At 70.4% G+C, this 56559-nt stretch carries 51 protein-coding genes and 4 pseudogenes (1 of these 55 only partly in view); 25 read left to right on the top strand and 30 right to left on the bottom strand.

Annotated elements, in window-relative coordinates:
* Together BUE44_RS22685 and BUE44_RS22680 are read right to left on the bottom strand one after the other, a co-directional pair.
* On the bottom strand, positions 1 to 3513 hold the 5' portion of the coding sequence (locus BUE44_RS22685; RefSeq protein WP_143172552.1) for a serine/threonine-protein kinase. The gene continues 78 nt to the left of window position 1, outside the view; the window shows 3513 of its 3591 coding nt (coding positions 1-3513); it begins with the start codon at positions 3511 to 3513; its stop codon lies off the left edge, out of view.
* Between the two features lie 7 nt (positions 3514 to 3520).
* Positions 3521 to 4270, bottom strand: coding sequence for a DUF7019 family protein (locus BUE44_RS22680; protein WP_073500825.1), 750 nt, complete (start codon positions 4268 to 4270; stop codon positions 3521 to 3523).
* 238 nt (positions 4271 to 4508) lie between these two features.
* Between BUE44_RS22680 and BUE44_RS22675 the strand changes: the two genes are divergently transcribed.
* On the top strand, positions 4509 to 4718 hold the full coding sequence (locus tag BUE44_RS22675) for a hypothetical protein (RefSeq protein WP_073500824.1): 210 nt from the start codon (positions 4509 to 4511) through the stop codon (positions 4716 to 4718).
* A gap of 87 nt (positions 4719 to 4805) precedes the next feature.
* Here BUE44_RS22675 and BUE44_RS22670 read toward each other — a convergent pair whose 3' ends face one another.
* The gene (locus BUE44_RS22670) at positions 4806 to 5015 is read right to left on the bottom strand and encodes a hypothetical protein (protein WP_073500823.1); all 210 of its coding nucleotides are present in this window, start codon (positions 5013 to 5015) and stop codon (positions 4806 to 4808) included.
* Positions 5016 to 5767: 752 nt separating this feature from the next.
* On the opposite strand from BUE44_RS22670, the gene BUE44_RS22665 reads away from it, so the two are divergent.
* From BUE44_RS22665 to BUE44_RS38700, 9 genes are all read left to right on the top strand, one after another.
* A complete protein-coding gene (locus BUE44_RS22665; protein ID WP_073500904.1) occupies positions 5768 to 6757 on the top strand; it encodes a thaumatin family protein in 990 nt (329 codons plus the stop codon).
* A 1027-nt stretch (positions 6758 to 7784) separates the two neighbouring features.
* The gene (locus tag BUE44_RS22660; RefSeq protein ID WP_073500822.1) at positions 7785 to 8681 is read left to right on the top strand and encodes a TauD/TfdA dioxygenase family protein; all 897 of its coding nucleotides are present in this window, start codon (positions 7785 to 7787) and stop codon (positions 8679 to 8681) included.
* Entirely contained in the window at positions 8678 to 9565 is an 888-nt protein-coding gene (locus tag BUE44_RS22655; protein ID WP_073500821.1) for an ABC transporter permease, read from the top strand. Before BUE44_RS22660 ends, BUE44_RS22655 begins: the two co-directional genes overlap by 4 nt.
* Positions 9562 to 10296 (top strand): ABC transporter ATP-binding protein, encoded by a 735-nt coding sequence (locus BUE44_RS22650; protein WP_073500820.1) that lies wholly within the window; start codon positions 9562 to 9564, stop codon positions 10294 to 10296. The genes BUE44_RS22655 and BUE44_RS22650 overlap by 4 nt, the downstream gene beginning before the upstream one ends.
* Positions 10297 to 10364: 68 nt before the next feature.
* A complete protein-coding gene (locus BUE44_RS22645) occupies positions 10365 to 11405 on the top strand; it encodes an aliphatic sulfonate ABC transporter substrate-binding protein (protein WP_073500819.1) in 1041 nt (346 codons plus the stop codon).
* A gap of 39 nt (positions 11406 to 11444) precedes the next feature.
* Positions 11445 to 12767 carry an LLM class flavin-dependent oxidoreductase gene (locus BUE44_RS22640; protein ID WP_073500818.1) on the top strand — a complete coding sequence of 441 codons (1323 nt, stop codon included), beginning with the start codon at positions 11445 to 11447 and terminating at the stop codon, positions 12765 to 12767.
* Between the two features lie 19 nt (positions 12768 to 12786).
* Complete coding sequence (locus BUE44_RS22635) at positions 12787 to 13569, top strand: ABC transporter ATP-binding protein (protein WP_073500817.1); 783 nt, start codon at positions 12787 to 12789, stop codon at positions 13567 to 13569.
* Positions 13566 to 14378, top strand: a complete 813-nt coding sequence (locus tag BUE44_RS22630; protein WP_073500816.1) for an ABC transporter permease — start codon at positions 13566 to 13568, stop codon at positions 14376 to 14378. Before BUE44_RS22635 ends, BUE44_RS22630 begins: the two co-directional genes overlap by 4 nt.
* A gap of 29 nt (positions 14379 to 14407) precedes the next feature.
* Entirely contained in the window at positions 14408 to 14827 is a 420-nt protein-coding gene (locus tag BUE44_RS38700; RefSeq protein ID WP_079189977.1) for an FAD-dependent oxidoreductase, read from the top strand.
* A 331-nt stretch (positions 14828 to 15158) separates the two neighbouring features.
* Here the strand turns inward: BUE44_RS38700 and BUE44_RS22620 are convergent, their stop codons facing one another.
* Together BUE44_RS22620 and BUE44_RS22615 are read right to left on the bottom strand one after the other, a co-directional pair.
* Entirely contained in the window at positions 15159 to 18803 is a 3645-nt protein-coding gene (locus tag BUE44_RS22620) for a glycoside hydrolase family 3 C-terminal domain-containing protein (RefSeq protein ID WP_073500815.1), read from the bottom strand.
* Positions 18804 to 19050: 247 nt separating this feature from the next.
* Complete coding sequence (locus tag BUE44_RS22615) at positions 19051 to 20502, bottom strand: endo-1,4-beta-xylanase (RefSeq protein WP_073500814.1); 1452 nt, start codon at positions 20500 to 20502, stop codon at positions 19051 to 19053.
* Positions 20503 to 21203: 701 nt separating this feature from the next.
* On the opposite strand from BUE44_RS22615, the gene BUE44_RS22610 reads away from it, so the two are divergent.
* Positions 21204 to 23117, top strand: coding sequence for a lamin tail domain-containing protein (locus BUE44_RS22610; protein WP_235002364.1), 1914 nt, complete (start codon positions 21204 to 21206; stop codon positions 23115 to 23117).
* Between the two features lie 637 nt (positions 23118 to 23754).
* On the opposite strand, the gene BUE44_RS22600 is transcribed toward BUE44_RS22610, so the two are convergent.
* A complete protein-coding gene (locus BUE44_RS22600) occupies positions 23755 to 24117 on the bottom strand; it encodes a hypothetical protein (protein ID WP_143172551.1) in 363 nt (120 codons plus the stop codon).
* Positions 24118 to 24684: 567 nt separating this feature from the next.
* On the opposite strand from BUE44_RS22600, the gene BUE44_RS22595 reads away from it, so the two are divergent.
* Positions 24685 to 25050: a DUF805 domain-containing protein gene (locus tag BUE44_RS22595; protein WP_073500812.1), complete on the top strand. Its 366-nt coding sequence runs from the start codon at positions 24685 to 24687 to the stop codon at positions 25048 to 25050.
* A 29-nt stretch (positions 25051 to 25079) separates the two neighbouring features.
* Here BUE44_RS22595 and BUE44_RS39615 read toward each other — a convergent pair whose 3' ends face one another.
* Together BUE44_RS39615 and BUE44_RS38695 are read right to left on the bottom strand one after the other, a co-directional pair.
* On the bottom strand, positions 25080 to 25286 hold the full coding sequence (locus BUE44_RS39615; RefSeq protein WP_073500811.1) for a hypothetical protein: 207 nt from the start codon (positions 25284 to 25286) through the stop codon (positions 25080 to 25082).
* A 359-nt stretch (positions 25287 to 25645) separates the two neighbouring features.
* Positions 25646 to 25825 carry an RCC1 domain-containing protein gene (locus BUE44_RS38695; protein ID WP_235002362.1) on the bottom strand — a complete coding sequence of 60 codons (180 nt, stop codon included), beginning with the start codon at positions 25823 to 25825 and terminating at the stop codon, positions 25646 to 25648.
* Between the two features lie 230 nt (positions 25826 to 26055).
* On the opposite strand from BUE44_RS38695, the gene BUE44_RS22580 reads away from it, so the two are divergent.
* Positions 26056 to 26916, top strand: coding sequence for an ABC transporter permease (locus BUE44_RS22580; protein WP_079189994.1), 861 nt, complete (start codon positions 26056 to 26058; stop codon positions 26914 to 26916).
* A 288-nt stretch (positions 26917 to 27204) separates the two neighbouring features.
* On the opposite strand, the gene BUE44_RS22575 is transcribed toward BUE44_RS22580, so the two are convergent.
* Positions 27205 to 27486, bottom strand: a complete 282-nt coding sequence (locus BUE44_RS22575) for a hypothetical protein (RefSeq protein ID WP_073500809.1) — start codon at positions 27484 to 27486, stop codon at positions 27205 to 27207.
* A 252-nt stretch (positions 27487 to 27738) separates the two neighbouring features.
* Positions 27739 to 28233, bottom strand: coding sequence for a MarR family winged helix-turn-helix transcriptional regulator (locus BUE44_RS22570; RefSeq protein ID WP_073500808.1), 495 nt, complete (start codon positions 28231 to 28233; stop codon positions 27739 to 27741).
* A gap of 97 nt (positions 28234 to 28330) precedes the next feature.
* Here BUE44_RS22570 and BUE44_RS22565 point away from each other — a divergent pair, with 97 nt between their 5' ends.
* The 4 genes from BUE44_RS22565 (at position 28331) to BUE44_RS22550 (ending at position 32806) form a co-directional block, all read left to right on the top strand.
* Complete coding sequence (locus BUE44_RS22565) at positions 28331 to 29518, top strand: PP2C family protein-serine/threonine phosphatase (protein ID WP_073500807.1); 1188 nt, start codon at positions 28331 to 28333, stop codon at positions 29516 to 29518.
* A 188-nt stretch (positions 29519 to 29706) separates the two neighbouring features.
* Positions 29707 to 31371, top strand: a complete 1665-nt coding sequence (locus tag BUE44_RS22560) for a PP2C family protein-serine/threonine phosphatase (protein ID WP_079189975.1) — start codon at positions 29707 to 29709, stop codon at positions 31369 to 31371.
* Entirely contained in the window at positions 31368 to 32459 is a 1092-nt protein-coding gene (locus BUE44_RS22555; protein WP_073500806.1) for a cobalamin B12-binding domain-containing protein, read from the top strand. The genes BUE44_RS22560 and BUE44_RS22555 overlap by 4 nt, the downstream gene beginning before the upstream one ends.
* The gene (locus BUE44_RS22550; RefSeq protein ID WP_073500805.1) at positions 32456 to 32806 is read left to right on the top strand and encodes an STAS domain-containing protein; all 351 of its coding nucleotides are present in this window, start codon (positions 32456 to 32458) and stop codon (positions 32804 to 32806) included. The genes BUE44_RS22555 and BUE44_RS22550 overlap by 4 nt, the downstream gene beginning before the upstream one ends.
* A 151-nt stretch (positions 32807 to 32957) precedes the next feature.
* On the opposite strand, the gene BUE44_RS22545 is transcribed toward BUE44_RS22550, so the two are convergent.
* Positions 32958 to 36809, bottom strand: a complete 3852-nt coding sequence (locus BUE44_RS22545) for a S8 family serine peptidase (protein WP_073500804.1) — start codon at positions 36807 to 36809, stop codon at positions 32958 to 32960.
* Between the two features lie 292 nt (positions 36810 to 37101).
* Between BUE44_RS22545 and BUE44_RS22540 the strand changes: the two genes are divergently transcribed.
* Positions 37102 to 37482 (top strand): effector-associated constant component EACC1, encoded by a 381-nt coding sequence (locus BUE44_RS22540; protein ID WP_143172550.1) that lies wholly within the window; start codon positions 37102 to 37104, stop codon positions 37480 to 37482.
* A gap of 7 nt (positions 37483 to 37489) precedes the next feature.
* Positions 37490 to 40186: a caspase, EACC1-associated type gene (locus tag BUE44_RS22535; protein WP_073500802.1), complete on the top strand. Its 2697-nt coding sequence runs from the start codon at positions 37490 to 37492 to the stop codon at positions 40184 to 40186.
* A gap of 185 nt (positions 40187 to 40371) precedes the next feature.
* On the opposite strand, the pseudogene BUE44_RS39785 reads toward BUE44_RS22535, so the two are convergent.
* The 5 genes and pseudogenes from BUE44_RS39785 to BUE44_RS22510 form a co-directional block, all read right to left on the bottom strand.
* Positions 40372 to 40740: pseudogene (locus BUE44_RS39785) on the bottom strand (S1 family peptidase); the annotation flags it as partial.
* 55 nt (positions 40741 to 40795) lie between these two features.
* Positions 40796 to 41095, bottom strand: coding sequence for a CU044_2847 family protein (locus BUE44_RS22525; protein ID WP_235002360.1), 300 nt, complete (start codon positions 41093 to 41095; stop codon positions 40796 to 40798).
* 1030 nt (positions 41096 to 42125) lie between these two features.
* A complete protein-coding gene (locus BUE44_RS22515; RefSeq protein WP_073500800.1) occupies positions 42126 to 42626 on the bottom strand; it encodes a hypothetical protein in 501 nt (166 codons plus the stop codon).
* Complete coding sequence (locus BUE44_RS37115; protein ID WP_143172549.1) at positions 42623 to 43021, bottom strand: hypothetical protein; 399 nt, start codon at positions 43019 to 43021, stop codon at positions 42623 to 42625. Before BUE44_RS37115 ends, BUE44_RS22515 begins: the two co-directional genes overlap by 4 nt.
* A 249-nt stretch (positions 43022 to 43270) precedes the next feature.
* Positions 43271 to 43804: a hypothetical protein gene (locus tag BUE44_RS22510; protein WP_235002358.1), complete on the bottom strand. Its 534-nt coding sequence runs from the start codon at positions 43802 to 43804 to the stop codon at positions 43271 to 43273.
* 338 nt (positions 43805 to 44142) lie between these two features.
* Between BUE44_RS22510 and BUE44_RS37110 the strand changes: the two genes are divergently transcribed.
* The 3 genes and pseudogenes from BUE44_RS37110 to BUE44_RS37950 form a co-directional block, all read left to right on the top strand.
* Positions 44143 to 44334, top strand: coding sequence for a hypothetical protein (locus BUE44_RS37110; protein WP_143172548.1), 192 nt, complete (start codon positions 44143 to 44145; stop codon positions 44332 to 44334).
* A gap of 231 nt (positions 44335 to 44565) precedes the next feature.
* Positions 44566 to 44688, top strand: coding sequence for a hypothetical protein (locus tag BUE44_RS39325; RefSeq protein ID WP_265737169.1), 123 nt, complete (start codon positions 44566 to 44568; stop codon positions 44686 to 44688).
* 145 nt (positions 44689 to 44833) lie between these two features.
* A pseudogene (locus BUE44_RS37950) lies at positions 44834 to 44950 on the top strand (IS21-like element helper ATPase IstB); the annotation flags it as partial.
* Positions 44951 to 44994: 44 nt separating this feature from the next.
* Here the strand turns inward: BUE44_RS37950 and BUE44_RS22490 are convergent.
* The 5 genes and pseudogenes from BUE44_RS22490 to BUE44_RS22475 all read right to left on the bottom strand — a co-directional run bounded on the left by BUE44_RS22490 (position 44995) and on the right by BUE44_RS22475 (position 48080).
* Complete coding sequence (locus BUE44_RS22490) at positions 44995 to 45501, bottom strand: NUDIX hydrolase (RefSeq protein WP_200804494.1); 507 nt, start codon at positions 45499 to 45501, stop codon at positions 44995 to 44997.
* Positions 45491 to 46339, bottom strand: coding sequence for an endonuclease/exonuclease/phosphatase family protein (locus BUE44_RS22485; RefSeq protein ID WP_073500798.1), 849 nt, complete (start codon positions 46337 to 46339; stop codon positions 45491 to 45493). The genes BUE44_RS22490 and BUE44_RS22485 overlap by 11 nt, the downstream gene beginning before the upstream one ends.
* A gap of 127 nt (positions 46340 to 46466) precedes the next feature.
* Positions 46467 to 46829, bottom strand: a pseudogene (locus BUE44_RS22480) (ISL3 family transposase); the annotation flags it as partial.
* Between the two features lie 108 nt (positions 46830 to 46937).
* Positions 46938 to 47102 carry a hypothetical protein gene (locus tag BUE44_RS37555; protein ID WP_159450279.1) on the bottom strand — a complete coding sequence of 55 codons (165 nt, stop codon included), beginning with the start codon at positions 47100 to 47102 and terminating at the stop codon, positions 46938 to 46940.
* Between the two features lie 162 nt (positions 47103 to 47264).
* Entirely contained in the window at positions 47265 to 48080 is an 816-nt protein-coding gene (locus tag BUE44_RS22475; protein ID WP_073500797.1) for a class I SAM-dependent methyltransferase, read from the bottom strand.
* Positions 48081 to 48723: 643 nt separating this feature from the next.
* On the opposite strand from BUE44_RS22475, the gene BUE44_RS22470 reads away from it, so the two are divergent.
* Positions 48724 to 49344 (top strand): SEL1-like repeat protein, encoded by a 621-nt coding sequence (locus BUE44_RS22470; RefSeq protein WP_073500796.1) that lies wholly within the window; start codon positions 48724 to 48726, stop codon positions 49342 to 49344.
* 183 nt (positions 49345 to 49527) lie between these two features.
* On the opposite strand, the gene BUE44_RS22465 is transcribed toward BUE44_RS22470, so the two are convergent.
* The 4 genes and pseudogenes from BUE44_RS22465 to BUE44_RS22450 form a co-directional block, all read right to left on the bottom strand.
* A complete protein-coding gene (locus tag BUE44_RS22465) occupies positions 49528 to 49731 on the bottom strand; it encodes a hypothetical protein (RefSeq protein ID WP_073500795.1) in 204 nt (67 codons plus the stop codon).
* Between the two features lie 391 nt (positions 49732 to 50122).
* Entirely contained in the window at positions 50123 to 50524 is a 402-nt protein-coding gene (locus BUE44_RS22460) for a VOC family protein (protein WP_073500794.1), read from the bottom strand.
* A 118-nt stretch (positions 50525 to 50642) separates the two neighbouring features.
* Positions 50643 to 50798 (bottom strand): annotated as a pseudogene (locus BUE44_RS36590) (IS1380 family transposase); the annotation flags it as partial.
* 265 nt (positions 50799 to 51063) lie between these two features.
* Positions 51064 to 51228, bottom strand: coding sequence for an SDR family oxidoreductase (locus tag BUE44_RS22450; protein WP_235002357.1), 165 nt, complete (start codon positions 51226 to 51228; stop codon positions 51064 to 51066).
* Between the two features lie 46 nt (positions 51229 to 51274).
* On the opposite strand from BUE44_RS22450, the gene BUE44_RS22445 reads away from it, so the two are divergent.
* Positions 51275 to 51943, top strand: coding sequence for a TetR/AcrR family transcriptional regulator (locus BUE44_RS22445; protein WP_235002356.1), 669 nt, complete (start codon positions 51275 to 51277; stop codon positions 51941 to 51943).
* 830 nt (positions 51944 to 52773) lie between these two features.
* Positions 52774 to 52923: a hypothetical protein gene (locus tag BUE44_RS37550; protein ID WP_159450277.1), complete on the top strand. Its 150-nt coding sequence runs from the start codon at positions 52774 to 52776 to the stop codon at positions 52921 to 52923.
* Positions 52924 to 53192: 269 nt separating this feature from the next.
* Here BUE44_RS37550 and BUE44_RS22440 read toward each other — a convergent pair whose 3' ends face one another.
* From BUE44_RS22440 to BUE44_RS22420, 5 genes are all read right to left on the bottom strand, one after another.
* A complete protein-coding gene (locus BUE44_RS22440; RefSeq protein ID WP_143172547.1) occupies positions 53193 to 53510 on the bottom strand; it encodes a hypothetical protein in 318 nt (105 codons plus the stop codon).
* A 317-nt stretch (positions 53511 to 53827) separates the two neighbouring features.
* Positions 53828 to 55021, bottom strand: a complete 1194-nt coding sequence (locus tag BUE44_RS22435; protein WP_073500790.1) for a cytochrome P450 family protein — start codon at positions 55019 to 55021, stop codon at positions 53828 to 53830.
* 484 nt (positions 55022 to 55505) lie between these two features.
* The gene (locus BUE44_RS22430; RefSeq protein WP_073500789.1) at positions 55506 to 55799 is read right to left on the bottom strand and encodes a DUF1330 domain-containing protein; all 294 of its coding nucleotides are present in this window, start codon (positions 55797 to 55799) and stop codon (positions 55506 to 55508) included.
* A gap of 33 nt (positions 55800 to 55832) precedes the next feature.
* A complete protein-coding gene (locus BUE44_RS22425; RefSeq protein ID WP_073500788.1) occupies positions 55833 to 56066 on the bottom strand; it encodes a hypothetical protein in 234 nt (77 codons plus the stop codon).
* A complete protein-coding gene (locus BUE44_RS22420; protein ID WP_235002355.1) occupies positions 56063 to 56521 on the bottom strand; it encodes a MarR family winged helix-turn-helix transcriptional regulator in 459 nt (152 codons plus the stop codon). Before BUE44_RS22420 ends, BUE44_RS22425 begins: the two co-directional genes overlap by 4 nt.
* Between the last annotated feature and the right edge of the window lie 38 nt (positions 56522 to 56559).

Here is a 56559-nt window from a genome sequence, read left to right as displayed (position 1 = left end):
GGCCAGCAAGGTGCCGTCCGGGCTCAACTCGATCCGTGCGATGGGTGCTTCGTGGCCCTCAAGTGTCCGCAGGCAGCGTCCCGAACGTAAATCCCACACGCGGAGCAGCCCGTCCCAGCCGCCGGTCACCGCGAACGTGCCGTCGGCGCTGAGGGTGAAGCCGTACGGCATGCCGCACGGCAGCGAGTGGAGCACACGGCCGGTGGCGGTCTCCCACACCTGCACCTCCTCGCGGCCCGGGGTGGCGGCCAGCCTGCCGTCGTCGCTGAAGGAGCGCGCCGTCTGGCCGGCCATGAACGAGCCGCCGGAGTCGACCGAGTAGCGCAACGCGCCGCTCGCCACGTCCCACGCGGTGGTGCGCAGCCCGGTGGACAGGAACAGGGTCCGCCCGTCCGGGCTGAAATCCAGTAGCTCGTCGCGCCCACGGGACGGCAGGGTCCAGGCTGGACGGTCCGCGTCCAGGGGCCACAGGTGGACCTCGTTGTCGTCCGCTGGTGGGAACGAGGTCTGCGACCGGGTGCTGCCGTGCGTGGCGGCGATCCGGCCGTCGGGGCTGAGCGCCACCGCGTGCACCTTCCCGACGTGCGCCCCGACCGTGCCCAGCACGGAGCCGCTGGGCAGGTCCCGCATCCGCAGGGTGCCGGTCTCGTCGCCGATCAGCACCCGATCCCCTGCAGAGTTCAGGGCGAAGGCGCTGATCCGGCCGAAGTCGTCGGTGAACAGCCGCTTGCCGCCGTCCTCCAGACTCAACTGCCGGATCGTGCCCGCGTTGGTCAGGACCAGCAGCAGGAGGCCGTCGAGGGCGAACAGGATGTCATGGGCGTGGCCGCCCTCACCGCGGTCGAAGGTGTGCAACCGTTCCCCGGCGATGGCGTCCCACACGTCCACCTCGCCGGTCCACCGCCCGGTCGCCAACAGGGTGCCGGCGCGGCCGAGCGCGGTGACGACCGGCTGGGTGAATTCCCGGTTCCCGGCGTAGTTGTACAGGGGCCACGCGCCGAGCAGCATCGCCCGACTGCCGTGCGCGCCCACCCTGGCCCACGCCCGGCGCAGGTCGGGATGGCGGGCGAAGCCGGGCACCTGCTGGGCGGAGCGCAGCGCCTGCGCGGCGGGCGCGTAGCGCTCGGCATCCGCCAGGTCGTGGGCGCGGGCGATCAGCGCGCGGAACGCGTCGTCGGCACGGGTGAGTTCATCAGCCGACTGAGCGCGGGCGTAGTGCCAGGGCGCCCTGTAGCCGGTGCCGGGCAGCGAACGCACCACGACCATGCGGGCGCCGCCGAGTACCGCCACCCGACCCTTCGCCGCGAGCGCCGCGCCGCGGACCCAGTTGAGGTCGGACGGCATCTCCCGGTCCAGGGCGCGCAGGCAGCGGCCGGTCGTCGGGTCCCACGCCTGGATCCGCTCCCCGCTTTCGCCGGCTGTCAGGAGAGTGGGCCCGGACGAGGCGACCGTGATGGACAGCCCGGGCCGCAACCGGTGCGGCACTTCGCTGACCACCTCGCAACGCCGAGCGTCCCACACCGTCAGCGGCCCCCTCCACCAGGCGACCACGGCGCAGCGGGCGTCCGGGGAGATGCCCACCAGATCCAACGGTGAGGTCCGCACGTCCCTGCCGTGCAGCGTCCCGCGGACAGGTCCTGTCAGGGTGCCGAGCAGCCGTCCGGCGAACGGGGCCCACGCGCGGACGGTGCCGTCGTGACCCTCGCTGCCGATGGACGCGGACACGCCCCTGCTGCCGTCGCGGCTCAGCGCGAGTGAGGTGACCGGGCCGCTGTGCACCTTCACCACGGTGGCCGCCTGGTCCGGCCGGTCCTGGGGCCCGATCCATACGGTGCCGTCCCGGCGTCCGACGGCCACGTAGCGGCCGTCGCCACTGACCGCCAGCGTGCAGGCGGGGGAGCCGTCCGGCCAGGCCGGTCGGTGGAGCCGGCTGCGGCGCGCCAGGTCCCAGGTCTCGACGGACCCGTCCTCGCGGAGCACCGCCCCGAGCGTGCCCGCCGCATCGACGGCCAGGTGGATGACGGTCTGCCCGCTCCGGGTCAGGGTGTGCCGGGCGCGTCGCCGGCTCTGCTCGGCGGGCGCCCACAGCACCAGCCGGCCCGAGCGGTCGCCGGACAGCACGAGGCCGCCGTCCGAGCTGGCCGCGACCGCCGACACCTCCCCGGTGTGGCCGTCGTGCTCGGCGCGGACCCGCGGCGGGCGGCGCGCCAGCTCGGCCAGCGCCGCCGCGGCGTCCGTCGAGTCCGGGTCGGTCGCGACCGCCTCACGCAGCAACTCCCGAGCCCGCTCGTCCTCGTGGCGTTCCAACTCCAGGCAGCCGAGCAGGAGGGCGCCGAGGCCGTCGGAGGCTCTGGCGGCGCGGGCCGCCGCCAGGTCGGAGGACAACTCCTCGGCGGTGCCTCGCCCCGAACGCCACCGGTGCAGGCCGAAGTTGTAGAGGGTCGGGAGGTGGTGCGGGTTGGCTGCCGCGGCCCGCCGCCACAGTTCCTCGGCCTCGGCGGTCCTGCCCAGGTCCAGGAGCGACAGGGCCTGGTTGGAAAGTCCGTCCGACAGCAGGCGCACCGTCTTGGGCGCAGGCCGCTCGTAGGCGGTGCCGAGCTCCGCGCGGTACAGCTCGCCAAGGGTGGCCGCGATCTCGCGGAAGCCGGACGGACGCGCGGCCGGGTCCCGCTCCAAACACTGCCGCAGCAATTCGCCGACGCCGGCGGGCATCGCCGGCACCCGCGCGTCGTCGGCGCCGCCGCCCCGCAGGAACATCTCCAGCGCCTCGCCGGCGGCTTGCCCGCGGCCGGTGAGGCGGCGTCCTGCAAACATCTCCAGGACGCTCACAGCCCAGGACCACACGTCGGTCGCCGCAGTCAGCCGGACCGCGCGGCGCCCCGCAGCGGCCGCCGCCTGCTCCGGGGAGCAGTAAGCCGGGGTCATCCCCCCGAACGTCACGCCCGGCGGATCATCGCCCGGGCCGTCGGCCCCCTCCTGCCGGCCCTCCGCCGGCGCCCCGGCCAGGCCGAAGTCGGTGAGCTTGGCCGTGCCGTCGGTCTGGAGCATCACGTTCGCCGGCTTTACGTCCTGGTGGACGAGCCCGCTGTCGTGGGCGTGCGCCAGACCCCAGGCCATCTGTACGGCGATGTCGAGGACACGGCCGAGCGCCGCCCGGTGGCCATCCTCGTACAGCCTGCCGCCGCGCACGGCCTGGGCCAGGCTGCCGCCGTCGACCCACTCGGCGAACACCCGGGGCAGCGCGTCGATGGTGCGCACGTACACGCAGTTGACGGTGTGCGGGTGCAGCCCGAGCCCGACCCACGTGCCAGCCTCGGTCTCGAACAGCCGCCGGTCCTCCTGCGTGCGCACCCGCTCCGGGCGCGGGGTCTTCACGGCCAGGTCCACTTGCCAGCCCCGATGCCGGACCTTGTGCACCAGGCCCATCCCGCCGTCGCGCACCACGTCGAGCACCTCGTACAGTCCCAGCACAACGTCGCCGGGCGCCCAGATACGAACTGGTTCGCGTGCCACGGCGGCCTCAGCCGGCGAGCGCGACGAACAGCGGGCTGCCGAGGAGCACCGTCATGCCCTCGCGAACGTCCAACTCGTGATACCGGCTGGGTAGGTGCGACAGTCGCTCGTCGAGGGACTCCACCTCCCGCTCGACGCCAGGCAGTTGGCAGTTCACCAGACACACGGAAGCGAGTGCGTCAGGTGGTACGGCCTCGCTGTCGGCGGCGATCGCCGTGGCCGGGCCGGAGATCAGCCCCGGCATGGTGGTGGGCGCGGAGACCTGGTCCGTCCCGTTGGTGAGCGCGGCGGCGGGTGGGTCGGGAACATGGCCGTTCGCACCGCCGAGCCCCACGATGGTGCGCTCCGTCCTGCCTCCGAAGGGGACCAGGGACGCCCGCCCCGCCGCTGGCGCCCCCCACCGCATCGGCAGCCGGCGGCCCGGGGAGGTAAGGGAGTCGGCCGGCCGGTGGCCGGGGTCGGGCAGGCACCAGGTGGGCTGTCCTGGGCGTCCCCATGCGGGCAGCAGCGACTGGGCGGTGGTCAGCGGGGCGTCTGCGTGGCGGTGCGCGGTGCGGTCGAGTTCGCCAAGGAATGGCTCGGTGCTCAGGTGTTCGCCGGTGAAGCCGCGGCCGCTCAGCGCGGGGTCGGCCCACCACGTGTGGACCGCCCGCAACTGGTCCTTGATGCCGAGCCGGTGCCCATCACCAGCGTCGCTGTCGCTGTCGACGGCCACGGTCAGCGGGCGTAACCGGGCCGGCCCGGGTTCGGTCGGCATCGCGCGGGTCTCCTCCCCTGGAAGGTCGGGTGCTGGCTATTGTTCCCGGCAACGGCACCTGAGGGACACAAAGTGGGAAATCCGGCAGGCGACAACTTAGCCGCTCCCTGGTCCGGGCCGGACGGCCTCGTGGCGGAAGTGACGCATCACGCTGTGGTGATCGTCCCGTGCATCGTGGGCAGCGCCCTGGCCGAGGCCGCCACCGGAAAGCCGCTGTGGGGGCTTAAGGACCGGTTCGGTGCTCACTGGCTATCTCAGCCGGTGGCGGTTGCGGCCCACGACGGTCGGCACAGTCTTCGGCTTCGGTGCGTTCATGGTCCCCTTGGGCCTGGGTGCCCCGACGGCCGTGCCGGTCGTCTGCTTCGGCGTGGCCGGGCTGTTCCAGCCGTATGCGTCGCTGCCGACCACCCTCTTCCCACGCTCGACGCCCAGCGTGCTGCTGCCGTAGGCCCTCGCGGGTGCTCCGCCGTCGGGGCCCTGTCGGTGCCCCTGGGTACGGCGCTCGGCGGACCGTTGGTAGCCGGCCTCGGCGTGGTCAGGACACTGCGGAGTCGGCGTCGGCCCAGAAGGGGACCGACCAGGTGCGGATGTCCCCGAGGGAGAACTGCCGGGGGCCGAGGAGGCGCTGGGCCAGGTCGGGGGACAGGTCTTCGACAGCCAGGGAGGCGGCTGCGAAGGCTGCCGTCTTCCGCTCGTCGGAGAAGTCTTCGATCCTCTTTCCGTGGGAGCGCCCCGGCTCGCCCAAGGGCTCCCACGGCGCGTCCGCTCAGTGCGGACCTCAATGCGGCTCTCGGCGTGCTACGGCCGGCGGTCGTTGCGAGATCCTTGGCCTCGTACCGAGCGCGGTCCTGGTGGCAGGGTGGCCACGCCTGATCGTATGAACGGTGCATGGCAAGGATCTCCTGCCACGTGGCCCGCTCGATGCGGGCTGTGAGCGCGGCTGCCGTGTGGCCCTGTGGGCCCAGCGCCCACCAGGCCGGCACCCGGCGCCAGATCTTCTGGTGCCGGCTCTGACCCTTGCGAACCTCGTCGCCGACGGGAACGAGGGAGCCACTCGTTGTTGACAGCGATGGTGACGGTGGCCGCTGCCGGTTCGCCCCCGACCAGGTTGCCGGCCCTCCACTGATCCTGCCGATCCGTCGGCGCCATGTGCGGGTCACGGCCGCCAAGGCGTACCCCACCGGTTCGCGGATCTGTGTTATCCCGGGGGACCGGCAGCCGTCTCCTGAAGTGAGGAGACGCTGCCCCGGCAAGTGCCCGGGAGCAGCGACTGGTGGGCAATCCCCTGGAGTGGTGCGAGATGCGTCGTCCTGAGTCGTCGAACGTCGGCCCGGCCCCGTGCGCGGTGGCCACCGCGGGCGCGCACACCACAAGGAGGGTCCGATGAGAAGGGGCGGAGGAGGAACACGCTGGTCAGCGGCAGGGCCCTCGGGGCGGCGGAGTCCGGCCCACCGGTCGTCCGCGCGTCGGGGCCGGGTGCGGCTCGCCGGGATCGTGGTGGCAGCGTGCCTCGCGGTACTCGCCGGGTACCTCGTCTCCGCCGGGCGCGGCGGTGACGCGTCGGACCGGGGCGTGGCGGCGGCCGACGCCGATGTCACGCCCGGCACAGTGACCGCGAGCGGCTCCCCGGGCGCCCAAGCGGCGACCACTTCTTCCGTGTCGGCTTCCGCGCGCCCGTCGAAGTCCCCCTCCCCGAGCGCGAGGGCCGCCAAGCCGTCCGCTGCTTCCCCCTCGGCGTCCGCCGGCGCGAAGCAGCCTGCGGCGCCGGCTTCCACCCATGCGGCGGGCAAGCGGACGGTGACCCTGGTCAACCGCCTCGGCCAGACTATCTGGCCCGCCATCGCGGCCGATCCCGACCATCCGATCCAGGCGACGGGATGGGTGCTCGCGCCGGGGGCGAGCTTGAGCTTCACGGTCCCGGACCACTGGGACGTACGGGTGTGGGCGCGGACCGGGTGCTCGTTCGACTCCGCGGGCAACGGCCACTGCGTGACCGGCGACTGCGGGCACTTCCAGTGCGGCCGCACGTGGGGCGAATTCCCCTCCACCCTCGCCGAGTTCAACCTCAACGCCTGGAACGGCATGGATTTCTACGACGTCAGCCTCGTCGAGGGCAACAACCTGCCGATGTGGATCAACAGTTCCGGTGGGTCCTCCAAGGACAAGATGAACTCGCGGGGCTGCACGGCGGCCGGCTGCACCCATGACGCCAACGTGGGCTGCCCCAAGGCGCTGCAGCGTGTGCGTGGCGGCAAGGTCGTGGCGTGCCTGAGCGCCTGCCTGGTCTACAAGACGGACAGCACCTGCTGCACCGGCTCCTACGCGCCCCGCTCGAAGTGCGTCCCCTCGTCGTGGCCGGTCGACTCCGCGGCGGTGTTCAAGAAGGCCGAGCCGTTCGCGTACTCGTATGTCAACGACGACGCGACCAGCGTGCTGACCTGCGCGGGGGAGTGCGACTACCGGATCACATGGGGTGTCAGCCCGTAGCGGGCGCTCCCGGACTCCGCCCACCGGTGAACCGCCGTTCTGAGGGCAGCGGTTCGCTCTCTCACCCGTGCGGGGCGGCGGCCGCACCCGAGCCCGCGGTTACCGAACCGCGGGTCACTACCGGAGTGTCGGCGACGCGTGAAACGTGGTTCTGGACCACTTTCCGTGCCGGGGCAACAGAGGGTCGCCGAATCCGCGATCACGAACGCCCGTGACTGACGCTCATCTCCCACCTATGGACGTGGATCTTGGCAGGCTCCGACGAGCCGGACAACGGCCGTCCACATCACGGACGTTCACCTCGCCGCCGTCCACATCGCGGACGGCCGCCGCGGTCCCCGGTGGCGGCCCGTAGCCAGGTGATCGGGCGAAAAGCCCGCGGACCTCGTCCATCGCGCGTGTCCACCATGCAAGAGCGTTCGCGAAAGCCTTGACCAAAGCGCCGGGCGTCTGCTGAACTCCCGTTCCATGAACCCGCACCTGGCCTTGGCCAAGCGCCGCCACATCGACTTCGGGCGTGTGTCCAGCGTCTTCTGTTGTCGCTGACCGGGTGACCGCCCCCCGGTAGGGGGCCTGTGCGCGCCCACGGCGCACACGCGGGGAAGGCGGCACGCAGCCGCCCGCAACACATCAGTTCCTTCCGGCGGGATCCTCGCCGTCCTTTCCTGACCGCCTGTCTCCACCTCTGCGCGCACGGCCGCGGCCGCGGTGAGCGGTGAGCGCGGCACCGGGACCCCGCGGACGCACCACGTACGGGCGAAGAGGCCTGGACATGTCACGCCGTCGGCAGGTCCGAGGCCGGGGACGCCACGTGCGGTCAGGGGCGGTCGCGGCCACCGCGCCGAACCGGAAGAACGCACCCCCGCCCACCCCACCCGTCGCCGGCACCCCTCACACCGTCACCGACCGCCCACCGCGCCCCCGGACCGACCCGGCGGTCCCGCGGCCGTGCGGCCCCGCGCAACCGCCCGTTCACTCCACGTCCCGGCACCCGGCAGCGTGCCTCCTTTTTCGAGGGGACCTCCTCATGCCTCTGTCCATCCGCAAGCTCACGAGCCGCATCGGCGCGGTGATCGAAGGCGTCGACTTCACGACGACGCCCGACCCCTCGACGATCGCGGCACTGCGTGACGCCCTCAACGAGCACAAGGCGATCGTCTTCGACGACGTGCGCCTCGACAACGCCGGCCAGGAGCGCGTGGCCGGGTGGTTCGGCCGCCTCACCACCGCCCACCCCAACGTGCCCGCCGCCGACGGCACCACGAACGTGCTCGCCGTCGACAGCGAGACGTCCAAGTCCAACGTGTGGCACACCGACGTCACCTTCGTGGTCAACCCGCCGCAGGTCACCACGCTGCGCAGCATCGTGACCACGCCGTACGGCGGCGAGACGCTGATCGCGAACACGGCCGCGGCCTACCGCGACCTGCCCGAGCCGCTGCGCGTCCTCGCCGACTCGCTGCGGGTGGTGCACACCAACCAGTACGACTACGCGCGCTCCGAGCGGACGACGGCGCGGCGCGAGGAGTACGACCGGGTGTTCGTCTCGACGCCGTACGAGGCGGAGCACCCGGTGGTCCGGGTGCACCCGCTGACGGGCGAGCGCGGCCTGTTCATCGGCGGGTTCGCCAAGCGGATCGTCGGCCTGCCGAGCAGTGACTCGGCCGACCTGTTGCGCATCTTCCAGTCGTACGTGACCCGCCCGGAGAACGTCCTGCGCTGGACCTGGTCGCCCGGCCAACTGCTGGTCTTCGACAACCGGATCACCCAGCACTACGCCATCGACAACTACGACGACCACCCGCGCCGCCTCAACCGCGTCACGGTCGCCGGCGACGTGCCGGTCGGCGTCGACGGCAGCCGCAGCCGGGCACTGGTCGGCGACGCGTCGCACTACAGCAGCGTGCAGGAGATCGCGGCATGATCGACGTCCGCCTGGAGGCGCCGGCCGTCGAGTCGGACACCGGCAGGCCCGAGGAGCAGGCGCGCGAGGTCTTCCTGCCGCGCGACGCCCGCCGCCGCACACCGCTGGCCGCGCTCGCCACGCGGCTGCGCTGGCCGCTGGGCATCTACACCACACCGGTCGTGATCCTCGTCGTCTGGGAGGTCCTCTCCAAGGCCGGGGCGCTGTCGGCGACGTACGCCCCGGCGCCGACATCGATCGTGAAGTCCGCGGTCGACCTGTGGCGGCAGGGCGTGCTCGGCCCGGACCTGTCCATCTCGCTGCGGCGGGCCGGGCTGGGCCTCGCGATCGGCCTGACGGCGGGCATCGTCACCGGCGTGCTGGGCGGCCTGCTGCGCAGCGGCGAGTACCTGTTCAACGGCCTCGTGCAGGTCCTCAACACGATCCCGCTGCTCGCGGTGCTGCCGCTGATGATCGTGTGGTTCGGCATCGACGAGCTGACGAAGGTGCTGCTGATCTCGTTCGGCGCCGGCGTCCCGATGTACCTCAACCTGTTCGCGGCGATCCGCGGCGTCGACCAGCGGCTGATCGAGATGACCCGCACGACGGGCGCGGGCACCTGGCGCCTGGTGAGCCGGGTGCTGGTGCCCGGCGCGCTGCCGGGCTTCCTGGTGGGCCTGCGGTTCTCCCTCGCCTACAGCATCCTCGGCCTGGTCGCGGCCGAGACGGTCAACGCCGACCAGGGCCTGGGCTTCCTCATCACGCAGGGACAGACCTACCTCCAGACCAACCAGGTCTTCGTGGGCCTGGCGATCTACTCACTCCTCGGCCTGGTCGCCGACCAGTTCGTCCGGGTTCTCGAGCGGGTGCTGCTGCGGTGGCGCCCTGGTTATGAGGTGGCATGAGCTCCACGACGGTGACGCGGCAGCCCCGGCAGCGGACCGGGGCCCTGGTCGAGAAGGTCGTCCGCCGGTTCGGCGACCGGGTGGTGCTCGACCACCTGGACCTGGCCATCGCCGAGGACGAACTCGTGGTGCTGCTCGGCCCCTCCGGCTGCGGCAAGAGCACCCTGCTGAGGCTGCTGGCCGGGCTGGACCGCCCCGACGGGGGACGGGTGGAGGTCCCTGCCAGGCGCGCGATCGTCTTCCAGGGCGACCGCCTGCTGCCGTGGCAGCGGCTGCTGCGCAACATCACCCTCGGCCTGCGCGGGCCGGACGCCGAGGAGCGGGCCCGGGTAGCGCTCGCCGAGGTCGGACTGGCCGGCCGCGAGAAGGCCTGGCCCAAGGAGCTGTCCGGCGGCGAGGCCCAGCGGGTGGCGCTGGCCCGAGCCCTGGTGTCGGAGCCCGAACTCGTCCTGCTCGACGAGCCGTTCGCGGCGCTTGACGCGATCACCCGGCTGCGCATGCACGGCCTGGTCCGGGCGCTGCGCAGCAAGCACCACGCGGCCATGCTGCTCGTCACCCACGACGTCGACGAGGCGATCGCGCTGGCGGACCGCATCGTCGTGATGGGCCAGGGGCGCATCGGCACCTCGCACGCGGTCCAGCTCGCGGCCGCCGACCGCGAAGCGAGCGCTGCCCGCGAGGAGCTGCGCGCCGCCCTCCTGGCCGACCTCGGCCTCGCCGACCAGCACTGAGTCCTCTTCCGCGGTTTCCGTCCCACGGTCCCCGTTCCGCCACACGACAGAAAGCACGTGAGAAACACATGTCCAGAACGACCTTCCGACTGTTCGGCGCCGTTGGCGTGCTCGCTTTGACGGCCGGCCTCGCCGCCTGCGGTTCGTCATCGAAGGCCGCGCCGCCGGCCGGCCCCAGCGGGTCGGCCGCGAGCCACCCGGAGTGGAGCAAGTACACCTTCACCATCGGCGACAACGGCGGCGACGGCAGCCAGGAACTGGCGAAGACCACTGGCGCGTTCGACAACGCCGGCTACAAGGTGAAGTTCGCCCGGTTCACCTTCGGCCCGCCGCTCGTGCAGGCCGCCGCGTCGGGCGACATCGACCTCGGGAGCGTCGGCGACGTGCCGCCGATCACCGGCGCCGCCAAGGAGTTCGGCTTCAAGATCGTCGCGGTCACCCGCTCCCTCACGCCCACCCAGCCGGCCGAGAACATCATCGTGCCCAAGGGCTCCACGATCCGCACGCTCGTGGACCTCAAGGGCAAGAAGCTCGCAGTCCCGCAGGGCAGTTCGGCCCACGGCCTGGCGCTGAACGCGCTCAAGAGCGTCGGCCTGACCACCAAGGACGTGCAGCTCACCTTCCTCGACCCGGCGGCCGGCGCCACGGCGTTCGCCACCGGCAAGGTGGACGCCTGGGCGATCTGGAACCCGCAGTCGGCGATCGCGGTCAAGCAGGGTGCGCGGATCCTGGCCAAGGGCCTGCCGCCGATCGACCAGACCAGCAACTACTACGTGGCCAGCGAGAAGTCGCTGAACGACCCGGCCAGGCGCGCGGCCCTCACCGACCTGCTGAAGCGGCTGTCCGGCGAGTTCGCGTGGGGCGTCAAGCACCCCGACGAGTACGCGGCGGCCCTCTCCAAGGAGGAGGGCATCCCGCTGGCCGACGCCAAGTCGATCCTGACCACCGTCGAGACCCGGGTGACCCCGGTCGAGCCGGCGGACATCACCGCCGAGCAGAAGCTCAGCGACGCCTTCCTGGAGGCCGGCCAGATCACCAAGAAGGTCGACGTCGCCACGGTCACCGACAGCCTGCTGCCGGCCGGCTTCGACAGCTCGAAGCTCGGCTGACCGCGTGCCCGCCACCGAACCGACGGAGAAAGAGCAATCATGAGCGCGCAACGCCGGCTCCACCTCAACGCCTTCCTCATGGAGGCCGGCCACCACGAGGCGTCGTGGCGGCTGCCCGACAGCAACCCGCGGGCCGACTTCGACCTCGGGCACTGGATCGAACTCGCCCGGCTGGCCGAGAGCGCCAAGTTCGACTCGCTTTTCCTCGCCGACGGCCCGGCCATCACCGGCACCGGCGAGTTCCGCCCGCCCGGCCAGCTCGAACCGCTGACGCTGCTGACCGCGCTGTCCCAGGCGACCAGCAGGATCGGGCTCATCGCCACCGTCTCCTCGACGTACAACGAGCCGTACAACCTGGCCCGCCGGCTCGCGTCGGTGGACCACGTCAGCGGCGGCCGGGCCGGCTGGAACATCGTCACCTCGGCCGGGGCGGAGGAAGCGGCCAACTTCGGCCTCGACACCATTCCCGACCATGCCGGGCGCTACGCCCGGGCCGACGAGTTCCTGCGGGTCGCCAAGGCGCTGTGGGACAGCTGGGAGTCGCAGGCCGTCGTCGCCGACAAGGCGGCGGGACTGTACGCCGACCCAGGACGGATCCACCGGATCGACCACCGGGGGGCGCACTTCACGGTGGCCGGCCCGCTCAACGTCGAACGTCCCCCGCAGGGCTACCCGCTGCTCGTCCAGGCCGGCTCCTCCGAGGACGGCAAGGACTTCGCGGCGCGGCACGCCGAGGCGATCTTCACCGCCCACCGGACCTACGAGCGGGCCGCCGACTTCTACCGCGACATCAAGGCGCGGACCGCGGCGGCCGGGCGCGACCCGGACGGCGTGATCGTCCTGCCCGGCATCGTCCCGTACATCGGGTCGACCGAGCGGGAGGCCCGGGAGCTGGCCCAGCAGTTCGACGACCTGCGGATACCGGAGTACGGGCTGCGGCAGCTCGCCGCGGTCTTCGAGACCGAGCCGTCGGCGTTCGCCCTCGACGAGCCGCTGCCGGCCGCCATCCTCGCCCGGCCCAAGCTCGAAGGGTCGCAGAGCCGCTCCGATCTGATCATCGAGCTGGCCGTGCGCGAGCAGTTGACGGTCCGTCAGATTCTGTCCCGGCTCGGCGGCGGCCGCGGCCACTTCGAGTTCGTCGGCACGCCCGAACAGGTGGCGGGCACGATCACCGACTGGTTCGTGGGCGGCGCCGCGGACGGGTTCAACATCATGGCCCCCGCGCTGCCGTCCGGCCTGGCGACCTTCATCGAGCAGGTGCTGCCGATCCTGCGCGGCAAGGGCCTGTTCCGCGAGGAGTACGAAGGCAGCACCCTCCGCGAGCACTACGGGCTCCCGGTGCCGGCCAACCAGTTCCACTAGGCGAAGGCCGAGGTGTCCGATGTCCCCAACCCCCGGTGCTCCCGCCGCCCTCCCAGGCGGCGGGAGCCCGCCGGCCCTCCTCGTCCGGGGGCTCAGCAAGACCTACCGGGACGGCTTCACCGCCGTGTCCGGACTGGACCTGGAGATCGCCGACGGCGCCTTCTTCGGCCTGCTCGGCCCGAACGGCGCCGGCAAGACCACGCTGATCGGCTCGGTGTGCAACATCGTCCGTCCCACGGCGGGCACGCTCACCGTCTTCGGCCACGACCACCGCAGCCGTGAGGCCCGGCGGCTGCTGGGCCTGGCCGAACAGGAGATCAACGTCGACCGGTTCCTGTCGATCCGGCAGATCCTGATCTACCACGCCGGCTACCACGGCGTCGGCCGCCGGGCGGCCGTCCGGCGCGCGGACGAGCTGCTCCAGCTCTTCCGCCTCGACGACAAGGCCGACGTGCGGGCCTACGAGCTGTCCGGCGGCATGCAGCGGCGGCTCGTACTCGCCCGGGCCCTGATGCACCGGCCGCGCCTGCTCATCCTCGACGAGCCGACGGCCGGCGTCGACGTCGAGCTGCGCTCGGAGATCTGGCGGCTGGTCAAGGGCCTCAACGCCGGCGGCACCACCGTGCTGCTGACCACCCACTACCTGGAGGAGGCGGAGACCTTGTGCGACGAGATCGCGCTGCTGCGCGGCGGCCGGATCGTCGACCGCGGCTCCGCGGCCTCGCTGCGGGACCGCTACGCCGCCCGGGACATCTCGGAGGTCTACAACCGGGTGATCACGGCCGAGGAGGTGGCGTCATGAGCGCCGCCGAGGCGCCCGTCCTGCCGTCGTACGAGGAGCCGTTCCGGGCGGAGCGGTCGCCGTTCCTGTGGCTCCTCGAACGCGAGGTGCTGCGCTTCCTCAACATCTGGCGCTACAGCGTCGCCGGCCCGGTGCTGTCGACGGCGCTGTTCGTCATCGTCTTCGGGTCGGCCCTGGGGCGCCACGTCGACACGGTCGACGGCGTCGGCTACGGCAAGTTCATCGTGCCCGGCCTGTTCGCGCAGGCGATCGTCAACGTCGGCTTCTTCAACGGGACCACCAGCCTGTTCGAGGCCCGGCGCGACCGGTACATCCACGACCTGTTCGCGAGCCCGCTGCGGTGGTGGGAGATCAACGCGGCCATGGTCGGCGGCGGTATCGCCCGGGGCGTCGTCGTCGGCGCCGGAGTGCTGGCCGTGGCGCTCCCGCTCACCCACAGCGGCAGCGTCGCCGACCCCCTGGTCCTGGTGCTCGGCACGCTCGGCGTCCTGCTGGCCGCCGCGCAGGTCGGCGTGATCGCGGGAAGCCTCGCGAAATCGCTGGACCACGTCTACGCCATGGAGTCGCTCGTCGTGCTGCCGCTGGGCCTGCTCGGCGGACTGTTCTACTCGGTCCGCGAGTTGCCGCCGACCTGGGACGTCCTGAGCCGCTTCGACCCGGTCTTCTGGCTGGTCCAGGTCGAGCGGATCGGCTTCCTCGGCCGGGGCGACGTCGGCGCCGGCTGGGCGCTCCTGGTGGTGTGGACCCTCGCGGCGGGGCTGTCGGTGTGGTCCGCCGCCATCTTCGCCGCCGGCCGCCTCAAGCCCTGACCCGCGCCACCCGAAGGGAACGAGATGTCATGACGAGCACACAGCCCGAACAACGGCTGACCACCGACGTCCTGGTGATCGGCGGCGGACCGGCCGGCACCTGGGCCGCGATCAAGGCCGCCCAGGCCGGCGCCGACGTGGTGCTGGCCGACAAGGGCCACACGGGGGCCAGCGGCGCGACGGCCTCGGTCGGCACCGGCATCTTGGTGGGTGGGTCGGGCCGTGCTGCTGCGACGGCACGGGTGGCCGTTCATGTGCGGGCCCGAGCAGCGACAACACCGTCGTCGTCAGCGCCAACAGCGACGAGGACTTCTTCGTCAACCGGGCACTCGGTGATCCCGGCAGGTGGACGCGGTTGTCTTCGCCGATACCGCGGGGCTACAGCCGATTCACCATCCCGCTGGCCGGCACGGGATCGTGGCACCGACCAGGCCTCGTCTTCGTCGTGACCGGTGCACCTTACGGCGAACAGGCCCCGGTCCAGGCCGGCGTCGTACACCTGGACTGACGGCGCACCGGACTCGCCCGACCGCGGACCCGAACGGTCCGCACCGCTCCCGGGGCGCTTGCGGCCCCCGTGTGCACGCGGCGTTCGTACCCCAGGGTAGTCGGACATGTCGGCCGGCCACCTCCCCGGGATCGCCGGCCGCCTGCCGGCTCCCTGCGGGCGGTGCGCCGACCGGGGTGTGCCGGCCGTTGCCCGGACAGGAAAGCCGTGCGGCCCGGGTGGGGACCCGGGCCGCACGGCCGCGCCGATCTGTCGCCGCGCTACGGCGGTTGTCAGCCGACGGCGATGGCGAAGATGTGCAGCGCCACCTGGCTGGTGGCCGCGTTCGGGCCGACGTCCGGCAGGGTCAGGTAGGCGATGGTCTTGCCGGCCTGGAGCAGAACGGTGGCGCCGTACACGCTCACCTTCTGCTGGACCTTGCCGCCGCCGTTGTTGAAGTAGTCGGTCGTGGCGAGGACGTCGTTGCCTGTGGAGGGGCTGTTGGCCCACCAGTCCGGGAAGGACAGGGTGAAGTCCTGGGTGGTCCCGTCGGTGTACGTGATCGTTCCGGTGCCCGAGGCGTTGCCGTAGTCCGCGGTGCCGAGGAAGCCGATGGTGCTGCCTTCTGCGGTGAACGGGACGGTCTGCCCGCTGGCCACGATGTTGTCGGGCCGGCCCGTGCCGGTGGTCGGCCAGGTGAAGGTCAGGCCGTCGTGGACGACCTTACCGCCGGAGACGATTCCCTGGGCCGCGAGGGCCTGCTGCGACAGGCTCTGGCCGCCGCCGTCGATGTCGCCGCTGCCGGGGTCGGCGTCGTCACTGATGCCGACGTTGGTGATGACGTCGTCGACCGACGCGTAGGGCACGAGCAGCTGCCCGGCCGCGGCGTCGCCGGCCTTTGCACCCTGGTAGGTGGCGGAGGCGGCCAGTGAGTAGCTGCCCGGCTTGGTGTCCGCCGGGGGAGTGACGGTCCAGGTGGTGGTGACCGATGCTCCGGCCGGAACTGTCGAGAAGGTGGCCAGGGACGTCGGTACGGCCGTCCAGCCGTCGGGCGCTGCCAGGGCGACCGAGGCGTGCGGCAGTGCGGTGGGGCCGGTGTTGGTGTAGGTGGTGGTCGCGGTGACGGCGACTCCCGGGGTGACGATGCGCGCGGACGAGGAGACGGCCAGGGTGTGGTGGACGCGGATCACCGCGGACCCGGTCACCCCGTGCACGGTCGCACTGATGGTCGCCACACCGTTGCCCACCGTCGTGACCAGGCCGGCCCGGCTCACGGTGGCGACGGACGGGTCACTGCTGCGATAGCGGACCGCGGTCCTGGACAGGTCGAGGAACGATCCGTCGTCGTTGACCGCCTGCACGACATGGTCGGCGGTGACGCCCATGTTCCGGCCGGGCTGGGCGGCGGGGTCGGTGTCGTCCTTGATCCACTGGTTGCGGGCGGTGAGGTCGATGGTGTCGCCCGCCTCGTAGGCCACGGACTCGGGCTGCACGGTCACGTACCGGACATGCGGGGTGAGGCTGCCGTGTACGGTCACCTGGGCCGATCCGGCGGTGGTGGCCGAGTCGGGTCCGACCTCGAAGCGGTACCGGCCGTCGTAGACGACCTGCCTGGCCTTCTGGCCGTCGTGGAAGGCCAGGTCGGGGACGCGTACCCGCAGGGTGATGTGCTGCGTGGTGCCGGGCCGCAGGACCCTGGTCTTCTGGAAGCCGACCAGGCGCTTGTCCGGCAGTTCCCTGCCTTTGACGGTGATGTCGCCGGCCGCGTAGAGCTGCGCCACCGTGGCCCCGGGCACGGAGCCGGTGTTGGTGACGTCGAAGCTGATCCCGACGGTTCCGTCGGCGTCGACCGAGTGGCGGTCGGCCCGGATGTGGGAGTAGGCGAAGGCGCTGTAGCTCAGGCCGTACCCGAAGGGATAGGTCGGGGTGCCGGTGAAGTACTGGTAGGTGCGGCCCAGACCGCCGGTGCCGCTCGGCGCGAGGTCGTAGTCGGAGATGTCCGGCAGCTGCGAGTCGTCCTTGTACCAGGTGAAGTTGAGGTGCCCGCCGGGGTTCTGCCGGCCGAACAGGACGTCGGCCAGGGCGTCACCCTGGCTCTCGCCGTTGTAGCCGGCGAAGACGATGGCGGCGACCTTGGCACGGTAGGCCTCGATGGCCACCGGCCCGTCGGACTGGATGTCCAGGACGGTCTTGGGGTTCCCCAGGCCCGTGACCTGGTCGATGAGGCTGCCGTAGTTGCCGGGCAGGGCCAGCCCGCTACGGTCCTTGCCCTCGCCGGCGGTGGCCTCGTCGGTGCCGACCGCGATGACCACGAGGTCCGCGCTGCGGATGTCGGCTCGGGTCTGGTCGCTGAGAACGGCGTCGCCGCTCGCGGTGGTGGACGTGCCGGCAGCGTCGTAGACGATCTGGGCGTCCGGGTTGGCCGCCTTGACCTGGGCGGTGACGCCCTGTACCGCGTCCACCTTCTTGGTGGGGTCGCCCGAGTAGCCGCCGAGGGTGACCTTGCCCGCCTGGTCGCCGACGATCACGACCTTGCCCAGCGCGGCCGGGTCCGCCGGCAGCAGGGGCTTGCGGTCGCCGCCGGCCTCGTGGTTCTGCAGCAGGACGAGGGCGTTGTCAGCGACGGCCCGCGCGAGGTCCTGGTGCGCCGGCGACTCGATCGCGGCCTTGGTGATCTTCGTGTACGGCTGCTTGTCCACCGGGTCGAACTCTCCGGTCCGCATCCGGACCGTGAACAGGTGCAGCAGCGCGTTGTCGATGACTCCCTCGCTCAGGACCCCTGCCTTGATGGCCTGTTCGAGGTTGAGTGTCGTGGCCTCCGCACCGGTGCAGTTGACGTTGGTCCCCGCCCGCAGCGCATAGGCCTGGCCGCCGGCGGCACCGGAGACCTGCTGCCCGGTCGCGGTGTTGGTCCAGGTCGCACTGCCGCCCTTGCGGTCCGTGGTCCAACCCGGCGGAGCCCAGTCGTGGCCGGCGGGGAAGCTCTGGTAGGTGGTGCCCACCGCGCCGCAGTCGGAGGTGATGTACCCGCCGAAACCGTAGGTGCGCTGGGCGATCTGGTTGGTGGTGTACGTGTTGGCAACCGACGGCGTGCCGTTGATCGCGTTGTAGGAGGTCATCAGTCCGGCGACGTGCGCCTTCTCGATGAGGCTCTTGAACTGGGCGGTGTAGTAGTCGTACAGGTCGTCGTCCGAGACGTTCGAACTGATGCCGGTGCGGTCCTGCTCCACGTCGTTGAGGGCGTAGTGCTTCGCGGTGGCCGCGACCTTGAGGTACTTGCTCTGCGCGGTGCCGTCGGGGTTCTGGCCCTGGTAGCCGTTGACGAACGCTCCGGCCATCTGCCCCGCGAAGTACGGATCCTCACCGAACGCCTCGTCGGTGCGGCCCCACCGCGGGTCCCGGTCGAGATTCACCGTCGGCGCCCAGTAGGTGAGCATGCCGTAGTCGTCCTTCGACGGCCCGAGGTTGTTCTGCCCGGTGCCCCACAGCGACTTGTCCAGCAGGCCGCGGGCCTCGTCCGAGACGGCGGTGGTCTCCCGGTAGATGAGGTCCTTGTCCCAGCTCATCGACGCGGCGAAGTTCGTGGGGAAGCTGGTGGCGTGCACGCCGCCGGTCACCGACCCCGGATTGTTGTTGGCGAACAGGGTGTTGATGCCGTGCTGGCCCTCGCTCCAGTACGTGTACTGCTGCACGCCCAGGCGCGGAATGGCCGGTGCGCTGTTGGTGCGCAACTGCTGGACCTTCTCGTCGAGCGACATGCGCGAGACCAGGTCCGCGGCCCGCTCCTGGAACGAGTAGCCGGTGTCCAGGTAGATCGGCACCGAAGGGCTGGCTGCGACGGGGGGTCCGGCGTGCGCCGGGGTGGCGGTGCAGAGCAGGCCCAGAGCGCACATGGCCGCCGTGACCGCGTGCGTCGCAGTTGATTGCAGTAAGCGCATAGCGCCTCCTCGGGTGTCGGGATCGTGCGGCTCCCACGCCGGTGGCCCGCCGGGAGCGCCGGCGGGCCGTCGGGGTGGGTGATGCGGTTCTCGGAGCGCGGCTGCTGTCAGCTCAGCGTCCACTGCTGGTTGCTGCCGCCGTTGCAGTCCCGGATGTTCCTCCCCGGCAAACTGTTTCCCGGCTTCCGGGACCTGCACCACCCCCCGGCCTGCGACGAGGCCGGGGGGTGGTGGCACTGCTACCGGTTCAGCTCCACTTCTGGTTGCTGCCGCCGTTGCAGGTCCACAGCTCGATCAGCGTCCCGTTGGCGGTGCCGGCGCCGGTCGCGTCCAGGCACAGCCCGGACTGGACCCCGACGATGGTTCCGTCGGAGTTGACGCGCCACTTCTGGTTGTCACCACCCCAGCAGGAGTAGATCTGCACCTTGGTGCCGTTCCCGGTTCCGGCGGCGTCCAGGCACTTGCTCCCCAGGACCGTCAGCTCGCTGGCGGAGGTGTACGTCCACTGCTGGTTGGCCTGGCCGTTGCAGTCCCACAACTGCACCTGGGTGCCGTCGGTGGTGGTGGAGTTGGGTACGTCCACGCAGCGTCCGGAGCCGGCCCCCTTGATCGCCCTGGTGCCACCGTTGGTCGGCGGTGTGGTCGGCGAGGTCGGCGGCGAGGTCGTGCCGCCGCCGTTGAGGGTGTTGAGTACGGCGGTGTAGGCGGGTTTGGCGTTGCCGTTGCTGTCGAAGAGCAGCGGGTTGTCGCTGGAGCGCCAGGAGTCGCTGTCGCGGATGCCCCAGACGGTGATGCCGGTGCAGCGTGCGACGTTCATGCAGGCCTTGACGGTGTTCGCGTACTGGGTGGATCCGGCCTGGGCGATGTCGAGTTCGGTGATCTGGACGTCGACGCCGAGGGCGGCGAAGTTCGACAGGGTGGTCTGGAAGCTGGAGGGCGGCCCTCCGTTGCCGAAGTGGCTCTGGAAGCCGACGCAGTCGATCGGGACGCCGCGGGCCTTGAAGTCCTTGACCATGTTGTAGACGCCCTGGGTCTTGGCGTCCGTCCAGTTCTCGATGTTGTAGTCGTTGTAGCAGAGCTTGGCCGAGGAGTCCGCGGTCCTGGCGGTGCGGAAGGCGTGCTCGATGAAGCCGTTGCCGAGCTTGTCCTGGAAGGGCGAGCTGCGGTGCTGGCCGCTGCCGTCGTCGGCGAACGCCTCGTTGACCACGTCCCACGCGTAGATCTTGCCCTTGTAGTGCGTCATCTCCTGCGTGATGTGGTTGTCCATCGCCGACTGCAGATCGGACGCCGACAGACCCGACACCCACCCCGGCAACTGCTGGTACCACACCAGGGTGTGACCGCGCATCCGCTGACCGTGGGCCTGCGCGTGACTGACGATCTGGTCGGCGGGACCGAAGTTGAACGACCCCCGGGAGGGCTCGATCGTGTCCCACTTCATCTCGTTCTCCGGGGTGATCATGTTGAATTCCCGGTCGAGAATGGTGGAGTACGTCGAATTACCGAGCTTGCTCGTGGGCACCGCGGTACCGAAATACCGGCCCGACTGCGCAGCCGCCGCGCCCAGCGAGCTCGCCGCCGCGGCGTGGGGCGCCGACGCCGCCAGGGCGACGACAGCCAGCGAGGCGCTGACCGCCACCCCGGTGGCCGCCGCTACCGCCTTCCTGTGGATGCTTCGATGTCTGTTGAGCCAAGACATGTCGGTAGGTGCTCCTTACGGTGGGGGGACAGGGCATCGGCCGGTGGCCGGTGCCCTGCTGCTATCGGCGCACTGCCTGCCGTGGAGCGGAGGTGAGCGCTAACATCTTGCCGACCTCCACTGGCGGGCAGGGCGAAATTTTCGAGGCTCTCACGATCGTTTCGCGGCACCTTAGGACGCCCGCCGGAACGCGTCAATACATCTCACACCGCAGCTTCCCCCCGTGCAACAGGCGTGTGTGGGTGCGGCCTTGGCCCACTCGCTCCCCTCGTGGTGTCCCGGCCAGGGGCGATCGGACCGAGGGGCGCTCCATTCCTTTCCCGGCGCGCCGCGGGGGCATCGAAAGATTTCGGTTCCCTGGGCGTCGACGTTTCGGGGACCGCGCGTGCACGGATCGGGTTCGGGTGCTGTTCCGTGCGCACGTGCCGGAACTGATTCCGGCTCTGGGCCTGCGGGTGCCGAAAACCGCATCCATGCAGGTCACCGTGGCGTGTTGATACTCGTGGAGGATGCCGTCGCCTCGCAAGGTGGGGGTGTCCGCCTGGCGTTGCTGTGGCCAGCAGGTGACATTCATGCGGAGTACACGCGGACTCAAGGTTCTGTCAGCAGAGTTCGACCCCGTGCCTACAACTCACTCGCGTGCCCGCGTCGCCACACTGTGCGCCGCAGCTTTGACTTTCCCAGGTCTTGTCGTCACCGGGATGCTTGCCGCGCAGCCCGCGGCTGCGGCGGACCCGGCCGGCTACCAGAACGTCCGGATCAACGAGGTGACTTCGTCCGGCAACGACTCCGTGGAGTTGTACAACACCGGCTCCACCGCGGTGAGCGTCAGCGGTTGGAAGATGTCCGACGACAGCTTCTCGGCGCAATCGTTCAGCCCGTCGTCCAACACGATCCAGGCCGGCGGTTTCGTCACCTTCAACTCGCCCAAGGGGCTGGGTGACTCGGACAAGCTGGTGGTCTACACGTCCGGTGGGACGGTGGTGGACCGCGTCGACTGGGCCACCGACAAGGCCAAGCCGGCGATGGCGCGCTGCGGCGGTGACGGCACCGGGGCGTGGGTGACCGCGACCTCGTCGGCAACCTTCGGCAGCGCGAACGCCGCGGGCTGCCCGTCATCGATACCGGCGGCGAGCAAGGTGCGGATCAACGAGGTCACCTCGAACGGCTCGGACACCGTCGAGCTGTACAACGGCGGTACGAGCTCGGTCGGCGTCAGCTCGTGGAAGTACGTCGACGGCGATACCGGCCACTCGGCGGCCGATATCTCGTCCTCCTCGCCGAGCGCGACCAGCATCCCGGCGGGCGGTTATGTCACGTTCGACTCCACGATCGGCTTGGGTGACAACGACTCGGCCTTCCTGGTCGACAACAACGGCGACACCGTCGACTCGGTGACGTGGGCGACCGGCGGCGCCCAGCCGTCGGACGAGCGCTGCGCCAACGGCACCGGCTGGTTCCAGACCGCCACGACCGCGACGCTCGGCACTGCGAACTCCTGCTCGGGCAACGGCGGGACCACGGGCGGTACGACCGGTGGGACGGGCGGCCAGCCCGGCCAACTGCTCGGCGGCGGCGGCTCCCTCACCAGTGGCTGCACCCCCGAGGCGCCTTCGGGTTCGCACTCCACGCCGTCCGGCACCCTGGCATGGCCCGGCGGCCAGGACGTCACGATCGCCGACAACGTCTGCGCCTTCGCCACGTCCACCGGCCCCGAAGGCCGCGACGTGAGCGGCCTGGCCTTCGACCCGTCGAACCCGTCGGTGCTGTGGGCCGTCAAGAACAAGGACTGGCTGTTCAAGCTGGTCAAGAGCAACGGCAAGTGGATCCCTGACCCGTCGTGGAGCACGAGCGGCAAGCAGATCCGCTTCTCGGGCGGCTCCGGCGAGCCGGACTCCGAGGGCCTGACGATCGGGGGCAACGGCCACATCTACGTGACCTCCGAGCGCGACAACACCAAGAACACCGTCCCCGAGGACACGATCCTGGAGTTCGACCCGGCCGCGACCGGTTCCACGCTCACGCCGGTCCACCAGTGGGACATGACCTCGCAGTTCCCGCAGCTCAACACGGGCGACAAGGACGACGCCAACCTCGGCTTCGAGGGCGTCGGCTACGTGCCGGACAGCTGGCTGACCGCGAACGGCTGGGTCGACCCGCTCACCGGCGCCGCCTACAACCCGGCGAACTACCCGCTGCACGGCTCGGGCCTGTTCTTCGCCGGCCTGGAGTGGGACGGCACGCTGCACGCCTACGGCCTGAACTCCAACGGCGCGTTCACCACGTTCGGCACGATCGCGACCGGCAAGACCGCGGTGATGGACGTGGCGTTCGACGCCGGAACCCAGCGCATCATCGCGAGCTGCGACAACACCTGCGGTGAGACCCACACCTTCATGAAGGTCGACGCCGGCGGCGCGATCGTCCCGGACACGGCCTACACGAACCCGGCAGTCATGCCGATCGACAACCTGGAGGGCTTCGCGATCGCCCCGACGTCCACCTGCGTGGGCGGCTCCCGCGAAGCGGTCTGGTCCGACGACGGCATCTACGGCTTCGGCTCCAAGACCTCCTCCGACGGCCACGCCCTCTACAGCGGCACCTTCCCCTGCTGATCCCGCAGACCACGGAAGACCGCTCACGCACGGGGCCGCCTCCAAGGTGAGGCGCCCAAGCACCACGCGTCGATGAAGCTCCTGGCAGCCGGGGTGACGACCAAACCCACCCGCTGACTGCCAGGAGATCGGCATGCGGTTGAGGAGCGGGAGGGCAACCCTTCTCGGCGGCGTCACACCTCTCTGCGCTGATCCTGTGCCGGCGGCGCGGTCTTCGTGTTCGGCCCGGTCGTGCTGGGCTGAATCGTCTGAGGCGCCGCCGCAGGCGATCCAGCCCGCGCAGCCACGGGTGGCGGTGGACGGTGGAGCAGGCCGGATGGCACGCTTCGCCGCGTGACCGTGATGCGCACCCTGGCCGAGTTCGGCTCCACCGCAGCCAGCGGCCCAGTGCATTGCGGCGCGAAGCTCAACGACATCGCAGCGACTCTGGGACCGCCGTGGGACATGGGGCGGATGAACAAGCGGCGGCGCTGGCCTCACCTGCTCTCCCACGGAGACGCTGAGCTCTGTGTGTGCCGCGGACTGGATGACCGGGGCCGGGTGGCGCACGCGTGCGGGCGCCACCCGGACAAAGAGGATCGTGCCGCAATGACTGCTACTGAACGTCACTACCGACTACGGAGCAGAGCCGAACGTTTCACAGTCCTCGGTGTCGCAGGATGTAGAGGTCCTCTTCGTCGGGGTCGCCGATGACGCAGCCTGCGACGGAGACGCCCACCTCCTGGGACCGGACTCCTGTGCCCGGGTGGTACGTCCATGTCCCGGCGACCTGCTGCGTGCTCAGTTGCGGGGGCTCGTATCCGAAGCCGGCGGACAGGCCGGCCGCGGCGATGGTGGCGACGACGACGGCGAGCGCCCCGTAGGCCGTGACCCGCCTGAATATCGCCCCGCGGGAGAGCCACGGGCAGCCCGGCAGCAGCAGCCTGCGGGCGACCAGTGCAGGGGCGGTAAGCGCAGCGCTCTCCACGAGCCACCCGGCGACGGCCCCCGCGAGGCCCATGTTCACCGCTGTAGGTACCGCGAAGGGGTCCCCTCCGACGCATGGGCGTGCAGCGGCCAGGCCCGGGGGGCCCGAGGTTCCGGGGGGCGCGGGGATGGTGCTCGTAGAGGCGGCTAAGTTGGCGGTAGTCGACCACTCAGACCCGCACGCCCCGATCCGCGAGGCGCAGACGAGGCGACGCACGGGAGATCACCCGCGCGCCCGGCTTTCCGGCGACCCGGTGCGATCCGCGGCCGAAGGCGAGGTCCTCGGCGGGGCAACTTCACCCTCGGTGCTCCATGCCGGAGCAACCTCCGTGCCACCCAGGCCAGCGACCGTGCCTCCCTGAGCACTGTGAGTGCCCGCCGGGTTGCCTCCTCAGACGTGGCAGCAACGTCGGCGCATCTGGGTGGGCGCGGCAGCAACTGCCGTCCTCACGGGTTTTTCTGCCGGCTTTGCCAAGCCGGCCAGGGTGTCGTTGAAACCTTGACTTGTGCAGGTCAGGCCGCTTACTGTCTGCTGCCCGGCCCCGGATGGCTGAGGCGCATCGGCCACCGGTCGGGAATCGGTCACTTGGGGAGAACCACCGTGCATTGGTACGTCGACGTGCTCAAGAAGTACGCCGTTTTCAACGGGCGCGCCCGCCGCCGGGAATTCTGGATGTACAACTTGTTCAACATCATCGCGCTCGTCGTGCTGGCAGGCATAGGTCTGCAGGCCCGCACGACGAGCGCGATGATCCCGTACTACCTCTACCTCGCTGCGATCTTTATTCCGAGCATCGCGGTCACCGTCCGGCGCCTTCACGACATCAACCAGTCCGGCTGGCTCATGCTGATCGGTCTGATCCCCTTTCTGGGCGGGATCGCGATGCTCGTCATCACCTGTGCCGAGGGCGACGCAGTGCCGAATGCCCACGGCCCGAACCCCAAGCCCACGCCCGCCCACCTCTGACACCGAACCCTCATGACGGGGCATCGGCCTCACGCCTCACCAGGCGGCCTGTGGCCGGCAGGCGGGGCGGGCTCGGCCATGCCGCTGTCCTTTACCTGGCGCATGATCTCCTCGCGTTCGCGCCAGTGGGACCAGAAGGCGCCGGTGTAGCCGGGGCCGACGAGGCTGGTGAGGAATGGGTTGTCGGCGTAGTTGTTGTCGTTCTCGCTGGTGCCGCCGAGGGGCGGGAGGCTCACGCGGTGGTGGTCTGCGGGGTCGACCATCCTCGACGCAGGCGCGCATGGTCTGCGGTGTCTCGCCGGGCATGCCGAACAGCGCCTCGACCATGGTGAGGATGCCGTGCTGCGTGCACAGCCGCACCAGGCGCTCGGTGTCGGCGAAGTCGTAATAGGTGGTGCCCTTGGCGGTGGCCTTCCAGCCGGTCAGCATGTCGGGCCCGACGTGGTCGGAGCCGACGTTGACGCCGCGGCAGCCGGCCGCGGCCAGGAGTTCGGCGAATTCTTGGTGGAAGGGGCTGGGCTGGCAGTAGACCCACAGCCGCAGGTCGCGCAGCGGGCTCGGTGTGGCTCGCACGCAGCGGCAGCGTGTTGTGTGTCTACCCCAGTCCGTTCACCGGTACTGCAGTAGCGCGATCGTTGGTGGTGCCGTCGCCCAGCTGCCCGGCATAGTTGCTGCCCCAGCAGTCGACGGTGCTGTCGCTGAGCAGCGCGCACGTGTGCGCGTCGCCTGCGTTGATGGCGGTCGCCCCGCGCAGTGCGCAGACTGGCGTCGGCACGTTGGTGCCGGTGGCGGTGCCAGTCGCCCCGTTGGCCTGCGGGGAGCGGAGCCGGCGCGTGCGCTCCGGGCGAGTCTGCTGCTGGCCGGGCACGGCGCGTACGGGCTGCGCGGACCGTCGGAGCTGAGCTGGTACGCCTTCGCCACCGCGTATGCCCGCGGTCACTGGGGGGCTGGGCCGGGGCGACCCGGAACGGCACGAGCGAGGCGCTGTGCCTGGTGACCCGGGCCATGCTCTGGGACATAACCGGGCGGTCGAGCGAGGATGTGCTGCACCGGGCACTGCGGTCGCGAACGTTGCGACGGCCGCAGCACCCAGTGCTGCCGCGCGCCAGTACCGCGTGGGCCGGGCTGCCACGCGCCGGGCTCCTGGTGCGCCACAACACGCTTCTGCTGCTGCGCGACCCCGGGCCGCTCGTCGGACGGCTCGTCATGCCCGTCGTGGTGATGCTCGCGCTGCGGCCGCTGTACGTCGCGGCCGAGGGACCGGCGGGCGCGGGGCAGGCGGCGATCGGGGCGCTGGTGACCTTCTCGCTGCCGGCGCTGTCGATCGTGGGCGGCTCGATCCTGTCCGAGCGGGTCTGGCACACCTGGGACCGGCTGCGCGTCGCGCCTGTGCGGCCGTTCGAGCTGCTTGTCGGCAAGGCGGTGCCGGCTTTCGGGGTGCTCGCCGCCCAGCAGGCCGTCGTCCTCACCGCGGGAGTGGTCTTCTGCGGGGTGACGGTCCGCTCGCCCGGCCTGCTGGGCGTCGCCTGCGCCGCCTGGGGCCTGGCACTGCTCGCGATGGGCAGCGCGGTGGGCGTCACCGCGCGCAGCTTCGGCCAGTTGAGCGCGACCTTCGACATCGGCGGGTTCTGCCTGACGAACGTCGGCGGTGCGATGGTGCCGCTGGCCGTCCTGCCCGGGTGGGTCCGGGACGTCGCCCCGGCCTCACCCGGCTACTGGGCGGCGACGACGCTGCGGCACGCCTCGGCGGGCGAGGCCCCGCAGACGCTGCGGGGCGTCGCCGTGCTGCTCGCGGTGGCCGCGGCGTCCGGGGCCTTCGCCGCGTGGCGGATCCGCCACGGCTGGGGCCGCGCGGAGGCCGGGTAGCGGTACGACGTCGCCCCTCCGAGGGCCGGCCGCCAAGCCGGCCCGGCTCCGCTGCCCCGCCGTTCCGCGCCCCGCCCCCGGTCCCCGGCGCCTTCCGGGTCCCGGTCCGCGTCGTCCTGCGGGGCGTTGGAAGGCCCCGCTGAAGACGTCGGCGAGCGCCACGACCAGCGCCGGCGATGAAACGAGGCCACGACCCGCAGAAGTGCGGCCGGCCCCGGCGATGTCGGCGGGCCCGAGGCCACCGCACCGCCGGGACCGGCCCGGCGCACGTCAGATCGTCAGGGGGTGTCAGGGCGTCAGGATCCACAGGGCGTACGAGCCGGCGGGACCGGCCGGGCAGGAGAAGTTCACCGCCTGGCCGCTGCCCACCTTCTGGTTGCCCACGTAGACGCAGATCCAGTACTGCGGGTAGGTCTCGCCGGTGTTCACCCATGCGCCCGTCGCCGGGCGCGCGGTGGCGGCGTCATGTGTGCCCGTCGCCGCGCTCGCCGTGGCGGCGACGCCGCCGAGGGCCATCGGCGCGGCGGCGAGTGCGAGGGTCAACGCGGTGGCCGTGCCCAGTCTCCGCATGGCAATGAGCCTTCCGTGAGGGGATGTCCGTGGACTTGTCAGGAAGTGCCGCGTGCCCGCCCAGGCTAGCGGAGAGCGCTCTCAGAGGAAACGCCCCCGCGTAGGTCCCCGCCTGACGCCCCGTACAGTGCCCGGGCCCCGCCCCGCTGTGCTGCCCGCTGGCTCCCGGCGCGGAACCACCCGGTTGGCCACCGCTCCGGGTGCTCACCCCGCGACGTCTGCGCGCCGGCGTGCGGCGCCGGAGTGCGCGGATCAGGCGGTTTCCGGGCGCCCGCGCTCGTCCTGCTGGGCGGGTTCGACGACGGCTTCACACAGGGCGCTGAGGCCGACGACGAGCGCGCGCTGCGCCCCGGGGCCCATACGCTCCATGGCCTGCCGCAGTATCTGCTCCCGCCGGTGCCGGATGCCGTTCAGGTGACTGATGCCGGCTTCCGTGAGTTCCAGTTGCGTGGCGCGGCGGTCCTCGGCATGGGGGATGCGCCGGAGGAATCCGGCGGCCTGGAGGCGGTCGCACAGGCGGGTGACGGACGGTGCGGCCGCGCAGAGGCGCTGGCCGAGCGTGCTCAGGTTGATGCCGGGCTCGCGGTCGATGATGTACATCACACGAGTTTGGGCGGAGGAGAGCGGCGCGGTGCTGAGCGAGGCGCGGTTGTGCTCCCACGCAGTCTCCAGGAGCTCCAGCAGTCCGCCGATTCCGGGCGCGGCCAGGGAGGCGTGCTGGTCGTGGTAGGTGTGGGCCTCTCTCATGTGACACTCCCGAGTGGGCCGTTTTAGCCCGTTCCGGCTGGTCGAGGTGAGCAGTCGCGTAGATGAAGATATGTGAAGGAAAGAGAGACCGGTACCGGTGGACAGAACCAGTGCGGCTGAGCGAGCCCTGCGCGAGGCCGCGCCCCACGAGATCTTCGACGTGCTCCGCTCCCTGATCGAAGACCGTTTCCGGGCTCGAGCGGTGGAGCTGCTCATGGCCGACTATGCCATGACGAAGCTGCAGCCGGTCGGTGTGCTGCCGCACACCCTGCGGCCGCTGCCGGTCCACGAGAGCGCACCGGGCCGTGCGTTCGGCGCCCAGGAGCCGCACTGCGTGTACGACGCCCCGGCATCCACGGTGACGGTGCACCTGCCGGTCAGTGTCCGCGGAGACCGCCTCGGCGTGCTGAGCGTCACTCTCCCGATCAACGGCGACACGGTGGGGACCAGCGTGGTCGGAGAACTTCAGCTCTTCGCGGACGCACTGGCGCACGAGGTGGTCGTCGCCGAACGCGACACCGACGTGTTCCTCCAGGCTCGACGGGCCGAGCGCCTGACCCTCGCCGCCGAGATGCAGTGGCAGCTGCTGCCCGGACGCTCGTGCGCCCGCCCCGAGTACAGCCTCGGAGCCCAGCTGGAGCCCGCGTACGCCATCTTCGGCGACAGCTTCGACTGGTCCGCCTCCGCCGACGACCTGTACCTGACCGTGAGCAACGGCATGGGGGAGGGGATCGACGCCGCGCTGCTGACCAACCTCGCCGTCAACGCCCTGCGCAACGCCCGCCGTGCCGGACTGAGCCTGAGCGACCAGGCGTACCTCGCCGATCAGGCCGTCCACGGGCAGTACGGGGGCGCCAAGTATCTGGCGACCCTGCTGCTCCGGTTCTACCTGCCCACCGGAGAGGTGGAGGTCATCGATGCCGGCTCGCCGCGGATGTGGCGGCTGCGCGCCGGTGCGGTCGAGACGGTCGAGCTGGAGGCCCAGAACCCCCTGGGGATGTTCGACGACACCGTCTACGTACCTCAGCGCCTTGCTCTCGAACCCGGCGACCGCCTGTTCTTCATCAGCGACGGCGTCTACGACGCCCTGTCACCCGGCGGGGAGAAGTACAGCCTGCGCGCCCTGACCAAGTCGATCACCAGCACCCGCCTGCTGCCCGCCTCCCAGGTGCCCCGGGCGATGCTGCAGGAGCTCCTCGGACACCGTGGCTCCGGCCCGGCCGCCGACGACTCCCTCGTGATGTGCCTGGACTGGTACGGACGTCCCGTCGGCACCCTTGTGTGAACAGCCTGTGGAGGTTCCGGTTCCGCGGCGGGCGCTCCCTGCGCAGCACGCCGTCAGGGGCACCATGGAACGCGGGACGAGGGGGCGGGTTGCTATCCACGTCACCCCTGGAGGATGCTTGCCGCACGGCAAGCATTTTTCGTAGAGCAGAGGAAGGTGGTGCGGTTCGCCCAGGGCGGGCCCTCTCTATGGCCTCATCCAGGGAAAACACCGCAGACCAGACCAGTTTGTGGGGCTTGGCCCCTTATCCCGTCATCATGGCGGACCGGTCAGGAACCGTGCTCGCGGTCAATGACGCGGCGGGCGTCCTGCTCAAGGGTGCGGCGTCCGGGGTGAGCATGGCGGATGTCGCACCGGCCTGGCTGGCCGAGGCGCACAGGGACGTGTGCGTCGGCACCGTCCCCGCGACCCGTACGGACGGGGACCGGACGGCTCCCGCGTCTGTGTCAGGGCGGATCGCGGCCAACAGCTTCGAAGCGCATCCCTCCCTCGCACCGGACGGCAGCGTGGTGTGGTGGCTGGTCGACGACACCGACCGGCGCCTGGCCGAGGAGGCGCTCGCCACGGAGCGCGAACGCACCAGGTTCCTTTCGGAGGCGTCCAATGTCCTGCTGGCCTCTTTGAACACCGGCAGGTGCATGGCCGCGACCGCGCAGCTCGCCGCCGAGTACCTCGCAGACGTCGCCGTCGTCGTCGCCCCCGCGACAGGCGGCAAACTGCCGCTCGCCCGGGCCGTCGACGGGAAGGCGGCGGAACGCGCCCTGCTCGGCGCGGACCCGTCCGATCTGCCGGGGCTCGCGGAAGCACTGCAGGGATTCCCGCCCGTGCCCTCCCGCTGGATCGACCCCGCCGCACTGCCCGCATGGGCCCTGCCGCAGGACTTCACCGAGACGATCGGATCGGTCGTCGTCACCCCCCTCCCCGGCCACGGCGTACCGGCGGGTGCCCTGATCCTGCTCCGCCGCAGCGGTAGCGCGCAGTTCAGCGAGAACGAAGAAGTCTTCGCCCGCCTGTTCGCCGCCCGGGCCGGCGCCGCGCTGTCCGCGGCACGCCTCTACAGCGAGCAGAGCGCCATAACCCAGACGTTGATGCGGGATCTGCTTCCGCCGACCCTGCAACGCCTGGACGGAGTGGAGATCGCCGGCGGCTACCGGCCCGCCGGAGCCGCCGAACAGGTGGGAGGCGACTTCTACGATGTGCACCCCGGCATCGCCGCGACGGACGCCTCACTGGTGGTCCTCGGGGACGTGTGCGGCAAGGGACTGGAAGCCGCGGTGCTCACCGGGAAGATCCGCAACACCCTGCAGGCGCTGCTGCCGATGGCCGACGACCACGAAAGGATGCTGCGGCTCCTCAACGGAGCCCTGCTGAACTCGTATCACACCCGTTTCGCCACACTAGTCCTGGCTTCGGTGCAACGAGCCGGAAACGAGGTGCGTCTGCGCCTCACTTCCGCCGGCCACCCCCACCCCCTCGTGATCCGTGCCGACGGAACCGTCGAACACGTTCCCACCCGGGGTTCGCTGATCGGGGTCCTGCCCACGATCGAGGCCCGGACGGTGGAGACCGTCCTGCGGCCGGGCGACACCTGCCTGCTGCACACCGACGGGTTCACCGAAGCCCGCGGCGGCCCGCTGGGCGACGAGATGTTCGGTGACGAGCGCCTGCGGCAGGCCCTGTCCGAATGCGCCGACATGCCGGCCGAAGCCGTCGTCGACCGGATCCAGATGCTCGCCTCCCAGTGGGTGCGCAACGGTCCCCACGACGACATGGCGCTCATCGCCATCAGCGCACCCCACACCCACCACCTCAGCGCCGTGAACGGCCACACCCGAGGCAGGTACACCGCATGAACGCCCCCACCCTCGTCACCAGCACCGAGGAGCTGCGAGACCAGTTGTGGGAGGCGGTCACCTCCCGTGACGAGTACCGCGCCGCCGGCATCGTCTTCACGGCTCTGGACAACGGAATGGATACGGAGACGGTCCTGCTGGACCTCATCGCCCCGGTCCAGACGAAGGTGGGCACCGAATGGGCCGCCAACCGGCTCAGCGTCGCGCAGGAGCACGCGGCCAGCGCCATCACCGAACGGGTCATCGCCGCTCTCGCCCACCACCCCGCCCCTCGCACCCCGCCCACCCGCGGTCACATCACCGTGGCCTGCGTGGACCAGGAATGGCATTCCCTGCCGGCCCGGCTCCTGGCCGAGGTCCTCACCCTGCGCGGCTGGCGGGTCGACTTCCTCGGCGCCCAGGTGCCCACTCAGCACCTCATCGCCCACCTCCACAACAGCGGTGCGGAAACGGTGGCCCTTTCCTCTTCCATCCCCACCAGGCTGCCCACCGCCCACGCGGCGATCACCGCATGCCAGGCCATCGGCATACCCGTACTCGCCGGCGGCGCCGCCTTCGGGCACGACGGCCGCTACGCACGCCTCCTCGGCGCCAACGCCTGGGCACCGGACGCACGCGCGGCCGCCCGGCAGCTCACCGACGGCATCCCGGCTCCGAACCTCGCGAGCGGGCGCCATCAGGTCGATGATCTTCCCCACCTGGCCGACCAGGAGTACACGCTCGTCGCCCGCACCCAGCCGCAGCTCGTCAAGACGGTCCTCGTCCAGCTCGAAGACCGCTTTCCCGCGATGGCCGCCTACACCGCCCATCAGCGTGAGCGGACCGCCGAAGACATCGCGCACATCGTCGAGTTCCTCACCGTCGCCCTCTACACCGACGACGACGACCTGTTCACCGGATTCATCACCTGGACCGCGGGCATCCTCACCGCACGCCATGTACCCGCCCGGTCCCTGCACCCCGCCCTGGACATCCTCGCCGCCGAACTCAAGGACTTCCCCCGCGCCACACGGCTTCTGGACCAGGCTCGCTTCGCGCTGGACCGCGCGCCCACCACCACCGGATCACACCCCGGAGCACCCGCATGACGCCGATCCCCCCACCTTTCACCGTGACCGTCGAGTGCGGGCGGAGCAGTGCATGCTTCCACCTCGCGGGCGACCTCGACTACAACGTCGGCGACACCGTGGTCCAGCAGGCACGGCGACACCTCGTCGACCACCCCGGCCTGCACGACCTGCGGCTCGACTGCGCCGAACTCACCTTCTGCGACTCCGTCGGCGTTTCCTCCCTCCTGATGATCCACCGCCACGCCGGCGCACACTCCGTACGACTGCACCTGGACAACCGGCCCCCGTTCCTTCAGCGCCTCCTCGACATCACCGGACTCCAGCAGCTCTTCACCCACCCACACATCGCCCAACAGGCCGAATAAACCCCGGCGCGTGCCCAGCTGGGCAGCTCGCCGACCGGGCCCGGCAGCTCGTTGACGGCTGACCGTCCCCTTCCTCGTAGCCGATCCGGACTACGGGGGGAGGGGCCGGCGGCCGGCGCGTGGACGCGCCGGCCGCCGGCCCCTCGGGGTGTCACTTCAGGCCGAAGGCCCGGATGACGGTCTGGGTGATGCCGCCGCCGTTGCGCTGCTTGGCGGTGACCCGGATGGAGACGTAGCCGGCCCCGTGCGGAGCCTTCAGAGTGGTCTTCCAGGTGCCCTGCTTCTCCCTGAGGTCCTGGCGGTGCCAGGTGGCCCCGTCGTCGTAGGAGACCTTCAGCGTGACCGAGGAGATCGCGTCATGGGCGGAGTTGCTGCCGAGGATCTGGGGGGTGACGGAGAAGTCCGAGGTGCGCTTCGCCCGCCCCTCGGGGTCCAGGTCGGTTCCGTAGTCCAGCTGGGCCAGCGGGACGGCCTTGGTCTCCACGCCTTCAGGGGCGCCGGAGGTGAAGTCCCACTCGGTGTGGGTGGTGGGGGAGTACGGGCCGAACGCGGGGTCCGCCGTGGTGTCGGCGACCAGCTGGTACGGGAGTTCCTGCGGTGACAGGCCCCAGACGTCGAGTGAGGGCGCGTCCTGGGTTCTGCGCTGGGTCACCAGCGTGTCGCCCTGATAGAGCGAGAACGTCCCCGACACCAGATTGGCATAGGCGTTGTGCGCCGATCCCGCGTCGCCCGCGGGTCCCGTGACGAAGAGGCTCATGCCGGGCCCGCCACGGAACGGGATCTCGGCGCTGGTCAGCCGCGGCCGCGTGATGGGGCCGAACCAGCGGTCCTTCTGTACGCTGCCCGGCGCGAAGGACCGCACGTCGGTGTTGGACTGCCAGCCGTCGATACTCGCGTACTGCTGCCACTTGACGCCGGATCCGGTGGAGACCCAGTCGGTGCGCACGCCAGGGGCGGCCGGGGTCGGCGGGAACTTCGCGACCCGCACCATCCCCCACACTGCGTGCGGGTTGGCGGCGGGCCCGTACTCGTACTGCGGACTGTCCTCCCGGCTCTCGACGACCTGCTCACCGTGCGGCGGGGCGAAGTCGAGGTGGATACGGGCGAGGCTGCGGGGATCCGTCGCGGGCGAGGGGTCGTCGGGCACCCCTCCCAGGTGGTAGTCGGCCAGGTCGTACAGGTACTTCGGTGCGGGGTGCGCCTCGACCGCCAGCTTCACCCCGCCCTTTCCTGAGGTGATCTTCCTGATCAGCGCCTCTCCCTCGTCCATGGTGACCGAGGCCACCGGGATCCGCCCGGTCGTGGCGCCGTCGGGCTCGCCGTACCAGTCGACTCCGCGGCCGTCGCCGTCGTTGACCACCAGGAGCATCGACGCACCGGCGGCGTGCGCCGCGGCGGCCTGATCCGTGGGGGACGCGGTGCCACCGGCCCGTACGACCACAGCCTTGCCGCCGGCGGACAGGCCGGCGTAGTCGGCCGGCGAGCCGCTGCCCGCGAAGACGGCGTCCAGGCGGGTCGTGCCGTCCGGCAGCAGCGGCGAACCGGGCTGCACCACCAGGGCGTCATCGAGGCTGTGCCCGCTGTACGTGATCTCCAGCGGAGTCTGCACGGCACGGATCCGCGTGGTGAAGACGAAACTGCCCTTGGTCACCTTGCCCTTGGCAGGAAGGGCCCACAGGCTGTCGTAGACGGCCGAGGGCCAGAAGTTCTCGTGCAGGGCCTGCTTGTCGCCGGGTGTGGGCGTGCGGGAGGTGAAGGAGCGGTAGACGTCGATCCTGCTGGTCGCGATGGCGGTCGGCTCGGATGTCGCCACCTTCACCTGGCGTATCCGCGAGGCGTCGAGATCGATGTCCCGGTCGGCCGTCAGGTCGAACTCGGGAACGGTCAGCAGCGCGAAACCGAGGGAGTGGGGTCCGTGCAGACCCGGCACATCCACCGTGGTGACGGCTGTGTACGACCCGGGGGCCCAGCGGCTGGTGAGCGTGCCGTCCTGGACCCACTTGTCGACGGTCTTCCCGTCGGCGCCGGTGATCTCGACGTCGCCGCTCAACGGCTTGCCGGCCTGGTCCTTGAGGTGGATGGTGAGGTCGTACTTCTCCGACTCGACGGAGACCCCCACGGCCGTGTGTACTTCACCGTCCGCGGAGCGCGCGGTGACCTGGGCGGCGTACTGGCCAGGGGCCAGCCCGTTCGGATCCACCACGACGTCGACCGTCGAGGATCCGAGCGCCGGTACGGTGACGTGGCCGGCGGCCGGCGTGAACACCCCGGCGGGCGAGTCGCCGTGGTCGGTCGACAGATCCAGCGTGATCGCCGCGTCGGTGGTGTTGGTGTATGTGATCTGCCGGGTGATCTGCTTCCGCTGCGGGTCGGTCGACCAGCGAACGAGCCCCGCGTCCACTGATCCGGTCGCGATGACCTGGTCCTGGTGGTAGGCGGCGGCCACGTTCAGCCGGCCGCTGCCGGCCTGGTAGGGGCTGTAGTCGGGGGTCGGCACGCTGGTGCTCATCAGCGCGTCCTTGATCTGCTGCCCGGTCCATCCCGGGTGCTTCTGTGCCAGCAGGACCGCAGCCCCCGCGACGTGCGGCGCCGCCATGGAAGTGCCGCTGTCCGAGCGGTAGTAGCCGTCGCCTCCGTCGTTCATGTACTGCGAGCGTGCCGCCAGTATGTCCACGCCGGGAGCGGTCAGATCCGGTTTGAGGCCGTCGTCGTCCATGCGCGGCCCGGCGGCGGAGAAGTCGGCGAGGTGGTCGGACGCGTCCACCGCCCCGACGGTGAGCGCGGCGTCCGCGGTGCCCGGTGCGGTCACGCTGTAGGGGCTGTTGCCCGTGTTGCCCGCGGCGATGACGAAGAGCGCGCCCGTCTCGGAGGACAGCTCGTTCACCGCCTGGCTCAGCGGGTCGTCCTGGGTGCGCCAGACCGGAGTGCCCAGGCTCATGTTGATCACCCTGGCGTGCTCGGTCCGCGCCGCCCACTCCATGCCCTCGATGATCCCCGACATCGCGCCCGACCCGTTGTCGCCGAGGACCTTGCCCACCAGCAGATCGGCGCCGGGGGCGACCCCGCGCTCCTTGCCGTCGGAAGCGGCGCCGGTACCGGCGACGGTGGAGGCGGTGTGGGTTCCATGGCCGGCCCGGTCGAGGATGTCGGTGCCGGGGACGAAGTTCTTCGACGCCACGATGCGCTTCACCAGGTCCGGGTGGGTGAGGTCCACCCCGGTGTCCAGCACCGCGACCCGGACCCCGGCGCCCGTGCCTCCCGCGGCCCAGGCTGCGGGAGCCCCGATCTGCGCGGTGCTGTCGGCGAGGGTCGCCTGCGCCTTGCCGTCGAGCCACACCCTGTCGACACCGGCGGTGAAGGACGGCGCGGTGTCCGCGGCCGGTGCGGCGGCCACGGACGGCGCGGTGCCCGCGGTCTCACCGGTAGGCGCCGCCGGCAGCCGGGAGGTCTGCCGCGCGGTGCCGGTGAGGGCGGTCCAGAAGGCGGCGGACTGCGACCGCTTCGCGCGTACGGCCTCGCCGCGCACGGACGGAAGGCTCAGCGTGGTCTTCGCCCCCGGCAGATCCACGCCGGGCGGCTGGGCGGCCGGGCCCTTGGCCAGGTCGGACCTGAGGGCGGCCGGGGCCTTCGTCTGCGTGACGATCAGCGGGAGTTCACTGCTGTGCGCATCGTCGTAACCCTGGGCTATCAGCCGGGTGACGTCGAAGAGCTGTTTGTCGAGCCGGTCGGTCGCGACGTAGGCCATGGCCTCGTCGGGGAACACGTACGTGTCCCCGTTCTCGACGGAGGTGCGTACCGAACCGGTGGCGCCCGGCGGGCGCTTGACGGCGTCCACCGAGAGGACCGACCCGTCGGGTCCCGTCGTCACCGTCACCTTGTCGCCGGTGATCAGCGTCACGGTGACCGGTGCAGGCCGCGGACCGTCCGCCGCGGTCGGCGGGGCGGCGCCGTGGGCCTGCACGGGGGTGATCAGCGCGGCGACGAGGGCTACCCCGATCGTCACGGCTGATCTTCGGGCGAACGGGAGCTTCACGTTGTCTCCAGAGTCGACGGTCGGCGGATCTGATCACAACGTATGGATGTGACATGACAAAGGCTTGAACCGCTTGTAACCGCCCCGCTTTTCCGGCGGGGTACAAGCCGGGTGCCTGCGCTGCCGCAGGCGGACTCATGCGGGGGCGGGATTCGCCACGGCAACGACCCGACATTCGCCCGCCGCGTTCAGTAGCGTGGTGTCCGCGGTTCCCTGAGCCCATTGGAGGGGCTCAGGACACCCGCCAGGGGGGTAAGTCATCGTGACGGCAGCTGAACTCCGGGTGCGGCTCGTGTTCGACACCGGGGATGACGACGCGGAATACGGCGAAGAACAACTCCAGTACCTGATGGACGAACTGCGTGGGCTCGACCTGTCGAGTATCGAGCGGGTGCCGCAGGCTCCGCCGCCGCCAGGGACCCGCGGTACGGGCGCGCTCGAAATGGGAGCGCTGCTCATCGGCCTGGGGGGCAGCGGAGCGCTGCTCCCGGTGCTCGCCGGTCTCGTGCACGACTGGCTGGGCCGGGGGCGTTCCGGCACCGTCCGGCTGAAGCTCGGTGACGACGAGATCGAACTGACCGCGGCCTCCGACGCGGTACAGCGGCGCGCGCTGGATGAGTTCCTCCGCCGCCACGGGGAGTGACGCACCCATGGCGAACCACGCCCTGATCATCGCGAACAGCACCTACGACGACCACCACTTCGCATTCCTGCCGGCCGCCGCGGCGGATGCCGCGCAACTGCGGTCGGTGCTCAGCGACCCGGACATCGGGGGTTTCCAGGTCGAGGTCCTCGTCGATGTCGGCCAGCGCGCGGCCATGCGCGCGCTGGAGTCCTTCTTCACCCGGGCCGGGCGCGACGACCTGCTCGTCCTGCACCTGTCGCTGCACGGCTGGAAGGATGTGCGCAACCGCCTGTACTTCGTCATGCGCGACACCGAGCGCGACTACCCCGGCTCGACCGCTGTCTCCGCGGACATGGTGGGCACCTTCATGGGCGAGAGCCGGTCACGGCGTATCGTCGTCCTGCTCGACTGCTGCTACAGCGGGGCGTTCACCTTGAACGCGCTACGGCGCGAAGCCGGGACACCCACCGTCGATGTGGCCGAGCCCTTCGCAGGCAACGGCCGGGTCGTCCTGACGGCCTCCACCGCTCTCCAATACTCCCACGAAGGCGAACAGGACATCCGCTACAGCCGCACGGCCGCCCAGCCGTCCGTCTTCACCTCGGCTGTGATCCGCGGTCTGGCAGACGGCTCGGCCGACCTGGACGGCGACGGCCTCATCTCCGTCGACGAACTCTACGACTTCGTCCACGAACAGGTACGGCAGCGCATCGACGGCCAGACCCCCACGCTCAGCGTGGACAGTGCCCAGGGCACGATCTACCTGGCCCGCAGCCCTAGGCACGTCGATGTCGACGGCCTCGCCGAGATGCGGACCGCCGTCCTGGACAGCCAGCCCTGGAAGCGCATCGGCTCACTCCACCTCATCGGGCACCTGCTCGGCAGCATCCGCGAACCGACCCGGGATGCCGCCAGGGCGGCGCTGCTCGGGCTCATCGCCGACAGTGATCGCGAAGTCGCCAGCCGAGCAGCGCGGTTGTGGGACGAAAGGGGGTTGGGTGAGATACCGGTGGGTCGGCCGGCCCGCCCCGCCCGCCCTTCGGCGCCCCGTAAGCCCATCGGCTCCTCCGGCCCTGCGGCGGGCATCGACTTCGGCACGACGAACTCGTCGATTGCGCTCCTCGAAGGCGAGGACGTACGCCTGGTCCCCAACGCGGAGGGCGCTCTGACGACACCGAGCCTGGTGGCCGTCGCGGCAGACGGAGAAGTCCTGGTGGGCACTGCCGCCAAGCGACAGGCGCTCGCGAACCCCGACTACACGGCGCGGTCGGTGAAACTGCGGCTGGGCACGGACTGGAGCATCACACGAGGGGCGGTGCGGTTGGCTGCGGAGGATGTCGCGGAGCTGATCCTGCGACGTCTGCGGGAGGACGCGGAGGCGTACGCCGGTCAGCCGCCCGGCCTCACGGTCATGACGGTGCCCGCGAACTTCGACCTGCTCCAGCGGGCAGCCGTGGTGGAGGCGGCGCGCCGTGCGGGATTCGACGTGCAGCGGGTCCTCAACGAACCCACAGCCGCGGCCCTCACATACGGGCTGAACAGGGAGGAAGACACCACCGTACTGGTCTTCGACCTCGGTGGCGGCACCCTGGACGTCAGTCTCATCGAAGTCAGTCACGGTGTGGTGGAGGTCAAGTCGACCGGAGGCGACGCCCATCTCGGCGGCGACGACTGGGACGAGCGGATCGTCCAGCACCTGCTGCGCCGGGTGTGGGACGGGTACGGACTCGACCTTGCGCAGGACATCCCGGCGCGCCAACGTCTTCAGGAGGCCGCCGAGGCGGCGAAGGTGGAGCTGTCGTCGGCGAGCAGCGCCACCATCCGTCTCCCCTTCCTCGCTTCCACCGCGCACTTCCCCGTGCACCTCGACGAGACCCTCACCCGCGCCGAGTTCGAGAGCATGACCCGGGATCTGCTGCACCGCTGTCGCCGACCCGCCGAACAGGCCATCCGTGACGCCGGATTACGGTCCTCGGACCTCGACCAGGTGATCCTCACCGGCGGGGCCACGCGGATGCCCGCGATCGGTGACCTCGTGCGCCGGCTCACCGGAGGCAGGCAGCCCTACCGGGGTCTCATCCCCGAGGGGATCGTCAGCGGGGCCGCGGTGGAGGCGGGCGTGCTCACCGGAGGTGTCAAAGGCGTGCTGCTCCTCGACGTCGTCTCGGCCACGCTCGGCTTCGAAACCCACGGTGGCACCGTGGCGAAGGTGATCGAACGCAACACCACCATCCCCACGATCAGCCGGAAGCTCGCGGCAACCAGCACGAGCGGCCAGACCCGTATGACCCTGCACGTCGTTGAGGGCGAGAGCACGATCGCCACGGGCAGCAGGACGCTCGCCGTCCTCGATATCCCCGACCTGCCCCCGCACCCCCGGGGCACTCCACTGATCGAGGTGGCACTGGACATCGACGCCAACAGCACCTTGCGCGTCACAGCCAGAGAACTCCGCGGCCGCACCGATGAACTGAGCCGACGGGCGAGAGAACTGTCGGAGGCCCGCACCGCGGCAGGCGGAATACGAAGCGATCGGAGCCCGGAAAAGGAACGCCTGCTGGCGAAACTGGCCGCACTCGAGGCGGAGTACCTGTCTGACCGGGAGTGGCAAGTGTCCATCGACCGCTCCTCCATGACGCAGGCCGCCGCCCTGGTCAACTCCCCCCGGTGGCAGCCCCTGCGCGACCTCGCTCCCCTCACCTGGGAAGACGCCGACACCTGAGCCGCGCGGCAACTGCTCTCCTTCACGCGGGAAAGCGAGGGAACGCCACCGTGCGAGGCCCGCGGGGCAGGGCCAAGGCAGTCAGCAGACGTCGCGGTAATGGGGGCCCGCGGGAACGTACTGCCGCCACTCGCTCGGTGCGACCCTCCCATCGACCCGCTCGTGCCGGGGGACGGGAGCACGTCCCCGACCGTTGCGAAACCGAAGTGCCCGTGGCGCGGAGCCTGGGCCGGAAAGCCGAACGAGCGAACCCGGTGGCCTCGGGAACCGGCTGCCGAGCCCAGCGGTACCGGTGTCACCCCGGTCGGCTCGTCCTCCAGGCGCACGATGGCGATATCCCGGTCCTCGGGGCCACGCCGCCACGGTTGCTCCAGGACTCGACCGCGGGCCTCCGGCGCGCCGGGGGCATGCGGAAACACCAACGACAGCCGCCTAGCGGGGCCGCTGCCGACGGCGATCACCACGTGAGCGCAGGTTGCCAGCAGCTTCTCACCGATCAGGAAGCCGGCTCCCGCTACCGCGCCCCCGCCGTCCAGGATCTGCGCGACGGCCACCGGCAGTATCGCGTCCGGCCCGACGCTCACGTCCGCTCCGGAGATCTCCACAGCCTTAGTCCGACGCCTGGTCTTCGCCGGGCGGTTGGGCGTCGCCCCGTTTTCCCACCACCGTGATCTTCAGGAGGCAGTTGGCGGTGCTCTTGGTGATGATCGCACCGGCTTCGACCGCGAGATCGACGCCGAACTCGACCTCGATCTCGGACGGGCCGACCGTGCGTAGCCGCTGGATCGATACCCGGGCCGGCTCGGTCACGGGGGTGAGAGCCCTTTGCAGGCTCTCCGGAAGATCATGGACGGCGTCACCGACCCGTCCCGCCTTCACCGGCGCCGCCAGGGCGGCCGGCGCCTCCACTAGTGGCCTGTGCGGGGTCTCGAGGTGGCGCAGAGGGCACCCGCCGGAGTCCTCGCATCGGCGGCGCCCCCACGCGGCGCGACGCCCGCGCCCTGGCCGGGGCGGGTCACGTCCGCTGAGTGGTGTGTCGACGGCGACAGAACCGCCCCGGCACCCCGTCGAACCGGTCCCGCACCCACCGCGGCAACGGCCCGGTCGCCGCCACCGGCAGATGCGGCTCGATCAGATCCCACTGGGCACCCGTCACGTCAGAACGCGCCACGACCGAGTTCTACCAGCCACCACCAGCACACCACCGCGCCGGAGCACTGGCCGGCCATCGCGCAGGCGCGGCTGCGTGGCACCGCTACCAGATGGGCCGCACATGCCGACGGTATCGCTCATGTGTGCGGAGCCGTTCCCGGGGCAGGTGCCTTGAGCCGGAGCGACCGCTCCAGTGAGTCCGCCGGGCACCATTCGCGGACTGCACCCAGAGAAGAGGATCCACATGTACATCGGGCTGGGAACTGTCGTTCTGATCGTCGTCGTGGTCGCCATCGTCATGTTCCTGCGCCGCGGGTGACCTTCACGGACGCTCCCGTGCGCCACCGCGGCAGGATCCGGTCCAGGATCTGCTCCACGACTTGGGCGCTGGCCATGATCTCAGGGCCTCCACCACGGTTGGACAGCTCGCTGGGGAAGTTGATCCCGTTGGCATCATTCCTGCGGCCACCGACATCGCAAGGGGTACGACAGCGCCTCGTTCCCGGTATTCGAGCTACCGGGAACGAGGCGCTTGGCGTGGTGAGGCCGTGTCTCTACGCCAAGGGCGCGGCGGCACCGAGGAGGCCGGAACCCAACCGGTCTCGCTGACGTGGAAGGGAACGCCATGGCGCGACTCCTCCTCACCTGCGCGCTGTCGCCGCGCCTGCCGTGATTGCCCTCGCCTTGTTGCTCTTCGGTAGTCGTCGACGCGCGCCAAGAAGCCTGCGCGAGAGTCGCGCCGCCGGGCCTCTACAGGTCCGCGATGTTTCCTCCGAGACTGGCGTGCTCATCCAGGGGCCGCCAGGGGTGAACTCGGCGGGTGACAGACGGTGTTGTCGGCGCCGCGGTAGAAGATTTCCGGGCGTCCGTCGGCGTTGCGGGCGGCGGTCGGGCCGGAGATGTCGAGGCTGCCGGTGTAGTGGCGGAAGGGTGCCCAGGCGCCGTTGACCACCTTGTAGTGGTTGGTGTGGGTGGCGTGCGAGCGGGCGAAGACCTCGATCTGGTTGTTGGCGTTGAGGACGGCGGCGGGGCGGTGGGTGAGCGGGTCGCTTCCACTGGCGACCTGCTGCCAACTGCCCCAACTGCCGTTGGGGCTCAGTTGGGGAAGGTGCCACAGGGCGCCGTCGCTCCCGATGGTGAAGACGTGGATGGTGCCGTCACAGCCCAGGATGGCTATGGGGTCGCTGTACAGGATCCCGCCGTGGTCCACCCAGCCCCCGTACCCGCCGCCGGGGCTGCTCTGGGCGTTCTCGTACAGCTTGTTGTCACCACCGCGGGTGAAGATCACCAGCCGGCCGTCCTCGGCCCGGATGAGGGAGGGATCGCCGATGGTGCCGCCGCCCGGGGTGGGCCACCTGCCCTGTTCGCTGGTCCAGGTGCCCGATGGTGCGCTCTGCTGTACGTGACAGCGCCCCGCCGGTTGATGTCGGCGACGGCGACCTCCATGCGGTCGTCGGCGTTGCGGAAGACCGCGGGCTCGCTGGTGATCCGTCCGTTCAGGGTCTTCCAGACCCAGTCGCCGGTGCCGCCGTTGGGCTTGGTCTGGTAGTCGCACCACAGGGAGTTGTCGGAGCCGCGGGCGAAGACTTCCAGGCGGCCCTTGTCGCCGGCGGGGAAGACGACCGGGTTGGTGGTGTGATGCCGCCCAGGTCCCCGACGAGTGAACCCTGTCGTCGTCGACATTCACCGAAGCCCACGGCGAGCGCCTCTACAGGAGGTCCGAAGCGCCGTACGGACCGCCTGAACACATCGACCAGGCCAAAGGCAGGGCCCACACGGGCTCTGCCCGGCCCTTCACCGCGTGCGGTGATGGGCGGGAGCAGGCGCTCGTGCGCCGCCGGCCATTCCCGTGGCTCCGTTGTGGTGCGGTCACGTGCAGTGAGGGGGTCAGGTAGCGGATGTACCGATCCCGGTGGCGAGAATGATGGGCGGTCAGTCTCCCGCGTCTGCTGCCGAACGCTTGCTGAGGAACAGCTTCGCTGCCGTTACCGCTTCCCTGTTGAGTTGCTCCAACGGGACTCCCCAGCTCTCCTCCCAGCCGTCCAGGTTGTGCGCGCAGTGGACGAGGGGTTCCAGCTCTTCGGGGTAGTCGAGGTCGTAGGCGATGTCTGCCCAGACGAGGTAGGTGCCGGCGGCGGGATCCAGGGATCCGTCGGCGATCTGACCGGCGACCCAGTAGGCCATCGCCCACTTAGCGGCCCGAGGGTCAGCGGGCGGGTGGAAGAGCAGTCCCAACTCCTCCAACACCTGATCGAAGAGCGCCGAAGCCTCGGGCTCTTCGCTTCGGAGGAGACCGGCGAGCAAAGCGAGGGAGGGACTCTCCACCTCGGCAAGCAGAGCATTCAGCCCTGCCTGGATGAGCTGGTCAGACCCGACGTGCCTACCGAATGCCCTCTTGCGCGAGATGTGGCTGAGCTGTTTGAGAGCGTCGTCGTGGGTCATCATCGCAGTCTTCTCGATCGGCATCTGGGAGAAGGAGGCTCGCACATTCGCGGACGATGCTGCCATCGAGATCCTCTCGCTTGGTTCGGTGATCAGGACATGAGGACCCGTTTCCGCAGGAGGGCGAAGCCCGCGCGACCGATCATCTGGCGCTTGAGCGTCTTGATGCGGTTGGCGAGTCCATCGATGACACCCGAGCCCCAGGGGAGAGGCTGGCGGTGGCGGCGTCACGATCACGATCGATGCCCGCGGCGAGGGTGTGGAGGCTGGGTAGGTTGTCCTGTCTGACGGCGCCGAGTCAGTCCAGCAGTCGCACGCCCTGCCGCTCGGTGAGCATGGTCACGAAGGACAGGACATGCCTGGTGAGGACGTCGATCCAGGGGCAGTTGCCCCAGCGGATCCTCGACCGGCTCGTGGCCGAGCACGAGGCCGACGACGTCTCATATCCGATGGTGCGCGCCTACGTAAGGTGTTCGTGCCGCAGACGCCGGGTGGCGGAGGTCGACTTCGGGGACGTGTACATCGTGCCGGCCGGGGTGCCGACGAAGGTCTAGCTGTTCTCGCTGCGGCTGTCGTACTCCGGCAAGGTGGTGCAACCGGGGACGGCCGCACCGAGGTCAACCCACACGAGCGGCTCGCCGGCCGCGGTGGCTCACGCCCGGTGCCGGATCACTACCTGGAAGCGCTGTTGTGCAAGCTCGGTGCGTCCCCCGGGTTGACTCCGCTGGAGCGGGCCCGATCCGGCGGCCGGTTCACCCCCGTCCACGACAAGTGGTGACCGCGGTGTGGGCAGCGCAAGCGAGGCGGCCGGCACCCAGGCGCTGATCGAGGTGCTGCTGCTGGCCCGCCACATGGAACCGAGCACCTCGTCGCCGGGCTTGCCGCCGCCTACCGGGCCGGGGCCCTGACCGCGGACGCGGTCGCGGTGGATGCCCGCAAAGCCGCCGAAGGCGAGACCGCCGGACCGCAACTGCCGGTCCGTCCTCCGAACTCAGGTGACGGGCCCGCAGCGACGGTGACGTTCCTGTCCGACTGGAAACTGCCCCACCTCCCGACCCCAGGTTCTGCGCCGCCGTCGTCGACCGCCTGACCTTCGACGGCGCCATCATCCAGACCGGCACCGAGTCCCACCGCCTGGCCCACACTCGTGCCCCGGCCTTGCAGTCGGCGCCAGCTGACAGCCGGATCCGATCGGCCCGCGCCGACTTACGGCGTCACAGCCGGTTCCGCTCCTGCTTCACGACGACCTTGGCGATCAGATCGTGGATCAGGTGATCCCCCGGCGGGCACTTCTCTTTGAGACGGGGAAGGTCATCCGGGCCGAACCAGTCGTACGCGCAGTGCTTGTCCCACTCCAGTGCCGGATCGCCGAGGTCGCCGTCGACCTCGACCAGGTAGTCGGCTTCGTGCCGCAGTCCGCCTCCGTCGTCGCCGGTCCACGACGAGACGCCCAGCAGCCGGCGCACGCGGCGCAGCCGCCACCCGGTCTCCTCTTCGACCTCGCGGGCGAGCGCGCTGATCAGCGATTCACCCGGCTCGACGTGCCCGCCCACGATGTCCCAGACGTCGGGGAACAACCGCCGGTCGGGACTGCGTTTCTGGGCGAAGGCCGCACCTTGCTCGTTCAGGATCACCGCACCGACGGTCCATGTCTCCCCACCGGCGGGGACAGGGATCTCGACTCCCGCGTCCACCGCGACGTGCCGGTGATCACGTGCCACTTGCGTCACCACGGGAGACCGGTTCCAGCGCCAGGTCCGCGACGACTGCCGCGTGGTCGGACGGCCAGACACCGTCCACCGGGTGGTCGCCGGCGCGCTGCACCGCGCGGACCCGGCCGACGCCGTCCGCCCCAGCCGGCCCCACGTGGACGTAGTCGCACCGCACGTTGGGCTCGAAGCCGCGCCCGGCGAAGGGATTCGCCGTGTCCCAGGTGGCCGACGGCGCGGTCGGACCCGCGTACTCCCAGACGTCCATGAGCACTTGTCCAGGCACCGGTGGCGCGGTCTTGTAGCCGCCGAGCAGCCGCATCTCGTCCGAGTCCGGCCAGGCGTTGTAGTCCCCGGTGACGACCGGCGGGAAGGCGCCCGTGCCGCGGTGGGCGGCGACGAACTCCGCCAGTCTCGCGACCTGCCGGCACCGCACCGCTGATTCGTGGAGGGCGTGGTTGAGATGCGTGGTGAAGAACGGCACCCGGTGTCCGGGCGCGTCCAGCAACGCGTGCAGGGCCAGGCGTCCGTCGTCCTGGCCGCCGTCGGTCGGAAGGCGCACGACGTCGCGGTCCACGATGGGCCACCGGCTCAGCACCGCGTTGCCGATGTCGACGGCGTCGTCCCCGATCCGCTGCTGCCAACGTTCCGGCGCGTCGGAGGCGGCCCACGTCCACTGCAGGCCGAGCCGCTCGCCAAGCCAGGCCGCAAGGTTCTCCTCGCCGCGCGCCCACACTTCCTGCAACCCCACCACGTCGGGCCGCAGCTCGCGAAGGACCGCCAGGACCGCCTCCCTGCGCTGCTCCCAGGGCCCGAACCTCCACCACACGTTCCAGGTCACCACTCGCATCGACCGTCCCACCCCTTCCTTGAATCCCTTCCATCATGTCGGGCACAACAGCTGCTGGCTCTGCCTCTTCCTGCGGTTCGTCAGGCTGGGCCGGTGTGGGACGCAAGTAGCCACGGTGCCGGTAGACGCACTTCTCGGCGGCTTCGCCCAGGTTGTGCCAGAGATGCCATCGGTCGGCGACCTGGAGTGCCTGTAGGGCGCCGCGGGTGGCACCTTCGGCGAAGAAGGGCGCCCGGTCCCGGCAGACGATCTCGATGGCGGGCCGCTCGGCGAGCCAGGCCGCGAACGTGTCCGCCTCCCGATCGGGAAGAAGGTCGACCGGGCGTCGTGTCTCGACGTCGACGAGCACGGTTTCGTAGACACGGCCCTTGCGCCGGGCGTACTCGTCCACGCCGACCACGCGGGGTACTGCGGTGGCTGGGTCCGGAAGCGAGGCGATCAGCCTCAACAGGGTGTTCCGACTGACCGGAACCTTGAGGGCGTCCGTCATCCGGGCGCCGGCCCGGGCCCGCGAGCGCAAGACCGACCGACACCAGCGTCGACCGCAAGCGCTCGGTCCGTCGCCCGAACCTGCGGGTGCGACCGGGTACTTGCTGTCCTACGCTCGCAGGAATCCTCCTCGCAGACGAACCTCCGCACCCAACGACTGCGGTCGTACGGGCCTCGCCCGGACGACCGCGTCGATCACCTCGACCGATTCCACCAACACGCCCTCGACCGAGGAAAACAGCAGCTGGTTCAACTGCGGCAGCACTTCGTTCACAGCGAAGGACTGTCGACCACACCACCGTCCAGCCAGGCGCTTTTCGGGCGGACTTCAGTGGTCGTGGACGGTCAGTGCGCGCATGACTGGCTGGCCGCGCACAAGCTAGCTCCACTCATCAGACCCCCATGGAATCGATCACCCAGGGGAACGGGAGGCGCTCTACCGGCGGACTGCCGAGATCAGTCCGCCGGGCTGCTCCTCGTGCTGCGGCGGGGTGCTGATGGGGCGGCCGTAGGCGGCAGCGCGCTCGCGCAGGGTGTGGCTCTCGGCCTTCCAGCCGTGCCCGGCCAGCCAGCCCACCGGGTCGTCGGGCATCTCCGAGATCCACATGGACGCCGCCGATCCCGGCGCGGCGTCCGCGGCGAAGCGGTCGATCACGCCGCGCGAGCCCAATGTCAGCCCCATCCGACTGCCTGCCGCCGACTGCGTGCTGATCCGGGCCAGCAGTAGCTCCACCGCGTCCTCGGGCAGATAGATCAGTAGTCCTTCGGCGATCCACACGGTCGGCGCGGCCGGATCGTGCCCTGCTGCGGCCAGCGCGTCTGGCCAGTCCTCACGCAGATCCGCCGCGACAGTGATCCGCTCGCAGCGCGGGACGGCCTGCTCCTGGCGCAGCACCGACGCCTTGAAGTCCAACGGCGCGGCGGTGTCGACCTCGAACAGCCGGGTGCCCTCGGGCCAGTCGATCCGGAAGGCCCGGCTGTCCATCCCGGCGCCGAGCAGCACGACCTGCCGGACCCCGGACGCGGAAGCCTGCTGCAACAGGTCGTCGAGGAACTTCGTCCTGATGACGATGGAGAACGCCACAGCCAGCCGGCGGCGGCGCGCGGCCTCGTCATCGGGCAGCGGAGGCGAGGAGGGCCACAGGCCGCCGGCGGTGGCGAAGGCCTGTGCCAGTGGGTCGCGGAACAGTGCGTTCTCCCGCTCGGTCTCCAGCGCCCGCACCCTGGCCACCCCCACCGCCGTGGCCCACACTCCCGACGGCTGCACCCGCTCCTGCTCATCAGTCACCGCGCCAGCCTAGATGATCGATTCCCAGGGGCTTGATGAGGGGAGCTAGCTTCATGCGCGGCCAGCCGGTCATGCGCGAGCTGACCGCCTACGACCGCTAAAACCGCCATACGCGAAGATCAACAGTCACCCTGCGTATGCATCCTCACGAAGTGAATCAGAACCCACACAAAACGACACAGCCAGATCCAGCTGGTCCGATACGACAGCGTCCCTTCCTGTTAAGCAGAGTACGAAGCGGCTCTTCTCCGGCGCGCGCAGGTCCGCATGCCGGGGTCTGTTCACGGAGCATGGCGATGAGGTCGTCGCGGGTCACGCTGCGACCCGGTGACAGGAAGACCGGCGATCAGCTGGGTGCGACAACTACAGCGCCTCTCCGGTGACAGTCCGGCCGCTTCGACCGGGTGCCTTTCCAGGCTATTCGGTGCCGTTGGTGACAACTACTGAGCCTCGGGTCACCTGTGACTGAACGCTTTAGGCGGCGATTGAGCGCGACCCTTGGCGAGCTGAGCGTTCAGTGTCGTGGCTGGCATGATCGACGGGTGACAGATGTTCGTCTGCCCGCGCGCCGGGGACCGGTGCGGCTGTACGGCTGGGGTGGTTTCTGATGGCCTGGTGGTTCCGTCGGCGCTCGGAGCCCGTCGAGAAGTTGGTGTCGGTTCGGCTGCCGGTTGGCAGGGCTGAGATGCCACCGGACGAGGAGCTGGCTGATCTGACGGTTGCGGCGGAGCTGGGCGACGACGTGGCGATGGGGAGCCTGGCGGCGTCCCTGTATCTGAAGGGTGACGGGGTCGGCGCGCTGCACTGGTGGGGCAGGGCATGGGCATCTGGGAACGTGGTTGCCGGCTATAACCTGGGCATGCTGCATTCGGTGGCCGGTGACGCGAACCGCGCGCAGGTGATCTGGGAGAAGGCTGCGGGGCTTGGCGATCCGGACGCCATGCTGGGCCTCGTCAAACAGGCGCTCGACCGTGGCGATGCGGTCGGCGTCGAGCGCTGGGTGCCGGCGATCCTCGCGCAGCACGAGGCGTTCCCGATCACTGCACTGGGTGTGGCATTCCGGGACTGCGGCGACCTGTCGCGGGCCATGCAGGCGTTCCTGCGCGCCGAGGAACTGGGCGACGGGTATGCGATGGAGTATCGAGCCCGGATTCTGGCTGCTCAGGGGCAGCACGAGGAGGCTGAAACGCTGCGAGCGCGGGCAGCGACGGCTGAGCGGATGCTCTGAGGCATGGACGCGCGGCGGCCAGTTCCGGCATGCATCGGCGCGAACCGTCAAGCAAACGCTCAACTCGCCAACGGAAGCGCTCAGTCACACTTCCCGGTATCCGAACGGATAGCCGGGAAGGGACGCTTGGCATGCCAACTGGGACGGGTTGGGCCGACGATCAGGAGTACCCGGCTCGGGGCGTCACAGCAGGAAGCCCAGTTCCTGGATGAACACGCCCTCAGCCGGCACAAGCCGCACGAAGTTCGCGCTGTCGGGCTGAGCCCGGAACTGCTTGGACAGCTCTCCAGCTCTCCAGCTCTCAGCATCCTTCATCAGCGCGAGCACGTGGTAGCTGACCGCGATACCGGCGGCCAGCGTCGGGCTCACGGGTGACTTCTGCGCCATGGCCAAGCTCCCATCATGTGGACCCGGACGAAGGCTTGGGCGATGGATGTTCCTTCTCCAGGACTCCCGCCCGCTACTGACAGCGGGAAGCAGGCCAGGCACCTCAAAGAGGTGTAATTTCCGAAGGGATTCGCTAGGTGCCCTTGACTGGGTAGGAGACGTGGGAAAGCCGACCGGTCAGCGTCTTGATCCGCGCCAACGTCCATCTTTTTTCACCCAGGGCGAAGCGGGTCGCGGACTGCAGCGAGCCAGCCCGTCCGGCGCGCCGCTGCAGCCTCTACCCGCGTGGACCGGACGATGGTTCAGGCACGTACGGCAAGTTGCGCCGGTACGTCCTTCGGGCCCGATCTCGCACTCGGCGTCCGTCCAGTCGGGCGTGTGGGCGCCCTGATCATGCGACGCCGGCAATCGAGGTCGGTTCAAGGAACTCGAGCCGATTGCCCAGCTTGTCGTACGCATAGAAGCGATCGTAGCCAGGGAACTTGTCATCCCAGGTGACGGTCACTCCTTTGTCCTCCAACCGCTGGGCGAGCGCTCGGAGCGAGGTCACAAGGATTCCAGGATGCGCCTTCCTGTTCGGGTGGAAGTCCTCTTCAACCCCCAAGTGGACCTCCAGGCCACCACCTCGGAACCAGCACCCACCGCGAGCTGCCAGCACCGGCGGCTTCTCGAGCTCTGTCATGCCGAGAACCTCTCCCCAGAACTCGCGGCAGATTTCCTCAGCGCCTGGAGGGATCGCAAGCTGCACGTGATGCAGGCCGTCCAAGGCGTATCCGAACGTTCCCGAAGCCATGTCTTCTCCTCTGTCAATATATCTTGACCTCAAGATAATGAGAGCTGAGCGGCCCTGGCAAGGGCGCGGACCCGGCGCAGGGAACGGTGAGTTGGGTGCCGCGTACTCCGCTGAACAGGGCGGTGTCGTGCAGGGGCAGGTTGCGCAGGCCGGTGGCCCGGGCGGCCCGGACGCGGTCCTCGGCGTGGGGCCGCTGGTGGTGCCGCAGTTCGAGCGCGCCGATCGGAATGTCCGCTGTGTTGGTGTCGAACGCGGTCAGTCGCGAGTCGTCGGCCGTTCTCTCGTCGAAGCGGTACGGCAGTGTCCTTTCACGTTTGTGGTTGCGCCGGGCCTGGCCCCTGACCTGGGAGATGCGGGAAGTGTGGGCCTGTGCGGGTTGATATCGGCCCATCAGGTCCGTCAGAGTCTGCGCGGCCAGCCGTCGGCGTCCTGCGCCCGCTTCGGGACCCTGATGCGCCGGAGCTGGACGAGGACGAGACCGGCTGGGAGGGAGTCGGGGTCGTCGCTGCCTGCGTCCTTGAAGGCTGTCGCCCGGTCGCTCAGAGGAGGGCGCCGCCGGAGACCTCGATGCGCTGGGCGGTGACCCAGCGCAGACCCTCAGAGGCCGGCGTGGCGATGGCGTCGCCGATCTCCTCGGGTTCGCCGACGCGGCCGAGCGCGGTATGTCCGGCCAGAGCCTTGCACATGTCGGCGTCGTCCCGCATCGCTCCGCCGTTGAAATCGGTGGCGGTCGGTCCGGGGGCGACGGAGTTGAACCACCGCAGACTCGCTCAGCAGAAACGCGAGGCGATCACCACCGCAGCCACAGAACTGTTCCTCGACCGTGGCTACGACGGCACCTCACTGGCCCGGATCGCCGAAGCGGCCGGGGTCGCGAAGTCCACCCTGTTCAAGCGGTTCCCCACCAAGGCGGCCCTCTTCGAAGCCATCGTCACCGAGTCCTGGCAGCGTGACGCCGGAGACACTGCCGTGCAGCCACAGACCGGAGATCTGCGCTCCGGACTGACAACCATCAGCCACCGCTATGCCGACCTGGTCGGCCGACCCGGCATGACGGCCCCGTTCCGGATCGTCATCGCCGAACTGCCTCGATTCCCCGAACTGGGACGGATGCAGTTCGAGCTCGGCAAACTGCCGTACTTCACCTCCGTACAGCGCTACCTGGAATCCGAGCACGAGGCGGGCAACGCTGATGTCCCGGACGCGGCGAGCGCCGCGAACCAGTTCCTCGGCATGATCGCCAACTACGTCCTGTGGCCCCGCATGCTGCTGACCGACTGGAACCCCGCAGTCTCCGACATCCACGACGCCGTCGAACAGGCCGTCCAGACCATGCTCGCCAGATACGCCCCGACCCGCCGGCCTGACCCGAAGCCGGAACGCCGCCTGGAGGCCGCGCCCACCGAGCGGGTCACCTGAGCCGACCGGGTGCCGCAGCGGCCCGTCTCGCGCGCAGACCGGCCAGCAGCCGGCGGGCGGTGCCGCCGCAGTTTTCCGAACCGTTGGGAGATGTCTCCGCTGCCGCTCTGCGGTGCCGACAACCCCTCTGTGCTCCTCTCCCTGCCCTCAGCCCCCTGGTGACGGAGGAGGGAGTAGGACTGCGGACAGGGCGTCCCGGGGAAGCGGCACCGGTTCGCGTCGCGGAGGCCTTCCTCGCAGCCGCCGTCCTGTTCCGTACGTCGGCGGCCCGGCCGGATCCGGCTGGCGACAGCGGCGGGCACTTGCACTCCCGATGTCGGACCCTAGGCTGGAAAGCTGGGGCGGAACGAGGCGAGGAGCGAGCGATGTGGTTCAAGGCCGCACTGACAGCTGTACTGGCGCTGTGGCGTCGCCACAATCGCAAGCGCGCGCGCAGAGGGGCGTAACAGCGCCTCGGGCTCATTGCAGTCCCGAGCCTTTGCCCGGCGCCGTTCGTCACCCACATGGTCAACCGAACGCACCCGGTCGCCACGTCCCTGCCGGGAAAGACGTGCTCGGCGCGTCAGCGTGGGGCGAGGCGCCAGGGGAACGGCGGGGCGCGGGTCAAATCCATGGGCCCGTTCATGGAGCCCACGAGCGGCGCCACCGGACCGTCCGGGGACGGCCTGACCCGGTCAGGACCTCACCACCGCCGGCACCTCCACCGAGATGGCCTCACGCCTGGTCGAACGCGTCTGCCTGGCTGTCGTCGCGGTTCGCGGCCGCGACAATCCCTGAACTCCGACACGATCCGCGGGCATCACCGTAGCCTGCCGGGCAATACGGCCCGCATGACGACCACACCGCAGGACGACGACGGCTTCCACGCCCCGCCCCAGGCTGAGGAGGTTGAGGACGGGGCTATGGACGAGGTACTCGCCTCGTACGCCGAGGCCATCGACGATTCCCCGGACGCGGGGGAGAAGAACGACGACACCTGACCCGGGCACGCCGCCACCCCGTCACCGTGAAGGCGCGAAGCGGGGTTCACGGCTGGCCTGCTACTCGGGTTCGCCGACGTTCAGCGCCCATCAGTCCACGAAGCCGGTGCCACTGGCCAGCTCGGTGGCGACGCGGGCCGTTCTTGTCCATGGACGGGTGCGTGCTGTTGTGCACCCTGGGTGAAGTCGATCCCCGAACCCGGCGTGTGCTCTGATCCGACGCGTGGAAGACCCGCCCGGCCCCCGTCGGGGTTCGGCGGTGCGGGGCGTTACGGCGTGTCCCTGGCTGCGGCTGTGGCTGCGAGTTCTGTGAGGTGGGCGAGCATCAGTTCGGGGCTCTGGCTTTTGCCGGAGACGCGTGTTCCGGCGGGGTCGTGGGCGGTGAAGGGGGCTCCGGCAATGACCTGGTCGGGGGTGGGGAGGACGACTGATCCGCAGAGCCCGGCGTCGGTGGGGGTGGGGCCGTCGTAGAGGAAGAAGCGGAGTATCCCGTCGGGTCCGGTGCCGGTGACGAGGCAGTGGCCGGGTGGGGTGATTTGGGTGATGCCCTGCTCGTGGATGGTGATGTCGGCCAATGGGAAGATCACGGGGTCTCCTAGGGTCCGTTGGCGGCGCCACCGTTGTGGGTGCCGCAGTCGGATGCTAGGGGCCGGTTACCCCGCGGGGGCGCTCTTCTCCTGCTAGAGGTGTTTCCCGACGTCGGCGAGCCCACGGATGTCGGGGTCGGGCTGGTCGCCCTTCCCGCTGGACCGGGGCGTGCTCGTGCGGGTCGAGAGTCCCTGAAACACGGCCGCCTACCGGCCGTGGCGGACGTAGCGCGGCATGGTGTCGAAAGGGGGTTCTTCATGCTCACCGACGACGGCCGGGTCCGCGTCCTGCCACGGAGCCGGGTGGCGTCCCCGGGTCACCATCGCACGGGCAGTTGGCGGGGGCCGCGCATCATCACCCCACCGCGCCACTGCAGCTCAGCGGGGTTGGCGTCGAGTGCCAGGTTCGGGAAAGCGTCGAGGAGGCCGCGCAGCGCGATCCGGGCCTCCAGTCGGGCCAACGGGGCGCCCACGCAGTAGTGGATGCCGTGGCCGAAGGCGATGTGCCCACGGGCGTCCCGGCGGATGTCGAAGCGGTCGGGGTCCGGGAAGCGGGCCGGGTCGCGATCGGCGTCGGCGATCGCGATGAGCACCAGCCGCCCGTCGCCAGGGATGACCGTGCCGCCGATCTCGACCGGTTCGACGGTGAAGCGGTAGGTCGGGGTCTCCACCGGCCCGTCGTAGCGCAGGATCTCCTCCACGGCGCCGTCGAGCAGACCGTCGGGGTCGGCGCGCAGCGCGGCGAGCTGCTCGGGGTGGGTGAGCAGCGCCAGTACCCCGTTGGAGATCAGGTTGACGGTGGTCTCGTGCCCGGCGACCAGCAGCACCCATGCCATGCCGAGCAGCTCCTCCGCGCTGAGCTGGTCGCCGTCCTCGTCCGCGGTGTGGATCAGGGCGCTCAGCAGGTCCTCGCCGCGCCGGTCGCGTTTTGCGGAGATCAGCCCGACCAGGTAGTCCTTCAGGGCCGCGGCTGCGTCCATCCGGGTGTGCTCGGCGGTGGCCGCGACGACGTCGTTGGACCAGCCGCGGAATGCGGCACGGTCCAGGAAGGGCACTCCGAGCAGTTCGCAGATGACGGTCATGGGCAGCGGAAAGGCCAGCGACTCGACCAAGTCGGCGCGCCGGGAAGGCTTCGCGGCCATCGTTCCGACCAGGTCGGCGACGATCTCCCGTACCCGCGGAGCCATCGCGCTCACCCGACGCGTGGTGAACTCGCGGGCGACCGTCCGGCGTAACCGGGTGTGCACCGGCGGGTCGCTGCTCAGCAGCGACAGCCCGGCGGATACGCGCATGGCCTTCAGGCTCGGAGCGGCGTTGCCCCACACCTTGGACAGCCGGGGATCGGCGAGTGCGGCCCGCCCTGCCTCGTAGCCGACGACCAGCCACGCCTCGGCGCCCTCGGGCACCACCACCCGGTGGACCGGACCCCGGGCACGCAGGTCGGCGTAGACCGGATAGGGGTTACGGGTGAAGTCCGGGCCGAGGGCCAGGAGGTCAAGGGCAGTGGTCATGCGCGTCCTCCCCGGACTGCTGGGCGGACCCGTACGATACGCGGCCCCGCGGCCCGCGGGCCGCCCTTTGCCCTCACCCCGCCGGGCGCCCGGCCCGATTCGGCGCGATGACATCTCTCCTCGCGGGTCAGTGGCTTGTTCGCCCTGCTGTGCCGCCGCGACCATCACACCGGCGGCCAGGGGGCTGTCCTCTCCCCGTCGCCGCGCGCTGCCGGTGAGCACCGCGATGCGTGCTACCCGCCCGTCGACTGCCAAAGGGGCCCGAGTGGTTCACGTTACCCAGCTGGTGCCCCGGGTCAGCGGGAGCACGAACCAGCGTCAGAGCTCGGCCGGCGCCGTTTCAGGCCGTCCCCTCCAAAGCGCTCCAGGCTGAACCCCTTCTCGGCCCACATGCTGTCGATCTTGACTGCCACGCCCCGCCACACCAGCAGCCACACCAGCGAAAGCCACGATGATCCTCAGCGAAGATCCGACTGGACCTCGGTCAGTCGATGCCTTCGACGATGCGGAAGTCGCGCTCGACGCCGTCGGCGAGGGCGACCAGCGCCTCCTGGTAGGCCGCACTCTCGCGCGCTGCGACGGCCTGTTCGAAGCTGTCGAACTCGACCAGGACGGTGCGCTCGGCGATTCCGGCGTCGTATGCGGCGACCCGACCGCCACGGGCGAAGGTTCGACCGCCCGCGGCCTTGACGGCCGGAGCGGCCAGCTTGTTGTAGGCAGCCAGCTTTTCGGGGTCCGAGATGGTGCGGTAGACGCTGACCCAGTAGCCCTTGGGCATGGAACCTCCAGTGTTGGGTTGAGTGCTTCTGACTTACGGGTTGGTCTGGGACGGGCGTCGGCGGGCGCGAGCGAGGCTTGTCAGCGTCCTGATCGCCATGGCGCCGATGCCGACCAGGGGGGCTTGGGGTATGGAGTGCCACGCGGTCAGGAGGGCCGCGGCGGTGACGACCAGGCCGAGGCTGTAGGCGGCCCGCAGTCGCATCTGGGAACGCGCCGTCGGGGACGCCTTCACCGCGGCCCCGCCGACCGGCTGCTGCCCGGTCACTGCTTCGGTCCTTCGCGGTCCTGGCTTTCGAGTTCTGCCAGGTGCGTCAGCGCCGGGAGGGCCGCCACCAGTGCCTCGATCTCGTCGCCGGTGAGCTCGTCGATCAGCTGCTCGAGCGCGTGGACGCCCGCCTGGCGCCGCGTGTGGACGTAGGAGGCGCCGGCCTGGGTCAGGCACACCAGTGTGACCCGCTTGTCGGACGCGTCGCCCCGCCGTTCGACCAGGCCGGATTCTTCCAGCACCCGGACCAGGGTCGTCATCGCGGGCTGGGTGACGCCCTCGACCGCGGCCAGATCGGTGATGCGCCGCGGGCCGGTCCGGTCCAGGGTGGCCAGGGTCGCGGCGGACGTCAGGCTCATGTCCCGGGGCAGGCGTCTCGCGGTCCTGGTGGCCAGGCGGTAGAGGGCTGCCCCGATGGCGGCGGACGCGCCAGGAGCGGTGTCGTGACGACTCATGCTCAAAGCATAACAGTTTTATATTTAGAATCTATGGA

It is taken from the genome of Actinacidiphila paucisporea (assembly GCF_900142575.1).
In the GTDB taxonomy this organism is placed as follows: Bacteria; Actinomycetota; Actinomycetes; order Streptomycetales; family Streptomycetaceae; genus Actinacidiphila; species Actinacidiphila paucisporea.
Note: the sequence above shows the minus strand (reverse complement) of the source record. Positions and strands in the feature narration are given on the sequence as shown.

What these genes read in the sequence shown, in the direction of transcription:
- BUE44_RS22655 (WP_073500821.1), top strand. Translation starts at nt 8,678, where the DNA reads ATGATCGACGTCCGCCTGGAGGCGCCGGCCGTCGAGTCGGACACCGGC.
- BUE44_RS22610 (WP_235002364.1), top strand. Translation starts at nt 21,204, where the DNA reads ATGCTTGCCGCGCAGCCCGCGGCTGCGGCGGACCCGGCCGGCTACCAG.
- BUE44_RS37550 (WP_159450277.1), top strand. Translation starts at nt 52,774, where the DNA reads ATGACGACCACACCGCAGGACGACGACGGCTTCCACGCCCCGCCCCAG.
- BUE44_RS22550 (WP_073500805.1), top strand. Translation starts at nt 32,456, where the DNA reads ATGACGCCGATCCCCCCACCTTTCACCGTGACCGTCGAGTGCGGGCGG.
- BUE44_RS22575 (WP_073500809.1), bottom strand. Translation starts at nt 27,486, where the DNA reads ATGCGGAGACTGGGCACGGCCACCGCGTTGACCCTCGCACTCGCCGCC.
- BUE44_RS22560 (WP_079189975.1), top strand. Translation starts at nt 29,707, where the DNA reads ATGGCCTCATCCAGGGAAAACACCGCAGACCAGACCAGTTTGTGGGGC.
- BUE44_RS22640 (WP_073500818.1), top strand. Translation starts at nt 11,445, where the DNA reads ATGAGCGCGCAACGCCGGCTCCACCTCAACGCCTTCCTCATGGAGGCC.
- BUE44_RS22460 (WP_073500794.1), bottom strand. Translation starts at nt 50,524, where the DNA reads ATGGCTTCGGGAACGTTCGGATACGCCTTGGACGGCCTGCATCACGTG.
- BUE44_RS22580 (WP_079189994.1), top strand. Translation starts at nt 26,056, where the DNA reads ATGCTCTGGGACATAACCGGGCGGTCGAGCGAGGATGTGCTGCACCGG.
- BUE44_RS22645 (WP_073500819.1), top strand. Translation starts at nt 10,365, where the DNA reads ATGTCCAGAACGACCTTCCGACTGTTCGGCGCCGTTGGCGTGCTCGCT.
- BUE44_RS22615 (WP_073500814.1), bottom strand. Translation starts at nt 20,502, where the DNA reads ATGTCTTGGCTCAACAGACATCGAAGCATCCACAGGAAGGCGGTAGCG.
- BUE44_RS22465 (WP_073500795.1), bottom strand. Translation starts at nt 49,731, where the DNA reads ATGGCGCAGAAGTCACCCGTGAGCCCGACGCTGGCCGCCGGTATCGCG.
- BUE44_RS38700 (WP_079189977.1), top strand. Translation starts at nt 14,408, where the DNA reads ATGACGAGCACACAGCCCGAACAACGGCTGACCACCGACGTCCTGGTG.
- BUE44_RS22630 (WP_073500816.1), top strand. Translation starts at nt 13,566, where the DNA reads ATGAGCGCCGCCGAGGCGCCCGTCCTGCCGTCGTACGAGGAGCCGTTC.
- BUE44_RS22570 (WP_073500808.1), bottom strand. Translation starts at nt 28,233, where the DNA reads ATGAGAGAGGCCCACACCTACCACGACCAGCACGCCTCCCTGGCCGCG.
- BUE44_RS37115 (WP_143172549.1), bottom strand. Translation starts at nt 43,021, where the DNA reads ATGTCGACGACGACAGGGTTCACTCGTCGGGGACCTGGGCGGCATCAC.
- BUE44_RS22555 (WP_073500806.1), top strand. Translation starts at nt 31,368, where the DNA reads ATGAACGCCCCCACCCTCGTCACCAGCACCGAGGAGCTGCGAGACCAG.
- BUE44_RS22650 (WP_073500820.1), top strand. Translation starts at nt 9,562, where the DNA reads ATGAGCTCCACGACGGTGACGCGGCAGCCCCGGCAGCGGACCGGGGCC.
- BUE44_RS22430 (WP_073500789.1), bottom strand. Translation starts at nt 55,799, where the DNA reads ATGCCCAAGGGCTACTGGGTCAGCGTCTACCGCACCATCTCGGACCCC.
- BUE44_RS22420 (WP_235002355.1), bottom strand. Translation starts at nt 56,521, where the DNA reads ATGAGTCGTCACGACACCGCTCCTGGCGCGTCCGCCGCCATCGGGGCA.
- BUE44_RS22510 (WP_235002358.1), bottom strand. Translation starts at nt 43,804, where the DNA reads ATGCCGATCGAGAAGACTGCGATGATGACCCACGACGACGCTCTCAAA.
- BUE44_RS22660 (WP_073500822.1), top strand. Translation starts at nt 7,785, where the DNA reads ATGCCTCTGTCCATCCGCAAGCTCACGAGCCGCATCGGCGCGGTGATC.
- BUE44_RS22635 (WP_073500817.1), top strand. Translation starts at nt 12,787, where the DNA reads ATGTCCCCAACCCCCGGTGCTCCCGCCGCCCTCCCAGGCGGCGGGAGC.
- BUE44_RS22485 (WP_073500798.1), bottom strand. Translation starts at nt 46,339, where the DNA reads ATGCGAGTGGTGACCTGGAACGTGTGGTGGAGGTTCGGGCCCTGGGAG.
- BUE44_RS22620 (WP_073500815.1), bottom strand. Translation starts at nt 18,803, where the DNA reads ATGCGCTTACTGCAATCAACTGCGACGCACGCGGTCACGGCGGCCATG.
- BUE44_RS22435 (WP_073500790.1), bottom strand. Translation starts at nt 55,021, where the DNA reads ATGACCACTGCCCTTGACCTCCTGGCCCTCGGCCCGGACTTCACCCGT.
- BUE44_RS22600 (WP_143172551.1), bottom strand. Translation starts at nt 24,117, where the DNA reads ATGGGCCTCGCGGGGGCCGTCGCCGGGTGGCTCGTGGAGAGCGCTGCG.
- BUE44_RS22450 (WP_235002357.1), bottom strand. Translation starts at nt 51,228, where the DNA reads ATGCGGGACGACGCCGACATGTGCAAGGCTCTGGCCGGACATACCGCG.
- BUE44_RS22535 (WP_073500802.1), top strand. Translation starts at nt 37,490, where the DNA reads ATGGCGAACCACGCCCTGATCATCGCGAACAGCACCTACGACGACCAC.
- BUE44_RS22470 (WP_073500796.1), top strand. Translation starts at nt 48,724, where the DNA reads ATGGCCTGGTGGTTCCGTCGGCGCTCGGAGCCCGTCGAGAAGTTGGTG.
- BUE44_RS22680 (WP_073500825.1), bottom strand. Translation starts at nt 4,270, where the DNA reads ATGCCGACCGAACCCGGGCCGGCCCGGTTACGCCCGCTGACCGTGGCC.